A 57,310-nucleotide genomic window follows, 5' to 3' on the forward strand; every position below is an offset into this window, starting at 1 on the left:
GTAGACGGCTACGCTCCCGATCCCGGCGTCCCGGCAAGCACGGGCGACACGGACAGCGATTTCGCCACGGTTGGCGATGAGCACCTTGCGCACGACGACTGCTCCTCAACTTGCGGTGCTGAAGCGGAAAGATCGAGAACGAAACGCCGAGTGGGTTTGTACAGCTCCACCCTCGAAGCATCCTTGAGGGACCGTATCCGGCGTTACTCCGCAGTTGTCCACCGTCCGGAAATCAAACGGGGAGTGCCGAGTGCCGGACGGGCCCGCCCAAGTCCCCTGACGTGCCCGGGAGTCGGGGCCGCGCCGCAGGTGGGGCCCACCCCGAGTGGTCCTGCGGCGCAGGGAATTGACGGAAATCACTTCGGGGTTGACTTCGGCCCCGTTCGGCGATCAGCCGACGAAATGCATTCCTGATCGCGGGAAACGGAATCCTTGAATTCCTCGCTCTCTCGACGGTTGTAGTGATCCTCAAGCCAGTTGAAGGCTGAGCCCGAGCGAACCGGAGTGAATCGGAGCGAGCCGGAGCGGGGTCCTCTGGGGGATTGCCCGTACGCCGGGTGCGCTCGCCACCCCGTAAGGCACACTAAAACCGACCTGCCGTACGGTTCCCCTGCGCACGCAGGGGTTCGAACTCAGCAATCAGCTTGCCCTTTGGGAGATTTGGCACCGGTTTAACAGCTTTGACAAACCGGGATACCGGTTTGTCATCTCACAACAAGTCGAAGTCGATGCGGCACGACTGCGCACACCGGACCGGGGGAGCTATGCGCTTCAGGATGTTGGGCCCGCTGGAGGTGGTGTCCGGCGGCCGGCAGGTCCCACTGGGGGAGGTGTACGCCCGGCCGGGCTCGGCGGCGGCTGCGGCGTACTCCGCGCCCTTCGCGCGGCCGGCCCGGCGGATCGGGGCCTGACCGCCCGCGCAACCCGCACACGTCCGGTGCGGCGATCTGACCGGCCTCGGCCCTGCACGCCCCCGCGGTCACGGCGTGCAGGACTTCGGAGGGGCCACGTCCGGACGGGATCCGCCGCGGCCCCTGCGGCGGCCCCTACACAGGCAGCGCCGCCGCCAGCCCCGGGCTGCCGTCGGGCTTCAGGGAGCCGAGCGCGTCGGCCCGGGCCAGCCGAGGCAGCAGCAGACCCCAGAACTTGCCGAACATCTGCCGCGAGGACCAGCGCGGCTGGCTGCGCCCCATCGCCTCGAAGCCGACGGTCGTCGCCGCGATCACCGCCTTGGCGTCCTCCACCGCGACCCCCTCGGCGAGCGCGCCCTCTGCGGCCGCCCCGGCCAGCACGTCGCCCACCCAGTCGACCCAGTACTGGCGCAGGTCCCTCGCCCCCTTCCAGGTCGCGTCGGAGCTGAGCCCGAACCCGGCCCGCAGGATCACGTCGTCGCCGAGCCGGAACGCCAGCGCGTGCGTGGTGTCCACGAGGACCTGGAGCGCCCGGCCGTGCCCGGTGTCGCGCGGGCGCGCGATCTGCCGCAGGGACGCCATGGCGTGGTCGCAGACGGCCTCGGCCAGGGCGTTCTTGCTGACGAAGTGGAAGTGCAGCGCCCCGTTGCTGACGCCGGCCCGGGTGCTGATCGTGGTCAGTGAGGACGGTGCGAAACCGTCCCTGTCGAACACCTCGGCCGCGGCCAGGATCAGCGTCTGACGTGTCCGCTCAGCCCGTTGCTGCTTGCTCATGGTGTAACTCCGTTGTCGCGCGCGAAGGACGGCTTCTGGAGGACAGGAGCCAAGGGGGAGATTCTATAGAAACCAACCCGACGGTTTCTTTAGTCTGGGTTGAGTCTGGCCCAAAGCGTTCCCCCGGGTGGCCCGAACGCACCCGCGCACCGCCTCGCTGACCTGCACTTCAGGTGCGATAGGGCGACATCGACGTACGTTCTGACGGCTGGATTCAGCCGGATGCGCGCGGCTGAATCCAGGGTTCCGGTGCGCTACGAACGGGACACCCGGTCTGCAAGTGCCACTCGCGCCGGGTACGCGAAAGGGGCCCCGGGAACGACTCCCGGGGCCCCTTTCGTACGTCTCGTACGTCCTGCGGCGCGTGCCCTACTTCTCCGCGGCCGCCGCGCACTCCGCGCAGGTGCCGAAGATCTCCACGGTGTGCGCCACGTTCACGAAGCCGTGCTGCTCGGCGATCGCCTCGGCCCACTTCTCCACCGCCGGGCCCTCGACCTCGACGGCCTTGCCGCACATCCGGCAGACCAGATGGTGATGGTGGTCGCCCGACGAACAGCGCCGGTAGACCGACTCGCCGTCGCTGGTGCGCAGCACGTCGACCTCGCCGGCGTCGGCGAGCGACTGCAGGGTGCGGTAGACCGTGGTCAGTCCCACCGAGTCGCCCCGGTGCTTGAGCATGTCGTGCAGCTCCTGCGCGCTGCGGAACTCGTCCACCTGGTCGAGGGCCGCCGCCACGGCGGCCCGCTGCTTGGTCGACCGGCCGCGTACGGGTGGTCCAGCCGTCGCCACAGGTGCCTCCCTCAAACCGTCGCCCGCTCACGTCGTCGGGCCATTCTGCCAGGTCGGGGTCAGACCGTGGCCTCGTCGGCCTCGGTACGCGACCCCGGCACCTCCAGGGTGCACTGTTGCGCGGCGGTTTCGGCCACCCGCGCACGCCTGCGCGCCAAAGGTGCGGCGAGCGCGGTCAGGGCGATGAACGCGCCGATCGCGAGCAGCACGATCGTCGCGCCGGGCGGCACGTCCTGGTAGTACGAGGTGACCGTTCCGGCCAGTGTGACCGTCGTGCCGATGACCACCGCGAGGACGAACGTCACCGCGAACGAGCGGGAGATCTGCTGGGCCGCCGCCACCGGGACCACCATCAGCGCGCTGACAAGCAGCAGCCCCACGGCCCGCATGGCGACCGTGACGGTGATCGCGGCGGTCACCGCGATCAGCAGGTTCAGGGCCCGCACCGGCAGTCCGGTGACGCGGGCGAACTCCTCGTCCTGGCTCACCGCGAACAGCTGCCGCCGCAGCCCGACCGTGACGAGCACCACGAACGCGGCGAGCACACAGATCGAGGTGACGTCCGAGTCCGAGACGGTGGAGAGCGAGCCGAAGAGGTACGAGGAGAGGTTGGCGTTGGAGCCGGTGTCCGAGAGGTTGACCAGAAGCACACCGCCCGCCATGCCGCCGTAGAAGAGCATGGCGAGGGCGATGTCGCCGCGCGTCTTGCCGTACGCCCGGATCAGCTCCATCGTCACGGCGCCGACGACGGAGACGAGCGTCGCCATCCACACCGGGCTGGTGTTGAGCAGGAAGCCGAGGCCGACGCCGGTCATGGCGACGTGGCCGATGCCGTCGCCCATCAGGGCCTGGCGGCGCTGGACCAGGTAGATACCGACGGCGGGCGCGGTGATGCCGACCAGGACGGCCGCGATGAGCGCCCGCTGCATGAAGGCGGTCTGGAGGATTTCCATGATCAGGTCAGCAGTCCTGTACGGGTCGGCTCGGCGGCCGGGTGGGGGTCGGCGTGGCAGTGGCCGGGCTGGGGGTACCCCCTGCTCGAACGAAGTTGAGAGCTTGGGGGAGCGTGCTGGTCGGTGGCCTTGGGCGGCGGGCCGTCGTGGGTGACGCAGCCGTCGCGCAGCACCACCGCGCGGTCGATCAGCGGCTCCAGCGGGCCGAGCTCATGGAGCACGAGCAGCACGGTCGCACCGCCCGCGACCTGCTCGCGCAGGGTCGCGGCGAGGATCTCCTGGCTGGCCAGGTCGACGCCCGCCATCGGCTCGTCCATGATCAGCAGCTCGGGCCCGGAGGCGAGCGCGCGGGCGATCAGGACGCGCTGGTGCTGGCCGCCGGAGAGGGCGTTCACCGAGTCCTTGGCGCGGTCGGCGAGGCCCACGAGCTCGATGGCCCGGCGCACGGCCTCCCGGTCCGCCTTGGAGAGCAGGCCCAGTTTCGTACGGGAGAGCCGCCCCGAGGCGACGACCTCGCGGACGGTCGCGGGGACCCCGCTGGCGGCGGTGGTGCGCTGGGGCACATAGCCGACGCGCGCCCAGTCCCGGAAGCGCTTCAGCTCCGTACCGAACAGTTCGATGCGGCCCCCGGTGAGCGGCACCTGGCCGATCGCCGAGCGCACGGCGGTGGACTTGCCGGAGCCGTTGGCGCCGAGCAGGGCGACGACCTCGCCGCGCTCGACGGTGAGGTCGATGCCGCGCAGCACCGGACGCGAGCCGAGGGTCGCCGTGGCTCCGCGCAGGGATAGGACGGGTTCCATCACGGGTTCCATCACTGGGGCCTCCGATGTGCCGGATTCCGGGGTGCCGGATGCGGACTGGGGGGTGCTCACTTCGCGCCGAGCGCCTTCTGCAGCGCGGCCAGGTTGGACTCCATCACCTTGAGGTAGTCGTCGCCCTTGGACTTCTTGGTGATGCCTTCGAGGGGGTCCAGGACGTCGGTCTTCAGCCCGGTGTCCCCGGCGAGGGTCTTGGCGGTCTTGTCGCTGGCCAGTGTCTCGAAGAAGACCGTGTCGACGTGGTCCTTCCTCGCGATGGACTGGAGCTCCCTGACCCGGGCGGGGCTCGGCTCGGCCTCGGGGTCGATGCCCGCGATGCCCTCCTGGGTCAGCCCGTACCGCTCGGCGAGGTAGCCGAAGGCGGAGTGGGTGGTGATGAAGGTCTTGGTGGCGGTGTTCTTCAGGCCCGCCGTGAACTTCTCGTTCAGCGTCCCGAGGTCCTTGACCACGGCGTCGGTGTTCTTCTTGTAGTCCGCCGCGTGGTCGGGGTCGGCCTTCTCCAGGGCCTTGCCGACGCCCTGGGCGACCTCGGCGTACTTGACCGGGTCCAGCCAGACGTGCGGGTCGGCGCCGGCCTCGCTCCCGCCGTGGTGCTCCTCGCCCTCGTGGCCGTGGCCGACCTCGGTGCCGTGGTCCTCCAGCTTGGTGAGGGTGGCGGCGTCGACGGTGTGCTTGGCACCGGACTGTGCGATGGCCTTGTCCACGGCGGGCTGGATGCCCTTGAGGTAGACGACCAGTCCTGCCTCGCCGAGGGAGGCGGTCTGCTTGGGGCTGAGCTCCAGGTCGTGCGGCTCGACGCCCGGCTTGGTGAGGTTGCGTACGGAGACGTGGTCGCCGCCTATTCGCTCCGCCAGGTACTGCATCGGATAGAACGACGCCACCACGTCCAGCTTGCCGTCCTTCATGCCCGAGCCGGCGCCGGAGGCCGAGCAGGCGGTCAGGGCGCCGAGGCCGAGCACCACGGCGGTGGAGAGGGCGGCGGCGGGTATGAGGCGTCGTACGTTCATGACAGTCATTTTCAACAAAAGTGGAAACGATTGTCAACAAGGCCTGGTGCGGGCCCCGCGCCGAGCGGCGCTCCGGGTGGTACTCCGGGGCGGTGCTCCGGGCCGTGGGGAGATACCGATTTGATCCAGGGGTGGAGGCCGCCGCTAATCTGGGGTATTCGCCGTTCGTCGTCGTCGTAATGAAGAGAGCACCGTGGCCGCCGACAAGATCGACACCATCGTCAACCTGAGCAAGCGCCGTGGCTTCGTCTACCCCTGCAGTGAGATCTACGGTGGCCAGCGCGCCGCCTGGGACTACGGGCCGCTGGGTGTCGAGCTGAAGGAGAACCTCAAGCGCCAGTGGTGGCGTTACATGGTCACCGCGCGCGAGGACGTCGTCGGAATCGACTCGTCGGTGATCCTGGCCACCGAGGTCTGGGAGGCCTCCGGCCACGTCGCCACCTTCACCGACCCGCTCACCGAGTGCACCTCCTGTCACAAGCGCTTCCGCGCGGACCACCTGACCGAGGCGTACGAGGAGAAGCACGGCAAGGAGCCCGCGAACGGCCTCGCCGACATCAACTGCCCCCACTGCGGCAACAAGGGCACCTTCACCGAGCCCAAGAACTTCTCGGGTCTGCTCTCCACCCACCTCGGCCCGACCCAGGACAGCGGCTCCGTCGCCTACCTGCGCCCCGAGACCGCGCAGGGCATCTTCACCAACTTCGGCCAGGTCCAGCAGACCTCGCGCAAGAAGCCGCCCTTCGGCATCGCGCAGATGGGCAAGTCCTTCCGCAACGAGATCACGCCCGGCAACTTCATCTTCCGCACCCGCGAGTTCGAGCAGATGGAGATGGAGTTCTTCGTCAAGCCGGGCGAGGACGAGCAGTGGCAGGAATACTGGATGGAGCAGCGCTGGAACTGGTACACGGGCCTGGGTCTCCGTGAGGAGAACATGCGCTGGTACGAGCACCCCAAGGAGAAGCTCTCCCACTACTCCAAGCGCACCGCCGACATCGAGTACCGCTTCCAGTTCGGCGGCAGCGAGTGGGGCGAGCTGGAGGGCGTCGCCAACCGCACCGACTACGACCTCTCGGCGCACGCCAAGGCGTCCGGCAGCGACCTGTCGTACTTCGACCAGGAAGCCGGCGAGCGCTGGACCCCGTACGTCATCGAGCCCGCCGCCGGTGTCGGCCGCTCCATGCTCGCCTTCCTCCTCGACGCCTACAACGAGGACGAGGCGCCCAACGCCAAGGGCGTCATGGAGAAGCGCGCCGTGATGCGCCTCGACCCGCGCCTGGCGCCGGTCAAGGTCGCGGTGCTGCCGCTCTCGCGCAACCCGCAGCTCTCCCCGAAGGCGAAGGGCCTGGCGGCGGACCTGCGGCAGAACTGGAACATCGAGTTCGACGACGCGGGTGCGATCGGCCGTCGCTACCGTCGCCAGGACGAGATCGGTACGCCGTTCTGTGTCACGGTCGACTTCGACACGCTCGACGACAACGCGGTGACGGTTCGCGAGCGGGACACGATGTCGCAGGAGCGGGTCTCCCTGGACCAGATCCAGTCGTACCTGGGTGCGCGGCTTCTGGGCTGCTAGGCGCTCCGCGGGGGGCGGTGTTTCGACTGCGGGCCGTCTGTGGCTGGTCGCGCAGTTCCCCGCGACCCCAAAGGCTAGGCCCCGGTCCCGCATTGGCGGAACCGGGGCCTAGCCACGTACTACTTAGGGGCGCGGGGAACTGCGCGACCAGCCCAGCACGGTCCGCGGCTGAAGCCCCACGCACAAAGCGCTGAAGTCCCACGCACAAAGCTACGCGCGCCGCAGCGCGACGACCGCGCACGTCACCGCGAGCGGCAGCTCCGCAAGCACGGCCAGCGCGACGGCGGTCGCGAACTCGGGACCGGCCGCGGCGGTCGTCACGTCGAACCACGCGTCCATCACGAGCAGCGCCCCCGTCGCGGCCGCCGCAGGCGACACCCGCGGGTCCCGGCGCCGCAGCAACAGCCCGGTCCCCACGAGCCCGACGGCGAGCGCCGCGTCGAGGCCGATCCACGCCGCGGGCCAGTTGGAGACCTCGACGGTCTGCGGCAGGGTCTGCGCGAGGACCACCATCCACGGCACCAGAGAAACCCCCGCCCCCGTCAGCAGCGTCGCGAGGCGCGGCCGGCGGATGCGGATCTGCGGGGCGACGAGCGTCATGGCGGCGGGGCTCCTTCCGGCCCGGCGGTCTCTCCACCGGGCACGGCAACAAGCCTCGCCCGCCCGGCGGTTGAGATCAGTAGCGCGACTGTCCGACCTGAGGGTGGTGCCAGCTATACCCCCGAGCGGGCAGTAGCGTGATGGCACCGCTCCGAACTGGGCGTTTACGGTATGCACATGGCAACTCCCGGCCCGCTGCGGCGCGCGTTCGACTGGGCCGCCGCGCACGCCCCGTGGTCGGCGTGGGCCTGGCGCAACACCACCTTCGCGGTGGCGGGCATACCGCTCGCCCTGCCCGCCGCCGGCTCCGTCACGTACATGGTCATGGCACCGGGACACACCCCCAGCGCCCTGCTGTTCGTGCTCGTCCTCAGCCCGCTCCTCACCGCGCTGCAGCGCAGCCGGTTCTGGTCGCTGCTCGGTCTGGACGTGCCGGGCATCGCCTGGCGCAGCCGCAGGCTGAGCTGGCGCGGGCTCGTCGAGCGGCTGCGGTCGGAGTCGACCTGGCGGCAGTACGGCTACCACCTCCTCGTCGCCCCGCTCGCCGCGGCGGCGGGCGTCCTGGTGGTGTGCGGCTGGGCGGTGGGCTTCGTGTGCGCCTTCGTCCTGTCGTGGCTGTGGGCGCTGCCGTTGAACGCCGGGCTCCCGGTCTGGACCGACGCGTACGTCCTGTTCTCCGTCGGCGGGGCGCTGCTCCTGCTCGCCACCCCCTGGTTCGCGGCCGCCGCCGCCCGGCTCGACGGCCACGCGGCCGCCGCCCTGCTCGGCCCCAACCGGGCCAAGGAGCTGGAGCGGCGCGTGGAGACCCTGGCCGAGAGCCGCGCCGGGGTGCTGGACGCCGCCGACGCCGAGCGCCGCCGCATCGAGCGCGACCTGCACGACGGCGCCCAGCAGCGGCTGGTCTCCCTCGCCATGAACCTGGGCCTGGCCCGCGCCACCCTCACCGATCTGCCGCCCGAGGCCCGGGCCGTCATCGACGAGGCGCACCGCGAGGCCAAGGAGGCCATCGAGGAGCTCAACAACCTGGTGCGCGGGCTGCACCCGGCCGTCCTCGACGACCGGGGCCTGGACGCCGCCCTGTCCGGCATCGCCGCCCGCGCCCCGCTGCCCGTCGAGCTCACCGTCGACATCGACCGCCGCCCGGCCCCCACGGTCGAGGCCGTCGCCTACTTCGTCGTCTCCGAGGCGCTGGCGAACGTCGCCAAGCATGCCCGGGCGACGCGCTGTTCCGTCCAGATCGGCCGCCGCGGCGACCTGCTCCGCCTCACCGTCTCCGACAACGGGGCGGGGGGAGCCGACGCCGCCGCCGGCACCGGACTGCGGGGCCTCGCCAAACGCGTAGGGTCCGTGGACGGAACCATCCGGATCAACAGCCCCCTCGGGGGCCCGACCGTCATCACTGTGGAGCTGCCGTGCGGGCTGTGATCGCCGAGGATTCGGTGCTGCTGCGGATAGGACTCGTCAAGGTCCTGGAGATGGCGGGGTTCGAGGTGGCCGCCGAGGCGGAGGACGCCGAGGGGCTGCTCGCCGCCGTCGAGGAACACCGGCCGAAGCTGGCCCTGGTCGACGTACGGATGCCGCCCGGCTTCACCGACGAGGGCGTACGGGCCGCACTGATGATCCGTCAGCAGTGGCCTGACACCGCCGTTTTGCTGCTCTCTCAATACGTCGAGGAGCGGTACGCGGCCGACCTGCTCACCGCCCAGAGCGGCGGCATCGGCTACCTGCTCAAGCAACGGGTCGCCGACGTCGAGGAGTTCATCGACGCGCTCAAGCGCGTCGCGGGCGGCGGCACCGCGCTCGACCCGCAGGTCGTCGCCCAGCTGCTGCTGCGCCGGGGCGGCGGTAACGACCCGCTGGAACGCCTCACCCCGCGCGAACGCGAAGTCCTCGCCCTGATGGCCGAGGGCCGCTCCAACGCGGGCATCGCCGAGCAGCTGGTCGTCAGCGAGAGCGCCGTCGCCAAACACATCAACAGCATCTTCGCCAAGCTCGACCTGCCCGTCGCCGACGGCGACCACCGCCGCGTCCTGGCGGTCCTGCGGTTCCTGGACGGCGGCTCATGACCGCCACCGACACCCGCCCCCCGGGCCCCGGCACGGACCGCGAGCGGCCCCGGCACCGGGGGCTGTGGATCCTGGCCGCCGTGCTCAGCGCGCTGTTCGTGGCCGCGCCGCTGGGCTTCGAGGTGTACGCGCAGTACGCACGCCAGACCTCCAGCCACACCAGCGTCGAGACCAGCGACCGCCACCCGGTCAGGACGATCCAGGTGGACGCGGGCAGCGCTGAGCTGACCGTGACGCCGGGCGTCGAGGGCGAGGTCCGCATCCAGGAGCGGCTCTCCTGGTCGCTGCGCAAGCCCAAGGTCGCCAAGGAGTGGGACGGCGACACCCTCAGGCTGCGGCCCGAGTGCGACGGCAGGTTCGCCGTCACCAGCCTCGGCTGCTCCGTCGAGCTGGACCTGACCGTGCCCGCCGGGGTCGCGCTCAAGGTGAACAGCGGCTCCGGCACCGTCCGGGTCAGCGGCCTCACCGGTCCGGTCGACGTCGACGGCGGCTCCGGCAGCGTCAAGCTCTACGGCGTACGCGGCCCGATCAACGCATCCGTCGGCTCCGGCTCCTTCAGCGGCGCCGCGATCGGCTCCGCCGTGGCCGAGGTGCGCTCCGGCTCCGGCCACGCGGAGCTGGAGTTCGTCACCCCGCCCCGCGAGGTCACCGCCTCCGCCGGCTCGGGCAGCGTCGACCTCTTCGTCCCCGCGGGCTCCCGCTACCGGGTCGAGGGCACGAAGGGCTCGGGCGCCCGCGACATCGAGGACTCCCTGCGCGACCCGGCCTCGGACCGCCTCATCACGGTCTCCTCCGGCTCGGGCGCCGCGACCGTGGACTACACCCGCTGGCGTTAGGGCCTGTCCGGCGGATCTGGTCGCCCGCGAGGTGCCTCCGCCTTCGGTCCTGGTGAGCGGGGTCCTGGTGCTTCCCCAAGGGGAGTCGGCAACCGACGACAACGCCGCTGGGGGTCCCCCTGGCCCTTGAGGCCTTGGGGGAGGGCGTGCCAGGACCCCGCGTCCCAGACAAGATCCGCCGGACAGGCCCTAGCGGCCCTCGGGGAGCCGCAGCCCGCCCAGGACCAGGTCGGCCACGGCCCCGAACTCCGTCAGGATCTCCGGCCTGAGCCACTGCGGTGCGTACGCCGGGTCGTGGAAGCGGCTCGTGGCGTCGAAGACCGCGCGGGCCACGTTCGCGTCCGGCCCCAGGGACGTGAACTGACCGCGCTCCACGCCCCGGTGGACGATCTGCTCGATCTGCGCGACCAGTTCGGTGATGTGCTCCTCGACCACCGCGCTGTTCTCCGCGAGCAGCACCTCGTATGTCGCGAACAGCTGGGGGTCGTCGCCCGCCTTGCGGCGTTTGGCCTCGAAGAGCCCCGCCAGCCAGGCGCGCAGCGACGCCTCCGCGTCCTTGGGTTCGTCGTCCGCGATGGAGCTCAGCTCGCGCGTCGTGCGGTCCAGCCAGCGCTTGGTGACGGCCTCCCGCAGCGCCGACTTCGTACGGAAGTGGCGGTACACACTGCCGTGGCTGACGCCGAGCTGGCGGGCGACATCGACGACCGTGGCCTTCGCCGGGCCGTGGCGGCGCAGCACTTCCTCGGTCGCTTCGAGGATGCGCTCGGCGGTCAGTGGTTCCGTACTCATGACCTTGACGTTACCCGCCGTGTCCGCCACCGGGCCCGGCCCTGTGGACAACTCAGTGCTCGCTGTCCAGATGGGCCATCTGCGCCGCCGGGTAGCGCTCGCCCGAGGCCGCTCCGGCCGGGACCGCCGCCTCGATCGCGGCCAGGTCGCGGGCGTCGAACGTGACGTCCAGGGCGCCGAGCGCCTCGGTGAGGCGGTCCCGGCGGCGGGCGCCGACCAGCGGTACGACGTCCGCGCCGAACCGCTCGCCCTGCGCGATCACCCAGGCGATCGCGATCTGCGCGACCGAGACGCCCTGGTGCTCGGCGACCTTGCGCAGCGCCTCGACCAGGTCCAGGTTGCGGTCGAGGTTCTCGCCCTGGAAGCGAGGGCTCATCCCACGGAAGTCATTGGCCGCCAGCTGCCGGTCACGGGTGAAGTGGCCGCTGATCAGACCGCGCGAGAGCACGCCGTACGCGGTGATGCCGATGCCCAGCTCCTTGGCGGTCGGCAGGATCTCGTCCTCGATGCCGCGCGAGATCAGCGAGTACTCGATCTGGAGGTCGGAGACCGGGGCGACCGCGGCGGCCCGGCGCAGGGTGTCCGCGCCGACCTCGGACATCCCGATGTGCCGTACGTGTCCGGCCTGGACCAGTTCGGCGATGGCGCCGACGGTCTCCTCGACCGGGACGTCCGGGTCGAGCCGGGCGATGCGGTAGACGTCGATGTGGTCGACGCCGAGCCGCTGGAGCGAGTACGCGGCGAAGTTCTTCACCGCCGAGGGGCGGCCGTCGTAACCGGCCCAGCCGCCGTCCGGGTCGCGCAGGGCGCCGAACTTGACGCTGGTGAGCGCCTGTTCGCGGGCGGCGGCGGGTGCGCTGCGCAGCGCCTCGCCGATCAGCAGCTCGTTGTGGCCCATGCCGTAGAAGTCGCCGGTGTCGAGCAGCGTCACGCCCGCGTCGAGCGCGGCGTGGATGGTGGCGATGGACTCGGCCCGGTCGGCCTCGCCGTACAGCGCGGACATGCCCATGCAGCCGAGGCCGAGGGCGGAGACCTGGGGGCCGGTGGTGCCGAGGGTGCGGGTGCGCATGGCTGGTCACTCCTTGAGGGGCGTGGGGTGGGGGTTGCGATACCAACCATCGCATAACAGATGACAGATTTCAATATCTGTCATCTGTTACTTGTCACCTGTCACCCCGCGCCTGCCGGTCGGCCTTCACCCCACCGTCTTCGGCAGCCGCAGGCTCAGCAGCACCGTGAGCACCACCGCCGCCAGCTGCACCAGCAAGGTCACCGCCAGCGCGTCCCGCGTGCCCATCGAGGGCGCCAGCGAGAGGAAGAGGCTGCCGAGAGTGGCGACGCCGAGGGCGAGGGCGGACTGCTGGGTGGTGACCAGGACGCCGCTGCCCACACCCGCGCGGTCGGTCGGGACGTCGGAGAGCACGATCCGGAACAGCACCGGAAGCTGGAGGCCCTGGCCGAGCCCGGCCAGCGCGACGCCCGGCGCCAGCTCGGCTGTCCCGAGGCCGGGCCAGTCCTGCCAGACGGTGAGCACCAGGACCGTGATGCCGAGGCCCTGGATGAGGCCGCCGGTGGTGACGACCCGGCTCCCGTACCGGCCGATCAGGCGCGGCCCGGCGAGCGACGCGGCGAAGAACGCCACCGCCATCGGCACCAGGGCGAGCCCGGCGGAGACCGGGCCCATCCGCAGGCCCTGCTGGAGGACGACCGCGATCACGAACATGAAGCCGCTGAAGCCGACCGAGAACGGCACGATCATGACGAGGCCGCGGTGCAGCGAGGGCAGCCGCAGCAGGCTCGGCGGCACCAGCGGCGTACCGCCGAGGCGGTCGGCCCGCTGCTCGGTCCGGAAGAACGCGAAGGCGGCGAACGGGAAGACGGCGAGCGAGACCCAGGTCCACAGCGGCCACCCGGCCGCGCGCCCCTCGGTCAGCGGCAGCAGCAGGCTGATCAGCGAGAGCGCGAGCAGCAGCGTGCCGGGTACGTCCACCGAGGCGGGCCGGTCCGAGCGGGTCTCCGGCACACTGCGGGCCGCGAGCACCAGCCCGACGATCACCACCGGCACGTTGACCAGGAAGACCGCGCGCCAGCCGCTGCCCGCGATGTCGGCGGCGACCAGCACGCCGCCGAGGATCTGCCCGGCGACCATGGAGAGCCCCGCGGTCGCCCCGTACAGGCTCATCGCGCGGGCCCGGCGCGGTCCGGCCGTGGTGGCCTGGATGGTGGCGAGGACCTGCGGCAGCATCAGTGCGGACGCGGCGCCCTGGGCGACCCGGGCCGCGACGAGCGTCCACGCGGTCGGCGCCAGGCCGCAGGCCAGCGAGGTCACGCCGAAGGCGGCCATGCCGACGAGGAAGAGCCGGCGCCGCCCGGCGGTGTCGCCGAGCCGGCCGCCGAGGACGAGCAGCACGGCGTACGCGACGCCGTAGCCCGCGACCACCAGTTCCAGCGTGGCCGGGCCCGCGGACAGGTCCTTCTCCATGGTGGGCAGGGCGACGTTGACGATGAAGAAGTCGATCAGGGGCAGGGCCGCGCCGAGCAGTACGGTGAACAGCCCGAGCGAGCCGATCGCCGCGCCGCCGTGGCGGATGACCGGGACGGCGGCGACCTCTGCGGTGGATGTGGATCCGGAAGTACTCACGTCATTGCTCACGCAGAAGACGATCGTCCTTCGCTCAGCCTGGTACCAGAGTCTGTTTATCCTGGTACACGCAGTACCTGGCAATGGGGTGGGCGGTGCGGCACCCTGTTTCCATGACCACTGTGGCCCCGGAGTCCGACGTCCGCAGGCACGAGCTGGCGGAGTTCCTGCGCAGCCGCCGCGAGCGCATCACGCCCGAACAGGTCGGCCTGCCGCACGGCCGCCGCCGACGCACCCCCGGGCTGCGCCGCGAGGAGGTCGCCCACCTCTCCGCCGTCGGCGTCACCTGGTACACCTGGCTGGAGCAGGCCCGGGAGATCCAGGTCTCCGCCCAGGTCCTGGACGCGCTGGCGCGCGCCCTGCTGATGGACCACAGCGAGCGCGCGCACCTCTTCGCCCTCGCGGGCACCAATGACCCGAACCCCAACGCGCCCTGCCCGACGGTGACTCCGTCGCTGCGCGCGATGCTGGACCAGCTGGAGCCGCTGCCCGCCTGCATCCAGAACAGCCGGTACGACATCCTGGCGTACAACCGCACGTACGCCAGGCTGCTCTGCGATCTGGACGCGCTGCCGCCCGATGACCGCAACTGCATGTGGCTGGCCTTCACCAACGACGACTGGCGCGCGGCGGTCGCCGATCTGCCGGACGTCAACCGCATGATGGCCGCCAAGTTCCGCGCCTCCATGGCCGAGCACCTGGCCGAGCCCGCCTGGAAGACGCTCCTGAACCGGCTGGAGAACGGCTCGCCCGAGTTCCGCGAGGTCTGGGCCCGCCACGAGGTGGTCGACCTGAGCGGCCGCGAGAAGTACATCCGCAACGCCCATGTGGGCCTGCTGCACCTGGAACACACCAACCTGTGGCTGGGCCCGTCCTCGGGCCCGCGCCTGGTGACGTACGTTCCGCTGGACGACACCTCGCGTGCGGGGCTGGAGCGGTTGCTGGAGATGTCCGCTCTGGAAGCCGTGTCGGCGTAAGGGATCCACGCGCGCGTGGAGGCGACCGGCGGTTACGGGACGGTGGTTACGAGACCCCCGCCCCCACCACTTACGTCTCCGTCTCCAGCCGCTCCGCCGTCCGCCGCGCCGTGATCCAGACAGGTGCTCTCGCTGCCTGACAGCGGGAAGCCCCGCCGCTCCGAAGGGGGTGGAGTGGCGGGGCCTTGTGGCCAGGTTGGTGCGTGCTCAGGTGGTGCCGAACTCTCCGGCCTTGACGCCCGCGACGAAGGATGAGAACGCGTCTGCGGGGAAGCTCAGGAGCGGGCCGTTGGGGGTCTTGGAGTCACGGACGGGGACGATGCCGCTCGTGACGACAAGGTTGGCGGCGATCTCTACGCAGTTGCCACCGTTGTTGCTGTAGGAAGACTTGAACCAGCGAGGGGATTCGGTCGTCACGATTTGCCCTTTCGTACCTGCTCGATCATGGCCACAGATGCCGCCTGCGACAGCGATTCGGCCTGTAGCTGATGGTAGGCCGTCAGCATGGGCTCCACGGAGGCACTCTCTCGGTCTAAGTTTCCCTGTGCCTGGGACTCCGCGTAGCAGATCACGGACCGATCCGGCAGAGTCAAGAGGTTGACGGGCAGGTCAAACGTGCGACGCTCGCCGATGTCGTACGGCACCATCTGTAGAAGCGTGTTGGGCAATTCGGCGAACTCGACCAGACGAGCTAGCTGGGCGTCCATGACGGCTGCCCCGCCAACCGTACGCCGGATGCAACTTTCGTCCATGGCCACGAACATCATGGGTGGGCGGGGGCGCATCAGAGCTGCCTGGCGCTCCGTCAGGAACGAGACGCGATCATCTGCTTGTTCGGGTGTGATGGAGCCCCGTCGTACGGCACTGTCAGCCAGCACGCGCGCGTACTCCGGTGTCTGCAACAAGCCAGGAATGATCCCAATCTCGTACAGCCGTAATTCTACGGCCCGCCCCTCGTGCTTGACGTACTCCGGGAACCCTTCCAGCAGGCTGCCTTGACGCATCTGCTGGTACTCGCGCTCGAACGTGTCCGCGGTGCCCTCAAGGCCGAACGCCCGGTCTGCGCTACGCGAGAACCGGAGAGTCGGAGGCTTCCGGCCAGTTTCCACCGCCGAAATGTGCACACTGGAATATTCCATGCGGTCGGCAAGATCATCTTGGGTCCAGCCTCGCGCCTCCCGCAGACTGCGCAGACGCGCCCCGTAAGCCGCCTGCGGCGAGGCGTCCGGCCTCAACTCTTTGCGGTTCAAGGGCGGTTCACCAACCTTTCGTTCTCTTCCAACAGGTTGAATGGTTCCCCGGTGTGGGCCACGCTGAATCCCCCGGTAGTGATGGCACTACGGAGAGGAGCGGTCGTGTCCGGCGAGAATAAGGCCGCCGAGGGCGGGACCATGACCAGCCCGGAATATGTGGCGGACACCGCGAATGACAACAAGATCGGCGTAGTGCAGCAGCGCTACGAAGGGAGCGTCTACCTGCGTTCCCCCGGTGGTGGAACCGAGTGGGCCACGGCGCCGGAGGCTCTGCGGCACCTTTCCCCCGAGGAACTGGCGCAGGTCCGCGTGTTCGAGACCCCCGTGGTCCGGTGGCGCTGATGTGGGCGCTTCCGGTTGGACTGCCGACAGGGTCGGAGTACGGCTCAGTACCTGTCAGTGCGGTGGACCCGACCTACGGTCTGGAGCCGGTCGGCGCCCCGGGGTGTGACTGCTGTGACGCCTGGCGCGCTGACCGTGAGGTGGCTCGGGAGACGCGAAAGCGCAAGAGCGTCCAGAGGGCGAACGCGGAGATCACGCGTCACCCCGACCACCTGGCGTGGCCCGGCGAGGAGGCGTTCCAGTGAGTGTCGGGAGCGCGCTGCGGGGCGTTGTCCACAGGGTGCTGCGGCACCCGTCCAGCGAAGTGACCATGACGGCCGAGTGTCTCCACGGCAGCGGATGTGCGTGGATGCTGGACGCGACGAACGACCTTGAGGCGGGAAGCGTCGCGATCATGTCGCACACCGCCGAGACGGGGCATGGGGTCTTCACGCGCCGCTTGGAGGACGTGGCGTGCGTGGTCCTCGACAATGCGTGGGAAGGGCCGGCGGCAAGCCATCGTGGGCGCGTAAGGCGGTGACCGCCTGTCCGCCCGCGTGGGGGCCCCGGTGGTTACGAGACCCCCGCCCCCACCACTTCCGTCTCCGTCTCCAGCCGCTCCGCCGTCCGCCGCGCCGACTCCCGGGCCCGGCGGCCGCTGGTGGCCGCGCCCATGAGGAGGACGGCCAGGCCGCACCCGGTGATGATCCACCAGGCCGGGCGGGCCGCGTCCGGGAAGGCGTCGGCGTAGCCGCCCGGGGCCGCGCCCGACAGGCCGCCCGCGAGGACCGCGCCGATCACGGCGACGCCCAGCGTCTGGCCCGTCTGGCGGCTGGTGGAGGCCACCGCCGCCGCGACGCCCGCCTGGGAGCGGGGCATTCCGGAGACGGCCGTGTTGGTGATGGGGGAGTTGACCATGCCGAAGCCGAGGCCGAACAGGACGTACCCGGTGAAGAGCAGAGGCGTCGACGACTCGCCCCGGAACGCCGAGAACACCAGCCCGCTCGCGGCCATCGTGACGCCCGCGATCAGCAGGGACGGCCGTGGGCCCCGGCTCGCGACCAGGCGCCCCGACAGCGGTGCCACGACGAGGGTGACCGCCGCCATCGGCACCATGTAGAGCCCGGCGTGCAGGGCGTTGAGCCCGCGTACGTTCTGCAGGTAGAGCGTGTTGACGAACAGGAAGCCGCCCAGCGCGGCGAACGCCGAGACCGCGATCACCGTCGCCCCGCTGAACGGAACGCTGCGGAAGAACCGCAGATCGATCAGCGGCTCGCGGCGCCTCGGCTCGTAGACCAGAAGGCCGGTGAGCGCGGCGAGCGCCACCGCGCAGAAGAACAGGATCCGCGCCGACGTCCAGCCGGCGCTCGGCGCCTCGATGATCGCGTACGTGAGGGAGCCGAGCAGCGCGACGACCAGGAGCTGGCCCACGGGGTCGGGGCGGCGCGGCTTCGGCGCGCGGGACTCGGGCACGTACCGCCAGGTCAGCAGGAGTGCGGCCAGGCCCACCGGCAGGTTGATCCAGAAGATCGAGCGCCAGCCGACCGAGTCGACCAGGAGGCCGCCGACGATCGGGCCCGCCGCCATGGAGATACCGACGACGCCGCTCCACACGCCGATGGCGCGGGCGCGCTCGCGCGGGTCGGTGAAGGTGTTGGTGATGATCGACATCGCCACCGGGTTCAGCATCGAGCCGCCGACCGCCTGGATCGTGCGGAAGGCGACCAGGGAGGAGAGGTTGGGGGCGAGCGAGCAGAGCAGCGAGCCGAGGGTGAATATGACCAGGCCCGCCATGAAGACCCGGCGGCGGCCGATCCGGTCGGCCGTGGAGCCGGAGAGCATCAGCAGGGAGGCGAGGACGAGCGTGTACGCGTCGATCGTCCACTGCATCCCGGAGACCGTGGTGTGCAGTTCGCGCTGCATGGTGGGCAGCGCCACGTTCAGGATCGTGTTGTCGAGGCCGACGATCAGCAGACTCATGCAGCAGATCGCCAGCACGAGCATGCGGCGCCGGGGGCTGAGATCGGGCATCCCTAGATAGTACGCCTAACTAACGACCCGGTCCATGTAGTACGGCTAACTAATTACCGCGGGGATGCGCGACAATGGCTGGATGACCACGCTCAACATCGGCCCGCATGCCGTGCAGCCTCCCGTGGTGCTGGCACCCATGGCCGGCATCACCAATGCCCCGTTCCGTACCCTGTGTCGCGAATTCAGCGGCGGCAAGGGGCTGTTCGTGAGCGAGATGATCACGACGCGGGCGCTGGTCGAGCGCAACGAGAAGACCATGCAGCTGATCCACTTCGACGAGTCGGAGACGCCCCGCTCGATCCAGCTGTACGGCGTCGACCCGGTCACCGTCGGCAAGGCGGTCCGGATGATCGTCGACGAGGACCTGGCCGACCACATCGACCTGAACTTCGGCTGCCCGGTGCCCAAGGTGACGAGGAAGGGCGGGGGATCGGCCCTGCCCTACAAGCGCCCACTGCTGCGGGCGATCCTCAACGAGGCCGTCTCCAACGCGGGGGGCCTGCCGGTCACCATGAAGATGCGCAAGGGCATCGACGACGACCACACCACGTATCTGGACGCCGGGCGGATCGCCGTCGAGGAGGGCGTCACCGCGATAGCGCTGCACGGCCGCACCGCCGCCCAGCACTACGGCGGCACCGCCGACTGGGACGCCATCGCGCGCCTGAAGGAGCACGTCCCGGAGGTCCCGGTGCTCGGCAACGGCGACATCTGGTCCGCCGAGGACGCGCTGCGGATGATGAAGGAGACCGGCTGCGACGGCGTCGTCGTGGGCCGCGGCTGCCTCGGCCGCCCCTGGCTCTTCGGCGACCTGGTGGCCGCGTTCGAGGGTACGGACTCCTATGCGCGCCCCACGCTGCGTACGGTCGCGGACGTGATGGTGCGGCACGCGACGCTGCTGGGCGAGTGGATCGGCGACGAGTCGCGCGGTGTGATCGACTTCCGCAAGCACGTGGCCTGGTACCTCAAGGGGTTCGCGGTCGGCTCGGAGATGCGCAAGCGGCTGGCGATCACCTCGTCCCTGGAGGAGCTGAGCGCTCAGTTGAGCGAGCTCGACCTGGACCAGGGGTGGCCGGAGGGCGCAGACGGCCCGCGCGGGCGCACCTCGGGCAACAACCGGGTGGTCCTGCCGGACGGCTGGCTGAAGGACCCGTACGACTGCTCGGGCATCAGCGCGGACGCCGAGCTGGACACCTCGGGCGGGTAGACCGGTATCAACTGGAGGAAAACGGCGGAACCGGACCCGGTTCCGCCGTTTCGCGTGGGCGTGATCCAGGGTCCGGATCGTGGAATTCCGGCCCGTCCGACGGCGTGATTCTCGCCACGCCTGATAGGGGTTGCGCTCAGGTGAGCGCTTTCGAGGCGGCTGCATCTCTAGAAGGGGTGGCACTGAGTGCCACCCCTTCAGTGTTCAAGAAGTGAACTCACTTGCGCCGACAGGCGCTCAGAAGAGCGCGAAACCTGCATTCTTGACGTATCCGGGTTCAGGGAGTGAACACATCAAGATCGCTCCGGTTACATGGCGGTTACTTTCGATCTGGTGGCGGACGAGTGGTTAAGGCCCCATGACGCGCAAGTGGACGTACCCAGACACCTTCGATCTGGGTATGTTCCTCGCCGTCAGGGCAGCCGCCACGCTATTTCGGAGCCGAGGAGTCGAGACCCGTGTCGGAAGACAAAGACCTCCAGCACAGCCAGAAGTTCGTCTACGACTTCACCGAAGGGAACAGGGACCTCAAGGACCTGCTCGGTGGAAAAGGCGCGAACCTCGCCGAGATGACCAACCTCGGCCTGCCGGTCCCTCCCGGCTTCACCATCACCACCGAGGCGTGCAAGGTCTACCTCGACAGCGGTGAGGAGCCGGCCGCGCTGCGCGACGAGGTCAGTGCGCACCTCGACGCCCTTGAGCAGAAGATGGGCAAGAAGCTCGGCCAGGCCGACGACCCGCTGCTCGTCTCCGTACGCTCGGGCGCCAAGTTCTCCATGCCCGGCATGATGGACACCGTCCTCAACATCGGGCTCTCCGACGCCTCGGTGACCGGTCTCGCCAAGCAGTCCGGCGACGAGCGCTTCGCCTGGGACTCCTACCGCCGCCTCATCCAGATGTTCGGCAAGACCGTGCTCGGCGTGGACGGCGAGCTCTTCGAGGACGCCCTTGAGGACGCCAAGGCCGCCAAGAAGGTCACGGTCGACACCGACCTCGACGCCGCCGACCTGAAGAAGCTGGTCAAGCACTTCAAGAAGGTCGTCAAGGCCGAGTGCGGACGCGACTTCCCGCAGGACCCGCGCGAGCAGATGGACCTCGCCGTCAAGGCGGTCTTCGAGTCGTGGAACACCGACCGCGCCAAGCTCTACCGCCGCCAGGAGCGCATCCCGGGCGACCTGGGCACCGCCGTCAACATCTGCTCGATGGTGTTCGGCAACCTCGGCCCCGACTCGGGCACCGGCGTCGCCTTCACCCGCGACCCCGCCTCCGGCCACCAGGGCGTCTACGGCGACTACCTGCAGAACGCCCAGGGCGAGGACGTCGTCGCGGGTATCCGCAACACCGTGCCGCTGGCCGAGCTGGAGTCGATCGACAAGAAGTCGTACGACCAGCTCATGCAGATCATGGAGACCCTTGAGACCCACTACAAGGACCTCTGCGACATCGAGTTCACCATCGAGCGCGGCCAGCTCTGGATGCTCCAGACCCGGGTCGGCAAGCGCACCGCCGGTGCCGCCTTCCGGATCGCGACCCAGCTGGTGGACCAGGGCCTGATCGACGAGGCCGAGGCGCTCCAGCGCGTCAACGGCGCCCAGCTGGCCCAGCTGATGTTCCCGCGCTTCGACGACCAGGCCAAGGTCGAGCAGCTCGGGCGCGGCATCGCCGCCTCCCCGGGCGCCGCGGTCGGCAAGGCGGTCTTCGACTCGTACACCGCCATCAAGTGGTCCCGCTCGGGCGAGAAGGTCATCCTGATCCGCCGCGAGACCAACCCGGACGACCTGGACGGCATGATCGCCGCCGAGGGCATCCTGACCTCGCGCGGTGGCAAGACCTCGCACGCGGCGGTCGTTGCGCGCGGCATGGGCAAGACCTGTGTCTGCGGCGCCGAGGAGCTGGAGGTCGACACCAAGCGGCGGCGGATGACCGCGCCGGGCGGTGTGGTCGTCGAGGAGGGCGACGTCGTCTCCATCGACGGCTCCACCGGCAAGGTGTACCTCGGTGAGGTCCCGGTCGTGCCGTCGCCGGTCGTCGAGTACTTCGAGGGCCGCATGCACGCGGGCGCCGACGACGCGGACGAGCTGGTCGCGGCCGTGCACCGGATCATGGCGTACGCGGACCGGGTTCGCCGCCTGCGCGTACGGGCCAACGCCGACAACGCCGAGGACGCCCTGCGGGCACGGCGGTTCGGCGCCCAGGGCATCGGCCTGTGCCGCACCGAGCACATGTTCCTCGGCGAGCGCCGCGAGATGGTCGAGCGGCTGATCCTGGCCGACACCGACGAGGAGCGTGAGACGGCACTCAGTGCCTTGCTGCCGCTCCAGAAGAAGGACTTCGTCGAGCTCTTCGAGGCGATGGACGGTCTGCCGGTGACGGTACGGCTGCTCGACCCGCCGCTGCACGAGTTCCTGCCCGACATCACCGAGCTGTCGGTCCGCGTCGCGCTCGCCGAGTCCCGCAAGGACGCCAACGAGAACGACCTGCGACTGCTCCAGGCCGTGCACAAGCTGCACGAGCAGAACCCGATGCTGGGCCTGCGCGGCGTACGCCTCGGCCTGGTCATCCCGGGTCTGTTCGCCATGCAGGTGCGGGCGATCGCGGAGGCCGCGGCCGAGCGCCGGGGCGCCAAGGGCGACCCGCGTGCGGAGATCATGATTCCGCTGGTCGGCACGGTCCAGGAGCTGGAGATCGTCCGCGACGAGGCCGACCAGGTGATCGCCGAGGTCCAGGCGGCCACGGGTACCGACCTCAAGCTCACCATCGGCACGATGATCGAGCTGCCGCGCGCCGCCCTGACGGCGGGCCAGATCGCCGAGGCGGCCCAGTTCTTCAGCTTCGGCACCAACGACCTGACCCAGACGGTCTGGGGCTTCTCGCGGGACGACGTGGAGGCGAGCTTCTTCACCGCGTACCTGGAGAAGGGCATCTTCGGGGTCTCGCCGTTCGAGACCATCGACAAGGACGGCGTCGGCTCGCTCGTGCGCTCCGCCGTCGAGGCCGGCCGGGCCACCCGCCCCGACCTGAAGCTGGGCGTCTGCGGCGAGCACGGCGGCGACCCGGAGTCGGTGCACTTCTTCCACGAGGTGGGCCTGGACTACGTGTCCTGCTCGCCGTTCCGCATCCCGGTGGCGCGCCTGGAGGCGGGCCGCGCGGCGGCGGAGTCGAAGGGCAGCGACTCCCGATAAGACCCCGGAGCCGCCACCGGGTCCCCGACCCTCAACACCGATCCGGTGGCGGCTCCGGATCCACAGAGAAGGGGCGGCACCCTGTGCGGGGGTGCCGCCCCTTCCGCATGCCCGCGCGCCCTTCTCCTGCTTGCTCCTGGCCGGGCACGGATGCGGGCACAGATGATTCCTGGGTGTGCGTCCGCTTAATTCCTGTTGAAGTGCGGACATTCAACGGGCCCTTGGCCCTAAATGCAGAGTGCGGTTCACGGATCCCCATCCGTGAACCGCACTCTGTCATCCCCGCCGGGCACGGAGCCGCCACCATGCCTACCGCCGCCAGACGAAGCAAAGCCCCCCACGGTCCTCACAACGTCTTTCCGGTCGGCCCGGTGTCGTGCCCGACGTCGTACAGCTTTTCGGTACACACGGGCTGCTCGCGATGCCTTTCAAGTGTGGCTGAAAGGCCGGTGGTCACGGCCTGTGACGGTAGGCATACTCAGGGGCGGGACGATTGCGGATGCAACACGATGCAACACGTTGCAACATTCGAGACAGGTGGAGATTCGGTGCTGCGTATTCATTTCACTGGCGTGGACCTGGCCCGGGTGCGCATGGCGCCTGGTCCGGACGCGCTGTGGGAAACGATTCTCAGCTTTCATCGATTAAGAGACCGTCGGGGCGCCCTAGTCTTCGGTGAATGGCGAACGGAAACGCGTACCCGGTTGAACGGCGAAACACGTCTGCTCTCCGCAGTGGTGCCGGGCCGCGGCTATTTTCCCGACTTCCTCACGCCCGCCGAAGGGCCGCACACCATCGAGTCAGGGCTCGAGGTCGTGCGCGAGACGGGAGAGGACCGGCTGTACGACGAGCTCTCCCGGGTCGCGGGGCCCCGGGGGCTGCCCCGGTGGGTGCGGGCGCTCGCCGAGGGCCGCGGCGAGCCGCTGGATCGTCTCATGGGCGCGCTGCGCAGCTACCACCGGGCCGCCATCTCGCCGTACTGGACGCACATCCAGGCCCGCGTCGACGCCGACCGGGCCGCCCGCGGCCGCGCGCTCCTCGACGGCGGGGCGGACGAACTCCTCGCCTCGCTCCCGCCGATGATGCGCTGGCGCGCCCCCGTCCTGGAGGCGGACTACCCGGTGGACCGGGACGTGTACCTGGAGGGCCGCGGGCTGCTGCTGCAGCCGTCCTTCTTCTGCCGCCGTACGCCGGTGACGCTCCAGGACCCGCTGCTGCCGCCGGTGCTGGTGTATCCGGTGACGCACACCCTCACGCCGTACGAGAGGCAGGGCGCGGGCACCGCGCCCGGCCCCTCGCTCGGCCGGCTGGTCGGGCACACCCGCTCGGCGGTGCTCCAGTCGATAGGCCACGGCTGTACGACGAGCGAACTCGCCCGCCGGGCGGGGGTGTCGCTCGCCTCGGCCAGCCAGCACGCCGGCGTCCTGCGGGAGGCCGGGCTGCTGGTGACCCTGCGGCACGGGAGCGCGGTGCTGCACACGCTGACCCCGTTGGGGACGGCGCTGCTGCGGGGCGGCCAGCCGGTAATGGCGGAACGTTCCGCCTCGGCGACGCTGTAGGTCGTACGGGCTCCCGGGGGGTGGCTGGAAACGGTCGCTCCCCGGCGGGTCCCCGACGTGGGCCCGCCGGGGAGGTGCCGGGGCTTGTCGGACGCGGGTCCGCCCTCAGAGCCGGAAGCGCAGGCGGCAGATGGCCGCGTCCGTATCGCGCCGCACCGCGTGCGCGAGGACCGAGCCGCGCTGGTTCTGGAGCAGCCGCTGCCAGATGTGGGCGGGCTCGACCTCCGGTATCAGCACGGTGACCCGGGTGTTCGGGTGGTAGCGGTGCACGCGGTCCACGTACGCGGCGACCGGGCGGCCCACCGTGCGGTGCGGGGAGTGCAGTTCGACCAGCTCCACGCCCGGGTTCCACAGCTGCCAGTCGCGGCGCAGCGCCTCGGTGGCCCGGCGGTCCTCCTCGTCGGGGTGGGTGACGGTGACGGCCCGTACCTCGTCGCCCAGCGACACGGCCGCGTTCAGCGCGTCGCCGGTGAGCCGGGACAGGTGCGACACCGGCACGATGACCAGGGAGCGGTCGCGGTGCGGCGGCTCCGGGACGCGGCCGAGGCCGATGCGCTCGCTGATCCTGCCGTACGCGCGGTGCACCGCCTCGAAGGCCAGCACGAGCAGCGGCAGCGCGATCGCCACGAGCCAGGCGCCGTCGGTGAACTTGGTCGCGGTGACGACGACCGCGCTCACCCCGGTCAGCAGGGCGCCGAAGCCGTTGAGCGCGGCCTTGGCACGCCAGCGCTCGGACCGCTCGCGCCGCCAGTGCAGCACCATGCCGGTCTGGCAGATGGTGAACCCGACGAAGACGCCGATCGCGAAGAGCGGTACCAGGGTGTTGGTGTCGCCGCCCGAGAAGAGGAGCAGCGCGCCCGAGACGGTGGCGAGCGCGAGGACGCCGTGGCGGTGCACCTGGCGGTCCGCCTTGAGGCCGAAGACGTGCGGCAGATAGTTGTCGCGGGCGAGCAGCGACATGAGGACGGGCAGTCCGCCGAAGGAGGTGTTGGCGGCGAGCGCGAGCAGGACGACAGTGGCGAACTGGACGACGTAGAAAGCCCAGTTGTGGCCGAGGGAGGCGTCCGCGAGCTGGGCGAGGACGGTGACGCCGTCGACCGGCTGGAGGTGGAAACGCCCGATGAGCACGGAGAGCCCGATGAGCATCACGCCGAGCAGGGCGCCGAGCGCGACCTCGGTGCGCTGGGCGCGCTTGGCAGCCGGGGCGCGGAAGGACGGCACGGCGTTGGCGACGGCCTCGACGCCGGTCAGCGCCGAGCAGCCGGAGGCGAACGCCTTGAGCAGGAGCAGCGCGCCGACGCTGGTGGCGTTGCCGGTCAGGACCGAGGCGTGCCCGTCGGCGGCCTGCGTGGAGACCGGTCCGTCGCGCAACAGCCCGGCCACGACGATCGCCAGGATCGACCCGACGAAGACGACCGTGGGGACGAGGAAGGCCTTGGCGGACTCGACGATGCCGCGCAGGTTCACGGCGGTCACGAGGACGAGCACGCCGAGGCAGATGGGGAGGCGGTCGTCGTAGAGACCGGGGAGGGCGGAGGTCAGCGCGGCCACGCCGGCGGTGACGGAGACGGCGACGTTCAGCACGTAGTCGAGGATCAGCGAGGCCGCGGCGACCAGGCCGGTGCGCGGGCCGAGGTGGGCACGGGCCACCGCGTAGGAGCCGCCGCCGTTCGGGAACGCGGCGATGACCTGGCGGTACGAGGCGACGAGTACGGCGAGCAGGGCGGCGATGGCGAGCGTCACGGGCAGGGTGAACCCGAGCCCGTACGACCCGGCCGCGGCCAGCACCAGCACGATGGCCTCGGGGCCGTACGCGACGGAGGCCATGGCGTCGAGGGAGAGGGCGGCGAGGCCCTGGGTGGCGGTGAGGCGGTGTCGGTCGGCCTCGCCGGTTGCGCCTGTGGCTCCGGCCCCGGTTCCGGGGGGTTCCTCGGCCGCGGGTCCGGCGGGCCCGGGTCATCGACTTGATCAGCATCCCCCGATGGTCCGCCGCGCCCTGCCCGGGGCCCGGGATCGTTGTCGGGGTCTTGTCGGGCGGGGGCGGGTTCCTGACGGGGCCTTGACGGGGTGGGATTCCCCCACCCCGCCCGTTCCCTAAACCCTCCGGGGGTGGGTGGGTGGTGGAGGTGGTCTCCCGGGGGCTCCGCCCCCGGACCCCCGGGCGGGGCCTGCGGCCCCTGCACCCCGCGCCGGGGCTGCCCCCCCGCCCCCGTTCCTCGCACGCCGGAGAGGCCGAATTTCCCACCGCCGGTGCCTCACATCGTGGCCGCACCCCATCTCCCTGAGGGGCGCGGGGAACTGCGCGACCAGCCACCCACAGCCCGCAGACAACCACCGGGCCAAGAAGGGGCGCGGGGAACTGCGCGACCAGCCACCCACAGCCCGCAGACAACCACCGGGCCAAAATGGGGCGCGGGGAACTGCGCGACCAGCCCCCACCGACCCGCAGACAACCACCGGGCCTCACAACCCGTACCGCACCCCCGTCAACTGCTCAGACGCCACCCACAGACGCTCCCCCGTCCCGTCGTCCAGGGTCCACTTCGCTCGGGACGATCTCGCGGGGGCGCCGCGCCAGCCCTGGAGGCGGGGGCCCGTGAAGGAGTCGGGGCGGACGGACGGGGCCGTGGCGGCGTACAGCGTGGGGAGGGCGCCGGCCTCGGCGGGCTGGGCCAGGAGGCGGTTGCCGAGTTGGGCCAGGCGTTCGGCGGCGCGGCGGCCCTCCATGCGGGCGCCGGCCGTCTGGAGGTTGGTCGAGGCATAGCCGGGGTGCGCGGCGGCGGCCACCACGGCCGAGCCCGCCGACCGCAGCTGGCGGGACAGCTCGTGGACGAAGAGGAGGTTGGCCGTCTTGGAGCGGGCGTAGGCGATCCAACGGCGGTAGCGGCGGTCGCTGTTGAGGTCGGCGAGGTCGATGTTGGAGAGGGCGTGCAGACCGCTGGAGACCGAGATCACCCGCGCCGCCGGGGCCGCCCGGAGTTGGGACAGAAGCAGGCCCGTGAGCGCGAAGTGGCCCAGGTGGTTGACCCCGAACTGCCGCTCGAAGCCGTCCGCCGTCTTGCCGTACGGCAGCGCCATCACACCCGCGTTGTTGATCAGCAGATCCAGACTGTCCTGCTGATACGTTTCTGCGAAAGCCCGGACCGAGGACAGGTCCGCCAGGTCCAGCGGTACGAACTGGACGTTCGCGCCGTATACCTGACGGTTGATCAGGGCTTCCGCCTCCTTGCCCCGGGCCTCGCTGCGGCAGGCCAGGATCACGTGCGCGCCCTTGCGGGCGAGTTCGCGTGCCGTGATGAGTCCGATGCCGCTGTTCGCCCCGGTGACGACCGCCGTACGGCCGCTCTGGTCGGGGATGTCCCTCGCGCTCCAGCCCTGAGTCATGCGGCCCACCGTACCGTCCGGTAGGTCCGGACAGCAGGGGCCCGCCGGGCCGGGGCTCAGGCGGCCGAGCCGCCGTCGATCACCAGGTCCGTGCCCACCGCCGACGCCGCGTCGTCCGAGGCCAGATAGAGGACCGCCGCCGCGATCTCGGCGGTGGTCGAGACCCGGCCCAGTGGCGAGTCCGTCTTCATCCGCACCGTGCGCTCGGCCTCCGTCTCGCCCGTGCGCAGCGACATCGTGGTGGCGGAGGCGCCGGGGCTGACCGCGTTGATGCGGATGCCGTCCTGGATGTGGTCGAGGGCGGCGGCCCGGGTCAGCGCGGAGACCGCGGCCTTGGTGGTGAGGTACCCGGCGGCGCCCGGGATCCGCTTGTGGGCGCCGAGGTTGGAGCCGACGTTGACGATCGCGCCGCCGTGCTCCTGGGTGCGCATCTGGCCGACCTCGGCCCGGAGGGCGAGGAAGACGCCGGTGAGGTTGGTGTCGAGCATGGCCTGCCAGTCCTCGGGCGCCAGGTCGGCGAGGGCCGCGCCGCCCTTGCCGCGCAGCACCGCGGCGTTGTTCACAGCGACGTCGAGCGAGCCGAAGCGGTCGACGACGGCCGACACCAGGGCGCGCACGTCCTCGGCGCGGGAAACATCGGCGGGGAACGCGGCCGCCACCCCGCCTGCCTCCTCGATCAGTGCCACGGTCTCGTCGAGCGAGGCTGCGGTACGTCCGGCGACGGCCACCCGGGCCCCCTCGGCGGCGAAGGCGAGTGCGATGGCCCGGCCTATCCCGGATCCGGCCCCGGTGACGAGCGCGGTCCTGCCGGTGAAGCGGACGGCAGCTGAGCGAGTAGACATTTCTTGACCAATCATTCTGTTATCGGGGGAGGAGAAAGCGGGCGCCGCCCTGGTGCGGCGCCCGCGTCGGGGCTGTTTTGTTCAGTCCAGCAGTGCCAGCTTTGTTCAGTCCAGCAGTGCCAGCGCGGCCTCGGCCGCCTCCCGCACCCTCGCCGGGTCGTCGGACGCCTTGCCCATCACCCGCATGCCCTGCATGAGCACCAGGAAAAGACGGGCCAGTGAGCGCGGATCGCGCTCGGGCGGCAGTTCGCCCTGGGCCCCGGCCCGTACGAGCGCGGAGTGCAGCAGCGTCTCCAGCCGCTCCCACGCCTGCTCGACCCGACGGGCCGCGGCGGCGTCGTGCGGGCCCACCTCGGCGGCGGTGTTGGTGGCGAAACAGCCGTTCAGACGGGTTTCCGGGGCAGTCGACTCGGCGGCGAAGCGGCGGACGACGGCCCGCACCGCGGGCAGTGCGGGGCCCGGCGCCGACAGCTCGCGGAACAGGATCGCGCTGTGTGTCTCGCCGTACCGGTCGAGCGCCTTCAGATACAGCTCGTGCTTGTTGCCGAAGGTCGCGTAGATGCTGGCGCGGCCGATGCCGAGGTGCTCGACGAGGTCCGCCATCGACGTCGCCTCGTAGCCGCGCTGCCAGAACAGCTCTACGGCCGACTGGAGCGCGGCGTCCGGATCGAATTCCTTGGTCCTGGCCACGAGGACGACAGTAGGGCTATATGGAATGATCGGTCAAGTACACCTGGAGCGAGACCTCGTCGTCGTCCAGGCACTGGCCCGTCTCCAGGTCGAAGCGCTGCTTGAGCAGCGGCGAGGCGACGAAGGCCCGGCCCTGCGCCGTACCGAGCAGTCCGCGCGACATGACGTACGCGCCGGTGAACGGGTCGCGGTTGTCGATCGCGTACGCGCGTCCGGTGCGGTCGGTGAAGACCGCCGCCTGGCGCCCGTCGGGCAGCAGCGCGGCGACCCCCCGGCCGGGTATGAGCCGCGCGCGCTCGCAGACCTCGAACCAGCCGTCGTCCAGAAGGAGTCGGATGCTGCTGTCGTCGATCGTGGGGTTGTTGATCGTGGCGTCGTTCATCGTCGCGTTGTTCATCGTGCGGCCACCTCCAGGGTCAGGACGGGCAGTTCGGGCTTGATCTGGCCGCGCTCGGGCACGAACCGGACCGTGGGGTCGGGAGTGCCGGGCGCGTTGACGAAGGAGACGAACCGGGCGAGGCGCTCGGGGTCCTCGACCGTCTCGGCCCACTCGTCGCGGTACGCGGAGACATGGGTGGCCATCAGCGCCTCCAGCTCGTCGCAGATGCCGAGTGAGTCGTCGACCACCACGTCCTTGACGTGCTTGAGGCCGCCCTCGATCCGCTCCAGCCACACCGAGGTGCGCTCCAGGCGGTCGGCGGTGCGGATGTAGAACATGAGGAACCTGTCGATCAGACGGACGAGTTCCTCATCCGTCAGGTCCTGGGCCAGCAGGTCCGCGTGGCGCGGGGTCGCCCCGCCGTTGCCGCCCACGTACAGGTTCCAGCCGTTGGCCGTGGCGATCACGCCGAAGTCCTTGGACTGGGCCTCCGCGCACTCGCGGGCGCACCCCGAGACCGCCGACTTCAGCTTGTGCGGGGAGCGCAGACCCCGGTAGCGCAGCTCCAGTTCGATCGCCATCCTGACCGAGTCCTGCACTCCGTAGCGGCACCAGGTCTGTCCCACACAGGACTTCACGGTGCGCAGCGACTTGCCGTACGCGTGGCCCGACTCGAACCCGGCGGCCACCAGCCGCGCCCAGATCACCGGGAGCTGGTCGACCCGCGCGCCGAAGAGGTCGATGCGCTGGCCGCCGGTGATCTTCGTGTAGAGGCCGTAGTCGCGGGCCACCTCGCCGATGACGATCAGCTTCTCGGGGGTGATCTCGCCGCCGGGGATGCGCGGCACGATCGAGTACGAGCCGTTGCGCTGGATGTTGGCGAGGAAGTGGTCGTTGGTGTCCTGGAGCGCGGCCTGCTCGCCGTCGAGGATGTGGCCGTTGCCGAGGCTCGCCAGGATGGAGGCGACGGCGGGCTTGCAGATCTCGCAGCCGTCGCCGCCGCGCGCGGCCGGGCGCCCGTGCTCGTCCAGGAGCTGCTGGTACGAGCCGACGCGCAGCGCGAGCGCGATCTCGTACAACTCCTGGCGGGTGTGGGAGAAGCAGTCGCACAGACCGCCGTCGCCGGTCTTCGGCAGCAGCTTCTCGATGGTCTTGAGGCAACTGCCGCAGCCCGTACCGGCCCTGGTGCACTTCTTGACCTCGGGCAGCGAGCCGAGCGGGGTGATCGCGCCCTTGGTGACGTTGTGGCAGGAGCAGATCACCGCGTCGTCGGGCAGCGCCTCCGGGCCGAGGGCGACGGGTGCGCCGAGGCCGGGGGGCAGCACCAGCTGCTCGGCGGGGATCGGCGGGATGTGGCCGGTGAGCGGGCGCAGCGTGCCGTACATCTCGGCGTCCCCCACCAGGACCCCGCCGAGCAGGGTGCCGTCGGGGGAGACGACCAGCTTCTTGTAGATGCCCGAGCGTGCGTCCGTGTAGACGACGTCGAGGCTGCCCTCGGCGGTGCCGTGCGCGTCTCCGAAGGAGGCCACGTCCACGCCGAGCAGCTTCAGCTTGGTGGACATGTCGGCGCCGGTGAAGGACTTCTCCGGCTGCTCCTCGCCGCCGGCGAGGGTGTCGGCGACCGCGACCGCCATCTCATATCCGGGCGCGACCAGGCCGTACACCTTTCCGTCGCAGGCCAGCGCGCACTCGCCGATCGCGTAGACGGCCGGGTCGGAGGTGCGGCACTGCTCGTCGACCACGATGCCGCCGCGCTCGCCCACCGTCAGACCGCAGTCGCGGGCCAGCTGGTCGCGCGGGCGCACCCCGGCCGAGAAGACGACCAGGTCGGTGTCGAGGCGGGAGCCGTCGGACAGGAGCATGCCGTCCACGGCCAGCTCACCGGTGACCTCCTGGGTGCCGACCCCGGTGTGGACCGACAGGCCCATGTTCTCGATGGTGCGCAGGAGGGCCGCGCCGCCGCCGTCGTCCACCTGGGCGGGCATCAGACGCGGCGCGAACTCCACGATGTGCGTGGCCAGTCCCAGCCCCTGGAGCGCGCCCGCCGCCTCCAGGCCGAGCAGCCCGCCGCCGACCACCGTGCCGGTGGTCGCGGTGCGGGCGTACTCCTCGATGGCGAGCAGGTCCTCGATGGTCCGGTAGACGAAACAGCCCGCCAGGTCCTTGCCGGGCACCGGCGGCACGAAGGGGTACGAGCCGGTGGCGAGCACCAGGACGTCGTACGCGAAGACGCTCCCGGAGCGCGCGGTGACCGTGCGGGCGGCCCGGTCCACGCTCTGCGCGGGGTCGCCGAGGTGCAGCTCGATGCCGTACTTCTCGATGAACCCGTCCTCCACCATGGAGAGTTCGTCGGGTGTGGTGCCGGTGAAGTACGAGGTGAGGTGGACCCGGTCGTAGGCGGGGCGGGGTTCCTCACCGAGCACCACCACGCGGGCGTGGTCGGTGACCCCCTTCTCGGCCAGGGCTTCCAGGAATCGCTGGCCGACCATGCCGTGGCCGACCACGACGATCGTGCGGGCTGCGGCCGAGGGCGCGGGTGTGGTCATGTCGGAACCCTCCGTCGTGGGTGAGCGGGTGCGGCGGGGGCGGGGTGGCCGGCGGGCCGACCGGCACGGTGTCCGAACCCATGACCGCAGCCTGCAAGGCCGCTGTTTCCCTGTCGGATCTGACCGGTTTCCCGGGCGCAACGGCCCGCTCAGTCCCGCGAGGGGGTGCCTGTGAGTGTTCTGCGGAAGCGGTGGGGGTGGCCGTGAGCCGGGCGTACTCACTCCGCGCGCCGACGGGACGCGCGGAGGGGGTACGCGGAGGGGGCGCGGCTGCCCCGGGGGCCTTACCCCGTGCCGGTCAGATGGGCGAAGACCACCACGTTGCCCCGGTAGCCCCACTTCTCGTTGAAGCCGCCGCCGCAGGTGATCACGCGCAGCTCCGGGCGCCCGGCCGGGCCGTACACACGCCGGTCCGGAAAGGCGTCGTTCGGATACACCTCGACCGCGTCGACGGTGAAGAGCGCCGTGCGCCGGTCCGCGCGGGCCACCTCGATCCGGCTGCCCTTCTTCAGCGCGCCCAGTGCGTAGAAGACGGCGGACCCGCGCGCGTCGTCGACGTGCCCGGCCACCACGGCCGTGCCGTCGGCCCCCGGCGCGGTGCCGTCCTTGTACCACCCGGCGGACCCGCTGCTGCCCGGCGGCGGCACGTCCAGGCTGCCGTCCCGGGCCAGGCCGAGCCGCATCACCGGCGCGTCCACCCGGATCGCCGGGATCCGGATGCGTACGGGCTCGGAGGGCGGCAGGGCCGCTCCCGCGAGGGCGCCGCCCGTACGGGCTTCACCCACGCGCGCGTGGGGCGAGCCGGTCCCGCCCGCGGGGGCGATGCTCGCCGCGCCCGTGAACGACTCCGCCCGCGACGGCTGCGGCGGCCCGGCCGTCTCCATGCCCTGCCGCAGCAGCCACACCCCGACGCACACGGCGATACAGACCAGCCAGCCGTTGCGGCGCCGGGCGGCCTGGGCGTCCCGCAGCGACTGGGCCGACCGCGACGACAAGAGCCGTCAGCCCCGGTCCTGCGGGCCGCGCGCCCGGCGGCGCAGCAGCAGACCGCCGGTGACGGCGGCGACGGACAGGACGGCCGCACCGGCCACGATCTCGGCCCGGTTGGAGGTGGTCGCGCTGCCGCCGATCCCGGTCTTCACATGGCCCTTGGGCTCGTTGTGCTCGCCCGTGCCGTTGTGCTCGCCCGTGTCGTGGCGGTCGCCCGTGCCGTTGTGCTCGCCCGTGTCGTGGCGGTCGCCCGTGCCGTTGTGCTCGCCCGTGTCGTGGCGGTCACCCGTGCCGTTGTGCTCACCCGTGTCGTGGCGGTCGCCCTGGTCCCAGCCGGTGTGCTCGCCGCCGCCCGAAATCGTCACATCGCCCCGGGCGGATTTGCCGTTGTCGCAGGTCACCGTGATCTCGCCGGTCCCGGGACTGGCGGTGTGCGGCACGGTGAACTGTCCGGCGAGCACTTCTTTGCGGGTGGAGACGGTGAGCGGGAACTCGCCGTCGCCCAGCGCCCGCGCGTCCCCGGTGGCATGGCCGTCGTGGCCGCACGCGGTCGTGTTCACGGTGACGGTGGTGCCCGGCGCGGCCGACGACGGCCAGACCTCCAGACCCGCGCCGCCGAAGTCGTTGGCGTACGCGGGTGCGCCGCCGAGGCCCAGCAGGGCGGCCGCGAGCGCGGAACCGGTCAGCAGGCGGGCAGTACGCATGGGTCCTCCGGGGGGCGGGGTGCCTTGCTTCTCCCTCCGAGGTAAGTGGCCCGCGCGGACGTCCGCCCCCCGGCGGGGGGCGAAAGGGTGACGGCGGCGGGCGCCCGTCACCCGTTCGCGCGGGCGCCGCCCGGTGCCACCTGCGAGGCGGTACTCCTGAGGCGCCCCCGCCTCAGATCGTGTCCCAGGGCACCTCCGCGTACAGCCGCCAGACCGTCTTCATCAGTTCCGCGTCCACGGCGAACGCGGTGTCGTCGATCCGGGCCACCGGTGCGATGCCCTGCGAGTTGGTGACGAAGGCCGCCCGGTACGCGCCGAGATCGCCCAGCGTGACCGGGCGCCGGACCGTGGCCGTGCCGTACTGCGGCAGCCGTGACTGGACCAGCGCCATGGTCGTGCCGAGCAGCGCCGCGCGGTCCGGCCACACCACCGAACTCCCGTCCCAGAACGCGATGTTGGTGATCGCCCCCTCGGCGATCTCCCCGCCGGGACCGGTCAGGAGCGCCTCGTCGCAGCCCTCGCGGGCGGCGACCCGGCCGAAGTATGCCTGGCCGAAGCCGCCGAGGTGCTTGACGTGGGCGACCGGCCGCTCGTACGGCACGGAGAGCAGGTGCTGCGGCTCCGGCGACATGTCCAGCGGCGGCCGTACGGTCACCATCACGGCCGGGTCCTCGTCCGGCCCGTACACATAGACGCGCGTCGCCGCGTCCTCGGCGCCGGCCGCCTTCAGGGCCTGCCGGACCAGCGCGCGGACCCGCTCGCCGTCGAGGCCGGGGCCGAACAGTTCGCGGGTCGCCGCGTCGAGCCGCGCCAGGTGCAGCGCGAGCCCGCGCACCCGGCCGCCGCGTACCTGCATCGCGGTGAAGTGGCCGTATGCGCCGGTCAGAGCGGGGATGCGCAGATTCTCGGCGTCGGCGGGGCGGCCGTTGATCTCGACATAGGGAGTCGTCATCGGGCCACCGTAATAGGGGTACGAGTGGGGTTGACCTGAAGCTGAGTCGAGGTGTGAAGCTCCTCGGCATGGACATCACCACCGCTCCCGGCACGGAGCCCCCCGCCGCCGCTTCCACCGCCCCGCTCCGCCTCGCCGTGATCATCGGCTCGAACCGCGAGGGCCGCTTCGGCCCGGTCGTCGGGAAGTGGCTGCTCGACCGGCTGCGTGAGCGCGACGACTTCGAGGTCGAGCTGATCGACCTGGCCGAGACCGCCCTGCCGACCTCGCTCTCGTACGATCCGGCGCCGCCCGTCAAGGCGGTCCTCGACACCGTGACGCCCAAGCTGGCGCGGGCCGACGCCTTCCTCGTCCTCACCCCCGAGTACAACCACTCCTTCCCCGCCTCGATCAAGAACCTCATCGACTGGCACTACGTCCAGTGGCAGGCCAAGCCGGTCGGCTTCGTGTCCTACGGCGGGATGTCGGGCGGTCTGCGGGCCGTCGAGCACCTGCGCCAGGTCTTCGCCGAGCTGCACGCGGTCACGGTCCGGGACACGGTCAGCTTCCACCACGCCCGCGGTCTCTTCGAGCCGGATGGCGAGCTGCGCGAGCCCACCGAGCCGGAGGCGGCCGTCAAGCGGCTCCTCGGCCAGCTCGGCTGGTGGGGGCGGACGCTGCGGGACGCCAAGGAGTCCCGTCCGTACGCCGCTTGAGCCCGGCGTACGAACGGGGGAGCGGGGTGCCGGGTCAGCCGACGGCGACCGCCGACCAGGCGGCGGCGACCGCGTTCTGCTCCGCACTGCCGCTGCCGTACAGGTCCTTCGCCGCGTTCAGGGTCGCCGCGCGGGCGGCCGCGTAGTTGGTGGAGGACGTCATGTAGACGCTCAGGGCCCGGTACCAGATCTTGCCGACCTTGTCGTGGCCGATGCCGGAGACCGTGGAGCCGTTGCAGGTGGGGCTGTTGTACGAGACGCCGTTGATCACCTTGGCGCCACTGCCCTCGGAGAGCAGATAGGCGAAGTGGTTGGCCACTCCGGAGGAGTAGTGGACGTCGAGGTTGCCGACGCCCGAGTACCAGCAGTCCGCCGACTTGGTGTCGGTCGAGGGCTTGTCCATGAAGCGCAGGGCGGGCTTGCCGAAGCCCGGCTTCACGATCATCTCGCCGATGAGGTAGTCGCCCTGGTCGCCGGCGTTGGCCGCGTACCACTCGACCATGGTGCCCATGATGTCGCTGGTGGCCTCGTTGAGGCCGCCGGACTCACCGGAGTAGGTGAGGGCGGCGGTCTTGGAGGTGACGCCGTGCGACATCTCGTGCCCGGCCACGTCGAGGGCGACGAGCGGCCCGAACGTGGTGCCGTCGCCGTCGCCGTACGTCATGCAGAAGCAGCTGTCGTCCCAGAAGGCGTTGTTGTAGTTGCTGCCGTAGTGGACGCGGTTGTACGAGCCCTTCCCGTCACCGGCGATGCCGTTGCGGCCGTGGACGTTCTTGTAGTAGTCCCAGGTCGTGTTGGTGCCGTACTGGGCGTCCACGGCGGCCGTGGAGCGGTCGGTGTTGGCGCCGGTGCCCCAGTGGTTGTCGGCGTCCGTGAACAGCACGGCGGGCGCCCGGACGAAGCAGATGCCGAAGAAGCACAGGTCCGTCTTGTTCTGGGCGTCACCGGTGTAGGTGTTGCCACGGGTGGGGTCCTTGAGCTGGTGCGAGGACCCGGACAGCGTGGTTTCCAGGGGCACGGTCCCGCTGTACAGCGACGTGCCGTCGCCGGCCGCGGTCTCGATGGAGTCCCAGGCGTCGATGCGGGCGCCGGTGCGGGCGTCGGTGAGGACCACGCGCGCGACCGGGTTGCCCAGCGAGTCGCGGGCGGCGGTCCGGGTGCGCCAGGCCAGCTTGGGCGTGCCGTGCAGCGCGTCGACGACGAGCTCGGGCTTGGCGGTCAGGCCCTTCAGGCCCTGGTGGGCCGCGCGCAGCTCCGCGGAGGCGAGGCCGGCGGCGCGGGGCGCGGAGAGCGCGGGGGCGATGGTCGGCACGGCGAGGTCGTTCGCCACCGCCCGGTCGGCGCCGCGATAGGCCCCGGTGGGGGAGAGGTGGACGACGAAGTCGCCGCCGAGCACGGGCAGTCCGCGGTACGTGCGGTCGTAGCGCACATGCCGGCTGCCGTCGGCGTCCACGATCACGTCCCGTACGGACGTGCCCTGGGCGGCGGTCACCGCGAGCGCGTCCGCGTGCGCGCCGACGGCGCTGTCGGCGTCGCGGACGGCGGTGTCACGGGAGGGGACCTGAGGCCGGGGTTCGGCCACGGCGGAGACGGGGGCGAGCGCGGCGGCGAGCATGGCACCGGCCGCGACGGCTATCCCGGCGGTGGTGAGGCGCGATGCGTTCCGTGTCGGTCTCATCGGGCTCCTCGGTCATGGGGGGTCGGCTCGGGTAGAGCTGATGCCCCATCAGTTTTAGGGGTACATGACAGGTGGTGTCCATAGCGCCGCCACCGCTCCGCCGGAAGCGCGGCGATTCACCTGCGGACCGTCTGTGGCTGATCGCGCCGCTCCCCGAGGCGTACGGCCAAGTCCTGCGGGTGCTCGACCAGTTGGAGGAGTGCTACGGGCCGGGCGATCCCCGGAACCTGTACGACCGGGTGGCGCGGACCGTCGAGCTGCCGGGCGGGGCCACCGCCCGCGCCTGGGTCTATCCGGCGGCGGCCCCACTGGCCCGGGAGCTGCGGGCGCACGGCACACCGCTGCCCGGCGGCGACTGGCTCACCGTCCGTCGGCCAGCGCCCGCGCCACCCCGCTCTCCTTCGGCCCGAGGAAACGCGGATCGGGCTTGAAAGCGGCGTCCAGGACGGCCTTGCCCGCCGCGAACACCTCGCGGGTGGAGCCGTAGTACCAGGTGGTGTCATGCACGGCGTCGACCGCGACCCCGTACGAGTCGACCCCGGCGGCCTCGCACAGCGCGACGGCCCGCCGGATGTGGAAACCCTGGCTGACCAGCACCGCGCGCTCCACACCGAAGATCTTCCTGGCCCGTACACAGGAGTCCCAGGTGTCGAATCCGGCGAAGTCGCTGACCACCCGCTGGTCCGGGACCCCGTGCCTGACCAGGTACGCGCGCATCGCGTCCGGCTCGTCGTACTCGGCCCGCCCGTTGTCCCCGGTCACCAGGACCGCCCTGACCTTCCCGGCCCGGTACAGCTCGACCGCCGCGTCGAGGCGGTGCGCCAGGTACGGCGACGGCTCGCCGTCCCACAGCCCGGCCCCGAACACCACCGCGACCCCGGACGCGGGCGCCTGCGCCACGGTCCCGACCTTGCCGTCGGCGGCCGTGAACATCCAGGCGGCGGGCGCCAGCGCGAGGGTGCACAGCGCCGCGACGGCCTGCACGGCCCGGCGCCGCCCCGTGCGGGTGCGCGGCAGCCCGATCCGTACGCGAGTGCGCGGCAGGCGCATGAGGTTCCCCCTGGGTTCGACGGTGTTCGAGCGGTTCGACGGGTGTTCGAGTGATCGGATGCAGGGGAGGGGCGGGCGGTTCTGCCCGGTGTCGTGGGGGAGCCCCCGATCCCACCGGCCGCCCCGCCCCCGTGAGGCGGCGGAAAACACTCGTCACCACGGCGCAACGACATGGCAATGTGGGCCCGGCAGGATCGGTCCATGACGGAGATGGAACCGGAGACTCAGTCGCAGTTCTTGTCCGCCCGCCAGTCGCTGCCGCTCGACAGCACGGCTGAACTCGTCACCCGCATCGCCGCCCAACTGGGCAGCCAGCTCAGCCACGTCCGACTGAACGGGAGCCGCAAGCCGATGCCCACGACCGCCCGGCCGGCCCCCGCCCGGCCTCCCCGGCCCGCCCTGGTCGCCGTCGCGCACGGCAGCCGCGACCCCCGCGCCCTGCGTACCGTCACCGCCCTGCTCGACCTGGTCCGCGAACTGCGCCCCGGGCTCGACGTACGGCTCGGCCACATCGAGATCGACGAGCCCGCGCTGCCCGCCACGCTCGCGGAGCTCGGCGCCGGCCGCGCCGTCCTCGTACCGCTGCTGCTGAGCCGTGGCTACCACGTCAAGCAGGACATCCCGGCCGCCGTCGCCGACGCCCCCCGGCTGCGCACCCGCGTCGCACGGCCGCTCGGCCCGCACCCGCTGCTCGTCGAGGCGCTGTACGAGCGGCTCGTCGAGGCCGGGTGGGACGATGACCCGCGCGCGCGTGGCGCCGGAGGAGTCGTGCTCGCCGGGGCCGGGTCGCGCGACCCCGAGTCGGCCGCCGACACCCGCCGCACCGCCGCGATGCTGAGCGAGCGCCTCGGCGGTGTGCCGGTGGTACCCGCCTACGCCTCGGCCGCCGCCCCCACCGTCCCCGAGGCGCTGCGGGCGCTCGCCGCGCGCGGCCGCCACCGGGTCGCGATCGCGTCGTACTTCACCGCGCCCGGCCGGTTCGCCACGCAGAGCGCCGCCCACGCGCGCGGTGTCGCCGCGGCCCCGCTCGGCGCGCACCCGGCCGTCGCCCGCCTCGTCCTGACCCGCTACGACCAGGCACTCGCCGCAGCCCCGTTCTCCACCCCGCACCGCGAACTCGCCACGGCCTGAGTGGCCGCCCTGCCCCGGTTGTCAGTGGTTCCGTTTACTGTCGGTGCATGGAAGGCATCGCAGCACACCACCCCGGGTACGGCCCGTCCGACGTCGAGCGGTGGGCCGCCGAGCCAGACAAACGGCCCGGCCGCACCGCCTTCCAGCGCGACCGCGCGCGCGTGCTGCACTCCGGAGCGCTGCGCCGCCTGGCGGGCAAGACGCAGGTCGTGACGCCGGGCGTGACCGGCCAGCTGTGGGACGCGAGCCCGCGCACCCGGCTCACCCACTCCCTGGAGTGCGCCCAGGTCGGCCGCGAGCTCGGCCTCGCCCTCGGCTGCGACCCCGACCTCGTCGAGGCGGCCTGCCTCTCGCACGACATGGGCCACCCGCCCTTCGGGCACAACGGCGAGCAGGCGCTCAACGACTTCGCCAAGGACTGCGGCGGCTTCGAGGGCAACGCGCAGTCGCTGCGCCTGCTGACCCGTCTGGAGCCCAAGCGCTTCATGCACGGTGAGGGCACCGGCGAGCCCGTCAGCGTCGGCCTCAACCTCACCAGGGCCGCCCTGGACGCGGCCACCAAGTACCCCTGGGCGCGCGGCGGCCACCCCACCGACCCGCAGTCCGGGAAGTTCGGGGTCTACGAGGACGACCTGCCGGTCTACGACTGGGTGCGCCAGGGCTCCGAGCCCCACCGCAAGTGCTTCGAGGCCCAGGTCATGGACTGGGCGGACGACGTGGCGTACTCGGTCCACGACTTCGAGGACGGGCTGCACGCCGGCCACATCGACCCCAGCCTGCTCTTCTCCGAGCCCGAGCGGCAGGACATCTGGCGCGTGGCGGTCGGGCGGTACGTGCCGGCGGACACCGCCCCGCAGGAGCTCGCGGACGCGCTCGACCGGCTGATCGACGAGGAGTGGTGGCCGCACGGGTACGACGGCTCGGCGGTCGCCCAGGCCCGCCTCAAGGACGCCACCAGCCAGCTCATCGGCCGGTTCTGCCTGGCGGCCGAGAGTGCGACCCGAGAGCACCACGGCTCCGGGCGGCTCACCAGGTACGGGGCGGAGCTGGTCGTGCCGCGTGCGACGCGCAACGAGTGCGCGGTGCTCAAGGCGGTGGCCGACCGCTATGTGATGCAGCGCGACGAGCAGGAGCGGCTCCGCGCCGACCAGCGCATCATTCTGGCCGAACTGGCCGAAGCGCTCACCGCGCGCGCCCCGGCGGAGGGGCTCGACCCGCAGTTCCGCGCGCTCTTCGCGGCCGCCCCCGACGACCGCGCCCGCAAACGGGTCATCGTCGACCAGATCGCGTCCCTGACCGACGCGGCGGCCCTGTCCCTGCACGCCAGACTCACCGCCCGGCGCGGATGAGGCACTGCGGAAGGCGCTTTCGCCCACGTACGACGCACGTATGACGCACGGATGAAGCCCGGCCACTCGGCGCCCCCAACGGAGCAAGCCCCCTTCCCCCATCACGCTCCGTGCGGGACGCTCACAGATGGCGGTTGAGCAACGAGGAGGCATCAAGTGGTCGACGCAGACCGGACATTTGTCATTGTCGGTGGAGGACTGGCCGGGGCCAAGGCCGCCGAGACCCTGCGCGCCGAGGGGTTCAACGGCCGGGTGATCCTCATCGGCGACGAGCGGGAGCACCCGTACGAACGGCCTCCCCTGTCCAAGGGGTTCCTCTCCGGCAAGGAGGAGCGCGACAGCGTCTTCGTCCACGAGCCCGCCTGGTACGCGCAGAACGACGTGGAGCTCCACCTCGGCCAGACCGTCACCGCCATCGACCGCGCGGCCAGGACCGTCCGGCTCGGCGACGGCACCCTCATCGGCTACGACAAGCTGCTGCTCGCCACCGGCTCCGAGCCCCGCCGCCTCGACATCCCCGGCACCGACCTGGCCGGCGTCCACCACCTGCGCCGCCTCGCCCACTCCGAGCGGCTGCGCAACATGCTCAAGGCCCTCGGCCGCGACAACGGCCACCTGGTGATCGCCGGGGCCGGCTGGATCGGCCTGGAGGTCGCCGCCGCCGCGCGCGGATACGGGGCGGAGGTCACCGTCGTCGAGCCCGAGCAGACCCCGCTGCACCAGGTCATCGGCCCCGAGCTCGGCCAGATCTTCACCGATCTGCACGCCGAGCACGGCGTCCGCTTCCACTTCGGCGCCAGGCTCACCGAGATCGCCGGCCAGGACGGCATGGTCCTGGCCGCCCGCACCGACGACGGCGAGGAGCACCCGGCGCACGACGTGCTCGCCGCGATCGGCGCCGCCCCGCGCACCGCGCTCGCCGAGAACGCGGGGCTCGCCCTCGTCGACCGGGCCGACGGCGGCGGGATCGCCGTGGACGCCTCGCTGCGCACCTCCGACCCGGACATCTTCGCCGCCGGTGACGTGGCCGCCACTCCCTTTCCCCTCTGGGGCACTCCGCTGCTCGACACCCGGCTGCGCGTGGAGCACTGGGCCAACGCCCTCAACGGCGGCCCGGCCGCCGCGCGCGCGATGCTGGGCCAGGAGGTCAGCTACGACCGCGTGCCGTACTTCTTCTCCGACCAGTACGACCTGGGCCTGGAGTACTCGGGCTGGGCGCCCCCAGGTTCGTACGACCAGGTGCTGCTCAGGGGTGACGCGGGCAAGCGCGAGTTCATCGCCTTCTGGCTGAAGGAGCGGCGGGTCCTCGCGGGGATGAACGTGAATGTGTGGGACGTCACAGAGGCGATTCAGAGCCTGATCAGGGCAGGAACGAAGGGCGTCCAGGTGGACCCCGACCGGCTCGCGGACCCGTCCGTGCCCCTGGAGGACCTCGTGCCCGACCAGTCCTGACCGTCACCGCAGCCCCGGCTGCGATTCCCGGAGGGGCGACCCCCGGACCCCCGGCCGGGGAGGCCGTCCATCGCGCCCCGGGAGTGTCCGCCCCGCACCGTAGACTTCACCCGTGGCAGGCAGGATCAACGATGACGACGTGAAGGCGGTCCGGGACGCGGTCCCGATCGACGCCGTCGTGTCCGAGTACCTCCAGCTGCGCAACGCGGGCGGCGGCAACCTCAAGGGCCTCTGCCCGTTCCACGACGAGAAGTCCCCGTCCTTCCAGGTCAGCCCGAGCAAGGGTCTCTTCCACTGCTTCGGCTGCCAGGAAGGCGGCGACACGATCGCCTTCGTCCGGAAGATCGACCACCTGTCGTTCTCCGAGGCCGTCGAGCGCCTGGCCGCCACCGCGGGCATCACCCTGCGCTACGAGGAGGGCGGCTACAACCCCTCCCACCAGCGCGGTGAGCGCATCCGCCTGGTCGAGGCGCACAAGATCGCCGCGCAGTTCTACATCGAGCAGCTCGGCACCAGCCCCGAGGCCGAGATCGGCCGCAAGTTCCTCGCCGAGCGCGGCTTCGACCAGGCCGCCGCCGCCCACTTCGACGTCGGCTACAGCCCGGCGGGCTGGGACCACCTCACCCGCTTCCTGCGCGGCAAGGGCTTCAGCGACAAGGAGCTCACCCTCTCCGGGCTCTCCCAGGAGGGCCGCCGCGGCCCCATCGACCGCTTCCGCGGCCGGCTGATGTGGCCGATCCGCGACGTCTCGGGCGAAGTGGTCGGCTTCGGCGCCCGCAAGCTCCGCGACGACGACAACGGCCCCAAGTACCTCAACACCCCCGAGACGGCGATCTACAAGAAGTCGCAGGTCCTGTACGGGATCGACCTGGCCAAGAAGGACATCGCCAAGTCCAGCCGCGCGGTGGTCGTCGAGGGCTACACCGATGTGATGGCCTGTCACCTGGCCGGGGTCACCACCGCCATCGCCACCTGTGGCACGGCCTTCGGCGGCGACCACATCAAGATCCTGCGCAGGCTCCTGATGGACAACGGCTCGGCCCGCGTGATCTTCACCTTCGACGGCGACGCGGCGGGCCAGAAGGCCGCCCTGCGCGCCTTCGAGGACGACCAGAAGTTCGCCGCCGAGACCTACATCGCCATCGCCCCCGACGGCATGGACCCCTGCGACCTGCGGCTGGCCAAGGGCAACGAGGCGGTCGCGGACCTGGTCCAGCCCCGCACCCCGCTCTTCGAGTTCGCGATCCGCCAGATCGTGCAGCGGTACGACCTGGAGACCCCGGCCGGCCGCGCGGCCGCCCTCGACGAGGCCGCCCCGATCGTCGCCCGCATCAAGAACAGCGCCTCCCAGCACGAGGTGGCCGTCCAGCTGGCCGGCATCCTCGGCATCCTGGACACCCAGTTCGTGGTCAAGCGCGTGGGCCAGCTGGCCCGTTGGGCCCGCGACCGGGGCGGCAAGGGACCGGCCCCGGACCGCCGCCGCGGGTACGGGGAGGCGCAGGCCCCGTCCGCCGCCCCCTCCGGCCCCGCCCTGAACCTGCGCAGCCCCGCCCACCGCACCGAGCGCGAGCTCCTCAAGCTCGCCCTCCAGTACCCGCACCTGGTCTCCCCGGCCTTCGACGCGTACGGCGTGGACGAGTTCACAGCTCCTCCGTACGCGGCGGTGCGCCAGTGCGTCATGGACGCGGGCGGCGCCACGGACGCGCCCTCCGACTACCTCCCGGCGGTCATGGACTCGGCCCCCAACGACACAGTCCGCGCGCTCGTCACCGAGCTCGCCGTGGAGGCCATCCACGCACGCGTGGTCGACGAGGCGTACGCGGGCGAGCAGCTGGTCGCCGTCCGCCGCCGGGCCGTCGACCGCCGCCTCCTCGACATCCAGGGCACCCTGGCGCGCCTCGGGCAGAACGGCGACCCGGAGCGACTGGCCGCCGTACAGAACGAGTTGTGGGTCCTCCAGCAGTACGGCCAGGCGCTGCGCAACCGGGGATCCGAAGCCCTCTGAGGCCGTCGCGGGGCCCGTCCCGGGCGCCCCGGACCGCTTGCCCGACCCGCCCCGGGGTACCCGAACCCGTAACAGCGCGGCGCGAGCCACTGCCGCTCGGGTAACCGACCGGTCACGGACCGGCTTCAAAAAGTCACCGCACGCCCCTCGTGGCGGAGATGTGTCTTACCCCACACTGGGGTGCGGTGCCTGAGTCCTCGGAGCGCGGCCGGCCCACCGAAGGTGGGTACCTCACCCCCGCGGATCCGCTCATCGTGTACGGGACGGACAGCGGCCCGGCCGCCCCCGTCCCGCTGCCGCACGCCCCCGATCCGGCAGCGATCACCCTGGAGGTCGCCCCCGTGCAGACCCAGACCCTGACCGACAACGACGTCATGGCCACCGTGCCCCCGCAGACCCGGGCCGTGCTCCACCCCGAAGCCGAAGCGCCCGCCGTCGAGCTCGTCGACGACGTGGTGGACGTACCGGAGCCGCCCGAAAGGGTGCCCGGGCGGGCGGACACCGGCGGCCCGTCATCCGACCTCTTCCGGCAGTACCTGCGTGAGATCGGCCGTATCCCGCTGCTCACCGCCGTCGAGGAGGTCGAGCTCGCCCGCCGGGTGGAAGCCGGCCTGTTCGCCGAGGAGAAGCTCGGCAACACCCCGGACCCCGACTCCCAACTCGCCGTGGACCTCGACAAGTTGGTGGTCATGGGCCGGATGGCCAAACGCCGCCTGATCGAGGCGAACCTGCGCCTGGTCGTCTCCGTCGCCAAACGCTACGTCGGCCGTGGTCTCACCATGCTCGACCTGGTCCAGGAGGGAAACCTCGGACTGATCCGCGCGGTCGAGAAGTTCGACTACGCGCGCGGCTACAAGTTCTCCACGTACGCGACGTGGTGGATCCGCCAGGCCATGTCCCGTGCGCTGGCCGACCAGGCCCGTACGATCCGCGTCCCCGTCCATGTGGTGGAGCTGATCAACCGGGTCGTCCGGGTCCAGCGCCGGATGCTCCAGGAGCGCGGCTACGAGCCGACGCCGGAGGAAGTGGCCGCACAACTCGACCTGGCGCCCGAGCGCGTGAGCGAGGTGCTGCGGCTCGCCCAGGAGCCGGTCTCGCTGCACGCGCCGGTGGGCGAGGAGGACGACGTCGCGCTCGGCGACCTGATCGAGGACGGCGACGCGGCGTCCCCCGTGGAGTCCGCGGCCTTCCTCCTGCTGCGCGAACACCTGGAGGCGGTGCTGTCCACGCTGGGCGAGCGCGAGCGCAAGGTGGTCCAGCTGCGCTACGGGCTCGCGGACGGGCGCCCGCGCACGCTGGAGGAGATCGGCCGCATCTTCGGCGTCACGCGCGAGCGGATCCGCCAGATCGAGTCGAAGACGCTCAACAAGCTCCGCGACCACGCGTTCGCGGACCAGCTGCGCGGTTACCTGGACTGAGCAGGCGGGGCCGTCGACGGCCCCGCCCCACTGTCAGTCGACCTCTGCCACCGCCTGCGCGAACTGCGCCGCGTACAGCCGCGCGTACGCCCCGTCCGCCGCCAGCAGCTCGTCGTGCGTGCCCTGTTCGACGATGGACCCGTTCTCCATCACGAGGATGACGTCGGCGTCGCGAATCGTGGACAGCCGGTGCGCGATGACGAACGAGGTCCGCCCGTGGGCGAGCCGCGCCATCGCCTTCTGGATCAGCACCTCGGTCCGGGTGTCCACCGAACTCGTCGCCTCGTCCAGCACCAGGATCACCGGGTCGGACAGGAACGCCCGGGCGATGGTGATCAACTGCTTCTCGCCCGCGCTCACCCCCGTACCCTCGTCGTCGATCACCGTGTCGTAGCCGTCCGGCAGCGTCCGTACGAACCGGTCCGCGTGGGCGGCCCGCGCCGCCTCCTCGATCTCCTCGCGGGTGACCGGCCGCGACGCCCCGTACGCGATGTTGTCCGCGATGGTGCCGCCGAACAGCCAGGTGTCCTGGAGCACCATGCCGATGCCCGAGCGCAGCTCCTCGCGCGACATCCGGGCCGCGTCCACCCCGTCCAGGGTGATCCGCCCGTCCGTCACGTCGTAGAACCGCATCAGCAGGTTGACCAGCGTGGTCTTGCCCGCGCCGGTCGGGCCGACGATCGCGACCGTCTGGCCCGGCTCGACCTTCAGCGACAGGTCGTCGATGAGCGGCTTCTGCGGGTCGTAGCGGAACGCCACCTTCTCCAGCGTCACCGCGCCGCGCCGCTCCACCGGCCGCTCGGCCGACTTCGCGTCCGGCTCCGGCGCCTGCTCGTCCGCGTCGAGCAGCTCGAAGATCCGCTCGGCGGAGGCGACCCCCGACTGCACCAGGTTCGCCATCGAGGCGACCTGCGTGAGCGGCATCGAGAACTGCCGCGAGTACTGGATGAACGCCTGCACATCGCCGATCGACAGCGCGCCGGAGGCGACCCGCAGCCCGCCGACGACCGCGACCAGCACATAGTTCAGGTTCGAGATGAACATCATCAGCGGCTGCATCACACCGCTGTTGAACTGCGCCTTGAACCCGGCCTCGTACAGCGCCTCGTTCTGCTCGTCGAACTGCCGCGCCGACTCCTCCTGGCGCCCGAAGACCTTCACCAGGGTGTGCCCGGTGTACATCTCCTCCACGTGCGCGTTGAGCCGGCCCGTGGTCTTCCACTGCTGCACGAACTGCGGCTGCGACCGCTTGCCGATCTTCGTCGCGACGACCACCGACAGCGGTACGGTCGCCAGCGCCACCAGGGCGAGCAGCGGCGAGATCCAGAACATCATCGCGAGCACGCCGACGATGGTGAGAGCTGAGTTGATGAGCTGGCCCATCGTCTGCTGCATCGTCTGCGAGATGTTGTCGATGTCGTTGGTCGCGCGGCTGAGCACCTCGCCGCGCTTGGCGCGGTCGAAGTACGACAGCGGCAGCCGCGACAGCTTCGCCTGCACCTGCTCGCGCATCCGGAACACCGTGCGGTTGATCGCCCGGTTGGAGAGCCGGGTCGCCACCAGCATCATCAGCCCCGCGCCCACGTACACCGCGAGCGCGAAGAGCAGCACGCTGCCGACCGAGCCGAAGTCGATGCCGTGGCCGGGGGTGAAGTCCACCCCGGAGAGCATGTCGGCGAGAGAGCCGTCGCCCTTCTCGCGCAGCCGGTCGAGGGCCTGCTCCTTGGTCGTCCCGTCCGGCATCTGCCGGCCGACGACGCCCGCGAAGACCAGGTCGGTCGCCTTGCCGAGGATCTTCGGCCCGACCACCGACAGCGCCACGCTGAGCACCGCGGCGACGACCATCACGTAGAGCGTGCCCTTCTCCGGCGCGAGTTGCCGCAGCAGCCGCTTCGAGGAGCCCTTGAAGTCCATCGAGCGTTTGCCGTCGCCCTGGCCCATCATCCGGGCCATGTTTCCGCTCATGCCGCCTCGGCCTCCGTCAGCTGGGAGAGCACGATCTCCCGGTACGTCTCGTTCTGGGCCATCAGTTCGTGGTGGCGGCCGGTGCCGACGACCCGGCCCTCGTCCAGGACGACGATCCGGTCGGCGTCGCGGATCGTGGAGACCCGCTGGGCAACGATCACGACGGTCGCCTCGCGCGTCTCGTGCAGCAGCGCCGCCCGCAGGGCCGCGTCCGTCGCGTAGTCGAGCGCCGAGAACGAGTCGTCGAAGAGGTAGATCTCCGGGCGCTGCACCAGGGTCCGCGCGATCGCGAGCCGCTGGCGCTGGCCGCCGGAGACGTTGGTGCCGCCCTGAGCGATCGGCGCGTTGAGCCCGCCCTCCAGCTCGGAGACGAACTCCTTGGCCTGGGCGACCTCCAGGGCGTGCCACAGGTCGTCGTCGGTGGCGTCGGGATTGCCGTAGCGCAGATTGGTGGCGACCGTCCCGGAGAACAGATACGGCTTCTGCGGCACCATCGACACGGTCTTGGCGAGCAGTACGGGATCGATTCCGCGCACGTCCTCGCCGTCGACCAGGACCGTGCCGTCCGTCACGTCGAACAGCCGCGGTACGAGCCCGAGCAGCGTCGACTTGCCGCTGCCCGTCGACCCGATGATCGCGGTGGTCTCGCCGGGGCGGGCCACCAGGTCCACCCCGTTCAGGACGGACTCCTCGGCGCCCGGGTAGGTGAAGTCGGCGCCGCGGACCTCCAGATGGCCGCTGCGGCGCAGCTCGCGCACCGGCGAGAGCGGCGGGACCACACTGGTGTCGGTGGAGAGGACTTCCTCGATGCGCTCGGCGCAGACCTCGGCGCGCGGCACCATCATGAACATGAACGTGGCCATCATCACGGCCATCACGATCTGCATCAGATACGTGAGGAACGCGGTGAGCTGGCCGATCTGCAGGGAGCCGCTGTCGATCCGGTGGGCGCCGAACCACACCACGGCCACGGAGGAGACGTTGACCACCGTCATGACCGTGGGGAACATCAGCGCCATCAGCCGGCCGGTGCCCAGGGAGACGTCCGTCAGCTCGGTGTTGGCGCCCTTGAAGCGGTTCTTCTCGTAGTCGTCCTTCACGAACGCCCTGATCACACGGTTGCCGGTGATCTGCTCGCGCAGCACGCGGTTCACCGTGTCCAGGCGGGTCTGCATGGTGCGGAACAGCGGCCGCATCTTGCGCACGATCAGCGAGACGCAGATGCCCAGCACCGGCACCACGGCGAGCAGCACCGCCGACAGCGGCACGTCCTGGCCGAGCGCCATGATGATGCCGCCGAAGCACATGATGGGCGCGGACACCATCAGCGTGAACGACATCAGCGTCAGCATCTGGACCTGCTGCACGTCGTTGGTGGTCCGGGTGATCAGGGTCGGCGCCCCGAAGTGGCCCACCTCGCGCGCGGAGAACGACTGGACGCGCCCGAAGACGGCCGCCCGCATGTCCCGGCCCACGGCGGACGCGGTGCGTGCGCCGAAGTAGACGGCGCCGACGTTGCAGACCACCTGGACCAGGCTGACGGCGATCATGATGCCGCCGAACTCCAGGATGTAGCCGGTGTCCCCGCTGACGACACCGTTGTCGATGATGTCGGCGTTCAGGGTCGGCAGATAGAGGGTCGCGCAGGTCTGGAGCAGCTGCAGCAGCACCAGGAGCGCGATCGGTTTCTTGTACGGAACCAGATGGGTCCGCAGGAGTCGTATGAGCACGTGGAGGCTCTCCGGGTCGGCAAGATCGAGGGGTTCGACCCCCATCTTGCGACACTCCACCCCTGGAACCTCAAGCGATTAAGCCAAGGGCGAGTCAAAAGGATGAGTCAAGGGCGGACCTCCGGCGTAGTCAAGACAACACGCCGGATATCACCCCGTACGGCTGATTCTCCGCCTCCGCTGACCGGAAGCGCCGCCTCAGGTTCCTGTGTCGAACTCAGGCTCCCGTGTCGAACGCGCCCGGGTGGATCTCGTCGCGCGTCGCGATGTACTGCTGGCGCACCGCCTGCCCCACGGGCAGCTCCTCGCCCGGCTCGAAGACCTGCGCGGCCGCGCCCTGCCAGGCCGGCGGGGTGTGCGCGGCGAGGGTGCCCTGCGAGACGCCGAGCGCCCAGGCCGCCTGCCGGGCCGCGCCGAGCGCCGCGTACTCGGCGGGCTGCGGCACGACCACCTGCGTGCCCAGGATCGCGGGCGCCGCCGCCTGCACGGCGGGCAGTTCGGCCGCCGCCCCGAGCAGGAAGACCCGCCGCACCTCGACCCCGCGCAGCCGCAGCACGTCGAGGGCGTCCGCCAGCGAGCAGAGCATGCCCTCGAAGGCGGCCCGCGCCAGGTGCTCGGGCTTCATCGACTCGCGCCGCAGCCCCGCCAGCGTGCCGGCCGCGTGCGGCAGCCTGGGCGTGCGCTCGCCCTCCAGATACGGCAGCAGAACGAGCCCGCAGGCGCCCGGAGTGGACTTCAGCGCAAGGGCGGAGAGCTCCTCCAGACTCTCGGTGCCGAGCATCTCCGCCGTGCCGCGCAGCGTCCGTACCGCGTTGCTCGTATGCACGACCGGCAGATGGCGGCCGGTGGCGTCGGCGAACGACGTAATCATCCCGGCCGGGTCGGCCAGCGCCTCGTGGTGCACGGCCATGACGGAACCCGACGCCCCGAGCGAGACGACCGCGTCGCCGGGCCCGACACCGAGCCCGAACGCGGCGGCCATCGTCTCGCCGGTGCCGGCCGAGATCAGCAGTCCCTCGGGGGTGGTCCCGGCCGCGTCGGAGGGGCCGAGCACCTCGGGGAGCGCGACGTGGTGGCCGAGCGCGAGCTCGACGAGGTCGGGGCGGTAGAAGCCGGTCGCGGCCGACCAGTAGCCGGTGCCGGAGGCGGCGCCCCGGTCGGTGGTGCGGCGGGCCGGACGGCCGAGCAGCTGCCACACCAGCCAGTCGTGCGCCTGCACGATCGCGGCGGTGCGCTGGGCGGACTCCGGTTCGGTACGGGCCAGCCAGCGCAGCTTCGCCACGGCCTGGGCGGCCTGCGGCACAGAGCCGACGGCCTTGGCCCACGCCTCGCGCCCGCCGAGCGCGTCGGTCAGATCCGCCGCACCGGCCTGGGCGCGCTTGTCGTTGCCGGTCAGCGCCGCCCGTACGAGAGCGCCCTGCCCGTCGAGTGCGATCAGCGCGTGCTGCTGGGCGGCCACGCCGATGGCCTGCACGCCTTCGAGCAGCCCGCCCGCCGCGGCCTCGCCGAGCGAGAGCAGCCAGGCCTGCGGATCGACCTCGGTGGCCTTCGGGTCGACGGGATGCGGGGCGTACCCCTGCCGCAGCACGGCACCGGTGTCGGTGTCGCAGACGACGATGCGTGTGAAGGCGGAAGAGCTGTCCAGCCCGGCGACTATCCCCATGCGCACGATTCTGCATCACGCCGGGGGCCACCGGGGCCCCGCGGCGGTCAGGTCTTGCCGGCGGGCGGCGTCCGTCAGGTGTTGCTGGTGCCCCAGTCGTCCTCGGCGGAGCCCTGGCCGCGCTCGCGCAGCGCCCGCACCCGCTTGGCGACCGACTCCGGCACGCCGTCCCCGACCTTCTCGGACACCTTCTCGCTCACCGCGTGGAACGCCTTGCCCGCGTACGCGCGGCCGTTCTGCGCGGCCGACTCCGCGGTGTTGCGGACCGCCGGGTTCTGGGCGACCTGCCGGGCGGACTTCTTCAGCTGCTCGTACCGCTCGCGTCCGGCCCGGGTCCCGAGCACGTACCCGACGACGAGTCCGACGGCGAACGTGAGCCGGTAGCGCATGGCGGTCACCCTTCTGTGGCGTCTGTCTGACGTCGCTGTGGCGTCGTGTGCTGCGCCTACCCGCGCAGCCCCGTGATCACCCGGGGCGGAACCGATTGGCGGAGCACCCCCCTGCTTGCGCTAATGTATGTGTCGCAGCGAGCGCACGCCGCCCGGGGACACTCGGGGTAGGTACGTTCGATGCAACGAGACATTCCCCTGTAGCTCAATTGGCAGAGCAGCCGGCTGTTAACCGGCAGGTTACTGGTTCGAGTCCAGTCGGGGGAGCTCGGTCTCCTGTAGCTCAATTGGCAGAGCAGCCGGCTGTTAACCGGCAGGTTACTGGTTCGAGTCCAGTCGGGAGAGCAGTGAAAAAGGACCCCTTGAGGGTCCTTTTTCATGCCCGGGGGAACCGGGCGGGCCGCGACGGGGTCCTGGTGGTCGTGCGTTGCCGACCATCCGAGGCAGGAGATCGTATGAGCGGCTATGCTGCGGCAGACGGCGCGCACAAATGTGCGCGACGCGCCGTTAGGGGCGGTAGCTCAGCCGGTTAGAGCAGCGGACTCATAATCCGTCGGTCGTGGGTTCGAGTCCCACCCGCCCCACCAAGAGGTGTTCCTGCAGGAACGTTTCAGACAGGCGCGACCAGGATGCCCCCGGGGGCGTCGTACTCCACGTACGACACACCGGGGGCATCGTGGCACCCACCCGGTCGGAGTGACGGCGGAGGGGGCCGGGCGGGGGAGCGGGAGGCGCGGCCGGTGTGGGGCGCTCGGGATCGGGGGCTTTCTTCGAGGGCCCGGGGCCCGGGGTTCTGGGCTTTTGGGCGCATTTCCCGTAATTGCGATACGCCGTGGTGCGCCGCGCTGTCTCTCGGGCGCCGTTAATTCTCGATTCCGGGTTCGTGCGCGTGTATGTGTACGTGTACGTGTACGGGAGAGATGGGCCGGGAGTGAATTGAATTCCCCCGCATTCCGATCCTGCCCCGGGGGCGGCGGCCGCCCGGGGTGACGCCCGTCGGCGCGGCGGGGCCGTGGCTGCGGGTGGGCGTGGGGGCCTGGGGGCGTGGCTGGGCCGGTGGGGCGCGGGCGGCGTGGCTGCGGCCGGGGGCATCGGCGGGCCGCGCCGGGGCGGCCTCCTCGGCCCCGTGGCGCATTTCCTTCGCCTCTTTCGTTGAATTGTCAAGCCCTGTGTTCAACCGCGGAGTTCCCGCGATTGAACGTCTGATCAGCCGCCCGGGCTTGTCCGGAGGTGATTCGGTCCGGGAGATTGACCGCATCACGAATCGCAAAGGGGAGGCACCTGGTGAGCACGGAAGAACCGCAGGGCGGCGAGGTCTACACGGCGGGCAGTGCCAACTTCGATCCGCTGTACGCGGGGAAGGTGCGGACGGAGGGCCTGGGCATGAAGTTCGACTTCGCGCCCTGGAACATCCCCGAGCCGCAGCCGGTCGTGGTGGCCCTGGAGGCGTCCGGCGCGTTCCGTGGGAAGGTGCTGGACGCGGGGTGCGGCACCGGACAGAACTCGCTGCACCTGACGAGCCGCGGCCACCGCGTCACCGGCCTCGACTTCTCGCCCTCCGCGATCGAGCAGGCGCAGGAGCGGGCGCGTGAGCGCGGGGCCGATGTGACGTTCGCCGTGTCGGACGCGACCGCCTTCGAGGGCGTCGAGGGCGGCTACGAGACGGTCCTCGACTACGGGCTCTACCACGTCCTCACCGACGAGCAGCGGCGCAAGTACGCGGCCGCGCTGCACCGGGTGACCGCGCCGGGCGCCCGGCTGCACCTGTTCGCCTTCGCGGAGTCCGAGCTGGTCGGGTTGCCGCCGCAGCAGCTGCGTGTCAGCAAGGACAACTTCCGCGTCAACCTGGAGGGCACGTGGCGCATCCTCGCGATCGAGGACAGCCTGTGCACGACCAACCACACGCGTGAGTACTTCGAGAAGCAGCGGGCCGAGACGGGGGGGACGCTGCCGTTCGACCCGAACGCGTTCGATGTCGACGCGAAGGGGCGCATCGTCTACCCGATGTCGTATGTGCACGCGGAGCGGATCTGACGGGTGATCCCCCCACCCCGCCCCTTCCCTGAACCCTCCGGGGGTGGGTGGGGGTGAGGGTGGTTTTCCCGGGGGCTGCGCCCCCGGACCCCCGGGCGGGGCTGCGCCCCTGCACCCCCTGCACCCCGCTTACGGGGGCTCCGCCCCCGGTACCCCCGCCTGGTGTGGGTGGGTTACGTTCGCTGTGCCCCGCCCCCCGCTTTCGGGGCTCCGCCCCGGACCCCGCTCCTCAAACGCCGGAGGGGCTGGATGTGCGGGCCCGCTCCTTGCACGCCGGAGGCGCTGGAGTTGCCTGAGGGGCGCGGGGAACTGCGCGACCGGCCACACACACAACCCGCAGCCGAATCGCGCCCCACGGCACCGGTTAGCATCCCCCGTGACCCCCGATACCAGCTCCCCGCCCAGACCACGAATACTCGCCGACCTCACCCCCCTGCGCAGCTCCCCGGACTACCGCCGCCTCTGGTTCGGGAACACCATCTCCTGGGTGGGGCAGGGCATGACCGCCCTGGCGATCTCGCTTCAGGTGTACGACATCACCGGGTCCAGCTTCAGCGTGGGGCTCGTGGGGCTGTTCTCCCTCGTGCCGCTGATGGTGTTCGGGCTGTACGGCGGTGCGATCGCGGACACCGTGGACCGGCGCAAGCTCGGGCTGGCCAGTTCGTCCGGGTCCGCCGTGCTCTCGGCGGGGCTCGCCGCCGCCGCGATCGCCGGGTTCGCGCACGTGTGGTTCCTGTACGGGATCGTCGCGCTGCAGTCCGTGTGCGCCGCGCTCAACGGGCCCGCGCGGTCCTCCATGATTCCCCGGCTGCTGCCTCCCGACCAGCTCCCCGCCGCCAACGCGCTGAACTCGATCACCATGACCTCGGGGACGCTGCTCGGCCCGATGCTGGGCGGGCTGATCGTCGGGTTCGCCGGGTACCAGTCGGCGTACCTCATCGACGCCGTCACCTTCGCCGCCTCCCTGTACGCGATGTGGCGGCTGCCCTCGATGCTGCCCGACCGGGACCGTACGGCCGCCAAGCGGGCCTCCGTCCTCGACGGGTTCCGCTTCCTCGCCACCCGGCCGAACCTCCGAATGACGTTCTTCTCCGACTTCTGCGCCATGATCCTGGCGCACCCCCGCGCGCTGTTCCCGGCCGTCGCCGCGCTCTGGTACGGCGGTGACGCCCGTACCACCGGGCTCCTGGTCGCCGCGCCCGCGCTCGGGGCGCTGCTCGGCGGGGTGTTCTCTGGGTGGCTGGCCCGCATCCACCGGCACGGGCTCGCGATCCTGCTGGCCGTCGGCGCGTGGGGCGCCGCGATCGCCGTGTTCGGGCTGACGCGCAACCTCTGGCTGGGGCTGCTCTTCCTCGCCCTCGCCGGGTGCGCCGACACCGTGTCCATGGTGTTCCGCAACACCATGCTCCAGGTCGCCGCGCCGGACGAGATGCGCGGGCGGCTGCAGGGCGTCTTCATCGTCGTCGTCGCCGGTGGGCCCCGGCTCGGGGACTTCCTCGCGGGCACCACCGCCGACCTCGCCTCGCCCACGGTCGCCGTCACCGGCGGCGGCCTCGCGTGCGTGCTCGCGGTGACACTGCTCGGCGTCACCCGCCGCCGTTTCGCGCGGTACGACTCCCGCAACCCGGAGGCGTAACCGGAGGGGCTGAAATGTGGCCGGGCCCGTTCTGTCTTCAGGGGCGCGGGGCTGTGTGGATATGCGGCTCCACCGCGTGGGCGCGATCAGCCCCCACCGGCCCGCAGACGAACCGTGGGTCCGGGGGCCGCAGCCCCCGGAGCCCCGGCCTCGACCCCCACCCACCCCCGGAGGGTTTAGGGAAGGGGCGGGGTGGGGGAGACCACCCCCCGGGCCACCCCCAGCCGTACCAGGTCCTGCGGACGCACCCCCAGCTGATCCGCCGTGCCCCGCACTTCCCCCGGCCCCCGCTTCAAGATCGCCGCCGCCAACTCGGGCGCGATCACCGAGAAGTAGCTGTCCGGCGTCACCCAGGTGCGGCCGGGGGACGCCAGCGCCAGGGCTCCGCCCGAGCCGCCCTCGCCGATCACCAGCGTCGTCACCGGCACCCCCACCCCCGCCACCGCCGCGAAGCAGTCCGCGACGGCCGCGCCCTGGCCCGCGCGTTCCGCCGCCGCGTCGTTCGCCGCGCCCGGGGTGTCGACCAGGGTGAGGACGGGGACGCCGAGGCGGTCGGCGAGGCGGAGGAGGCGGGCGGCGGTGCGGTAGCCCGCCGGGTGCGTCGGGGTGCCGGCCTGGGCCGCGTACGCGACCGTACGCCCGGCCCGCTCCCCGAACCCGCACAGCATCCCCGTATCCACACCCCCGCATCGGTCCCCGCTCAACGGGAGGCGGAAAGTGAAGTACGCGTCCAGGTACGCCGATGCCCGTGGGCGGGAACGCGCGCGTGCCTGTTCCACCGCCTCCCACCCCGTCCCCGGCAGCCCCGTCCCCCCGAGCGCCGAAGGTACGTCGGCCGGGGCCACCGGGCCGCCCGGGGTTCCGGCGGAGAGCAGCCCCAGCCACCTCCCCAGCACCCCGCGCAGCTCCGCCACCGGCACCAGCGCGTCCACCGCCCCGGCCGCCAGCTGGCCCTCCGCCGCGTACGCCGCCGGATCTGCGTCGGCGGGCCGTACCCGCGAACCCGCGAAGCCCACCTGCGCCCCGGGCAGCGCCAGGACCACGTCCGCGCCCGCCCCGAGCGTGGCCCAGCCGCCGCCCGTCGTCGGGTCGCGCAGGACCGCGATCTGGGGCAGCCCGGCCGACCGCAGCAGGGTGGACTGGCGGGCCACCCGCTGGAGTTGGGTGAGCGCGACCATGCCCTCCTGCATCCGGCTGCCGCCGGTCGCGATCAGCGAGACCAGCGGCAGCCGCCGCTCCCGCGCCGCCCGGTAGGCGGCCTCCAGGCGGTCCCCCGTACGTTCGCCCAACGAGCCGCCCAGGAAGCCGAATTCGAAGGAGAGGAGGATGCAGGTCCGTCCCTCTACCGTCGCCTGGCCGTAGATCACCGATTCCTGTTCGCCCGTGCGCTCCCTCGCGCGCGCCCGCGACGCCTCGTACCCCTCCCAGCCGAGTGGCCCCTCCACCGTCGTCTCCCGCTCGGGCGCGTGCAGCTCGGTGAAGTCCGAAGTCGCCGCCCCGACGGCCGCCCTCGCGCTCAGCCGGTCAGCCATTGCCGTTCCCCAGCGCCCGCTTCATGATCTTGCCCATGTCGTTGCGCGGCAGCGTCTCCAGGAAGCGGACCGTACGCGGCCGTTTGTGCGGGGAGAGCTGGGCGGCCACGTGTCCGGCCAACTCCTCGGCCGTGGGCGGGGACTGGGGGTCGGCCGGGACCACCCACGCCACGATCCGCTCCCCGAGATCCGCGTCCGGCTCACCGGTGACGGCCACCTCGCGCACCCCGGGGTGGTCGAGCAGCGCGTTCTCGATCTCACCCGCCCCGATCTTGTACCCGCCGCTCTTGATCAGGTCCGTCGCCCTGCGGCCGACGATCCGTACGTATCCGTCGCCGTCCAGGCTCGCCATGTCGCCGGTACGGAACCAGCCGTCCTCGGTGAACGCGGCGGCTGTGGCGTCCGGCCGGTTGAGATAGCCGCTGAAGAGGTTCGGGCCGCGCACCTGGATCTCGCCGATGCCGTCCGACTCGTCCGCCAGTCGCAGTTCCACGCCCGGCAGCGGCACCCCGACCGTGCCGGGTCGCGGCTCGCCGTCCACCCGTACGCTCGTGTTCATCAGCGTCTCGGTCATCCCGTACCGCTCGATCACCGTACGGCCGGTCGCCGCCCCAATCCGCCGGTGGTCGTGGACGGGCAGCGCCGCCGAACCCGACACAAGGAGCCGCGCACCGGCCAGCGCCTTCGCCAACTCCCGGTCGGTGTCCAGGGATTCGGCGATGCGGTGGTACATCGTCGGCACCCCGAAGAGCATCGTCGCGCCCGTCGACAGCTCACGGGCCACGCCCTCCACCGAGAACCTG

48 protein-coding genes and 3 tRNA genes (1 of these 51 cut by a window edge) are annotated in these 57,310 nt (G+C 71.4%); 21 read left to right on the plus strand and 30 right to left on the minus strand.

Annotation, left to right across the window (positions count from 1 at the left end):
- The 6 genes from ACZ499_RS19505 to ACZ499_RS19530 form a co-directional block, all read right to left on the minus strand.
- Positions 1-93 (minus strand): biotin carboxylase N-terminal domain-containing protein (locus ACZ499_RS19505; protein WP_351219746.1); only part of this gene is annotated, 93 nt, incomplete at its 3' end.
- A gap of 953 nt (positions 94-1,046) precedes the next feature.
- Positions 1,047-1,685 (minus strand): ScbR family autoregulator-binding transcription factor, encoded by a 639-nt coding sequence (locus tag ACZ499_RS19510; RefSeq protein ID WP_468676482.1) that lies wholly within the window; start codon positions 1,683-1,685, stop codon positions 1,047-1,049.
- 369 nt (positions 1,686-2,054) lie between these two features.
- Positions 2,055-2,474, minus strand: coding sequence for a Fur family transcriptional regulator (locus tag ACZ499_RS19515; RefSeq protein WP_385550174.1), 420 nt, complete (start codon positions 2,472-2,474; stop codon positions 2,055-2,057).
- Positions 2,475-2,533: 59 nt separating this feature from the next.
- Positions 2,534-3,427 (minus strand): metal ABC transporter permease, encoded by an 894-nt coding sequence (locus tag ACZ499_RS19520; protein WP_468676484.1) that lies wholly within the window; start codon positions 3,425-3,427, stop codon positions 2,534-2,536.
- Between the two features lie 2 nt (positions 3,428-3,429).
- Positions 3,430-4,239 carry a metal ABC transporter ATP-binding protein gene (locus ACZ499_RS19525; protein ID WP_468676486.1) on the minus strand — a complete coding sequence of 270 codons (810 nt, stop codon included), beginning with the start codon at positions 4,237-4,239 and terminating at the stop codon, positions 3,430-3,432.
- Positions 4,240-4,295: 56 nt separating this feature from the next.
- Entirely contained in the window at positions 4,296-5,252 is a 957-nt protein-coding gene (locus ACZ499_RS19530) for a metal ABC transporter substrate-binding protein (RefSeq protein ID WP_468676489.1), read from the minus strand.
- Between the two features lie 193 nt (positions 5,253-5,445).
- Here ACZ499_RS19530 and ACZ499_RS19535 point away from each other — a divergent pair, with 193 nt between their 5' ends.
- On the plus strand, positions 5,446-6,828 hold the full coding sequence (locus tag ACZ499_RS19535) for a glycine--tRNA ligase (protein ID WP_468412119.1): 1,383 nt from the start codon (positions 5,446-5,448) through the stop codon (positions 6,826-6,828).
- A gap of 210 nt (positions 6,829-7,038) precedes the next feature.
- Here the strand turns inward: ACZ499_RS19535 and ACZ499_RS19540 are convergent, their stop codons facing one another.
- Positions 7,039-7,428 carry a hypothetical protein gene (locus ACZ499_RS19540; RefSeq protein WP_468676491.1) on the minus strand — a complete coding sequence of 130 codons (390 nt, stop codon included), beginning with the start codon at positions 7,426-7,428 and terminating at the stop codon, positions 7,039-7,041.
- Positions 7,429-7,599: 171 nt separating this feature from the next.
- On the opposite strand from ACZ499_RS19540, the gene ACZ499_RS19545 reads away from it, so the two are divergent.
- The 3 genes from ACZ499_RS19545 to ACZ499_RS19555 are packed head-to-tail and all read left to right on the plus strand — an operon-like array spanning position 7,600 to position 10,330.
- Positions 7,600-8,853, plus strand: a complete 1,254-nt coding sequence (locus ACZ499_RS19545) for a sensor histidine kinase (protein WP_468676492.1) — start codon at positions 7,600-7,602, stop codon at positions 8,851-8,853.
- The gene (locus tag ACZ499_RS19550) at positions 8,841-9,494 is read left to right on the plus strand and encodes a response regulator (RefSeq protein WP_385544936.1); all 654 of its coding nucleotides are present in this window, start codon (positions 8,841-8,843) and stop codon (positions 9,492-9,494) included. The genes ACZ499_RS19545 and ACZ499_RS19550 overlap by 13 nt, the downstream gene beginning before the upstream one ends.
- Complete coding sequence (locus ACZ499_RS19555; protein ID WP_468676495.1) at positions 9,491-10,330, plus strand: DUF4097 family beta strand repeat-containing protein; 840 nt, start codon at positions 9,491-9,493, stop codon at positions 10,328-10,330. The genes ACZ499_RS19550 and ACZ499_RS19555 overlap by 4 nt, the downstream gene beginning before the upstream one ends.
- Positions 10,331-10,519: 189 nt before the next feature.
- Here the strand turns inward: ACZ499_RS19555 and ACZ499_RS19560 are convergent, their stop codons facing one another.
- The 3 genes from ACZ499_RS19560 to ACZ499_RS19570 form a co-directional block, all read right to left on the minus strand.
- A complete protein-coding gene (locus ACZ499_RS19560) occupies positions 10,520-11,119 on the minus strand; it encodes a TetR/AcrR family transcriptional regulator (RefSeq protein ID WP_468676497.1) in 600 nt (199 codons plus the stop codon).
- Between the two features lie 52 nt (positions 11,120-11,171).
- Positions 11,172-12,188 carry an aldo/keto reductase gene (locus ACZ499_RS19565; RefSeq protein WP_468676499.1) on the minus strand — a complete coding sequence of 339 codons (1,017 nt, stop codon included), beginning with the start codon at positions 12,186-12,188 and terminating at the stop codon, positions 11,172-11,174.
- Between the two features lie 126 nt (positions 12,189-12,314).
- Positions 12,315-13,709: an MFS transporter gene (locus ACZ499_RS19570; protein WP_468676821.1), complete on the minus strand. Its 1,395-nt coding sequence runs from the start codon at positions 13,707-13,709 to the stop codon at positions 12,315-12,317.
- Between the two features lie 164 nt (positions 13,710-13,873).
- Between ACZ499_RS19570 and ACZ499_RS19575 the strand changes: the two genes are divergently transcribed.
- Positions 13,874-14,737: a helix-turn-helix transcriptional regulator gene (locus tag ACZ499_RS19575; protein ID WP_468676500.1), complete on the plus strand. Its 864-nt coding sequence runs from the start codon at positions 13,874-13,876 to the stop codon at positions 14,735-14,737.
- A gap of 207 nt (positions 14,738-14,944) precedes the next feature.
- Here ACZ499_RS19575 and ACZ499_RS19580 read toward each other — a convergent pair whose 3' ends face one another.
- Together ACZ499_RS19580 and ACZ499_RS19585 are read right to left on the minus strand one after the other, a co-directional pair.
- The gene (locus tag ACZ499_RS19580) at positions 14,945-15,154 is read right to left on the minus strand and encodes a DUF397 domain-containing protein (protein ID WP_468676502.1); all 210 of its coding nucleotides are present in this window, start codon (positions 15,152-15,154) and stop codon (positions 14,945-14,947) included.
- Positions 15,151-15,987 (minus strand): helix-turn-helix domain-containing protein, encoded by an 837-nt coding sequence (locus ACZ499_RS19585; protein WP_468676503.1) that lies wholly within the window; start codon positions 15,985-15,987, stop codon positions 15,151-15,153. The genes ACZ499_RS19580 and ACZ499_RS19585 overlap by 4 nt, the downstream gene beginning before the upstream one ends.
- Before the next feature lie 105 nt (positions 15,988-16,092).
- Here ACZ499_RS19585 and ACZ499_RS19590 point away from each other — a divergent pair, with 105 nt between their 5' ends.
- On the plus strand, positions 16,093-16,332 hold the full coding sequence (locus ACZ499_RS19590) for a hypothetical protein (protein ID WP_468676505.1): 240 nt from the start codon (positions 16,093-16,095) through the stop codon (positions 16,330-16,332).
- Between the two features lie 552 nt (positions 16,333-16,884).
- On the opposite strand, the gene ACZ499_RS19595 is transcribed toward ACZ499_RS19590, so the two are convergent.
- The gene (locus ACZ499_RS19595; RefSeq protein ID WP_468676506.1) at positions 16,885-18,342 is read right to left on the minus strand and encodes an MFS transporter; all 1,458 of its coding nucleotides are present in this window, start codon (positions 18,340-18,342) and stop codon (positions 16,885-16,887) included.
- A 64-nt stretch (positions 18,343-18,406) separates the two neighbouring features.
- Between ACZ499_RS19595 and dusB the strand changes: the two genes are divergently transcribed.
- The 3 genes from dusB to ACZ499_RS19610 all read left to right on the plus strand — a co-directional run bounded on the left by dusB (position 18,407) and on the right by ACZ499_RS19610 (position 24,293).
- Complete coding sequence (dusB, locus tag ACZ499_RS19600) at positions 18,407-19,552, plus strand: tRNA dihydrouridine synthase DusB (RefSeq protein ID WP_468676508.1); 1,146 nt, start codon at positions 18,407-18,409, stop codon at positions 19,550-19,552.
- 458 nt (positions 19,553-20,010) lie between these two features.
- The gene (ppdK, locus tag ACZ499_RS19605; protein WP_468676510.1) at positions 20,011-22,734 is read left to right on the plus strand and encodes a pyruvate, phosphate dikinase; all 2,724 of its coding nucleotides are present in this window, start codon (positions 20,011-20,013) and stop codon (positions 22,732-22,734) included.
- A gap of 548 nt (positions 22,735-23,282) precedes the next feature.
- Positions 23,283-24,293 carry an ArsR/SmtB family transcription factor gene (locus ACZ499_RS19610; protein WP_468676512.1) on the plus strand — a complete coding sequence of 337 codons (1,011 nt, stop codon included), beginning with the start codon at positions 23,283-23,285 and terminating at the stop codon, positions 24,291-24,293.
- 105 nt (positions 24,294-24,398) lie between these two features.
- Here ACZ499_RS19610 and ACZ499_RS19615 read toward each other — a convergent pair whose 3' ends face one another.
- From ACZ499_RS19615 to ACZ499_RS19655, 9 genes are all read right to left on the minus strand, one after another.
- On the minus strand, positions 24,399-26,120 hold the full coding sequence (locus ACZ499_RS19615) for an APC family permease (RefSeq protein ID WP_468676513.1): 1,722 nt from the start codon (positions 26,118-26,120) through the stop codon (positions 24,399-24,401).
- A 636-nt stretch (positions 26,121-26,756) separates the two neighbouring features.
- The gene (locus ACZ499_RS19620; RefSeq protein WP_468676515.1) at positions 26,757-27,677 is read right to left on the minus strand and encodes an oxidoreductase; all 921 of its coding nucleotides are present in this window, start codon (positions 27,675-27,677) and stop codon (positions 26,757-26,759) included.
- Positions 27,678-27,733: 56 nt separating this feature from the next.
- A complete protein-coding gene (locus tag ACZ499_RS19625) occupies positions 27,734-28,519 on the minus strand; it encodes an SDR family NAD(P)-dependent oxidoreductase (RefSeq protein WP_468676516.1) in 786 nt (261 codons plus the stop codon).
- A gap of 105 nt (positions 28,520-28,624) precedes the next feature.
- Positions 28,625-29,209 carry a TetR/AcrR family transcriptional regulator gene (locus tag ACZ499_RS19630; RefSeq protein WP_468676518.1) on the minus strand — a complete coding sequence of 195 codons (585 nt, stop codon included), beginning with the start codon at positions 29,207-29,209 and terminating at the stop codon, positions 28,625-28,627.
- Positions 29,210-29,225: 16 nt separating this feature from the next.
- Positions 29,226-29,591, minus strand: a complete 366-nt coding sequence (gene nirD / locus ACZ499_RS19635) for a nitrite reductase small subunit NirD (RefSeq protein WP_468676823.1) — start codon at positions 29,589-29,591, stop codon at positions 29,226-29,228.
- An 11-nt stretch (positions 29,592-29,602) separates the two neighbouring features.
- Positions 29,603-32,134: a nitrite reductase large subunit NirB gene (gene nirB / locus ACZ499_RS19640; protein WP_468676520.1), complete on the minus strand. Its 2,532-nt coding sequence runs from the start codon at positions 32,132-32,134 to the stop codon at positions 29,603-29,605.
- Between the two features lie 284 nt (positions 32,135-32,418).
- A complete protein-coding gene (locus ACZ499_RS19645; RefSeq protein WP_468676521.1) occupies positions 32,419-33,129 on the minus strand; it encodes a class F sortase in 711 nt (236 codons plus the stop codon).
- A 6-nt stretch (positions 33,130-33,135) separates the two neighbouring features.
- Positions 33,136-33,828, minus strand: coding sequence for a hypothetical protein (locus ACZ499_RS19650; RefSeq protein WP_468676523.1), 693 nt, complete (start codon positions 33,826-33,828; stop codon positions 33,136-33,138).
- Between the two features lie 172 nt (positions 33,829-34,000).
- A complete protein-coding gene (locus ACZ499_RS19655; protein WP_468676524.1) occupies positions 34,001-34,780 on the minus strand; it encodes an aminotransferase class IV family protein in 780 nt (259 codons plus the stop codon).
- 68 nt (positions 34,781-34,848) lie between these two features.
- Here ACZ499_RS19655 and ACZ499_RS19660 point away from each other — a divergent pair, with 68 nt between their 5' ends.
- Positions 34,849-35,475, plus strand: coding sequence for an NADPH-dependent FMN reductase (locus tag ACZ499_RS19660; RefSeq protein ID WP_468676525.1), 627 nt, complete (start codon positions 34,849-34,851; stop codon positions 35,473-35,475).
- 34 nt (positions 35,476-35,509) lie between these two features.
- Here the strand turns inward: ACZ499_RS19660 and ACZ499_RS19665 are convergent, their stop codons facing one another.
- A complete protein-coding gene (locus tag ACZ499_RS19665) occupies positions 35,510-37,153 on the minus strand; it encodes a M4 family metallopeptidase (protein WP_468676526.1) in 1,644 nt (547 codons plus the stop codon).
- 74 nt (positions 37,154-37,227) lie between these two features.
- Between ACZ499_RS19665 and ACZ499_RS19670 the strand changes: the two genes are divergently transcribed.
- Positions 37,228-37,584, plus strand: coding sequence for a gamma-glutamylcyclotransferase family protein (locus ACZ499_RS19670; RefSeq protein WP_468676527.1), 357 nt, complete (start codon positions 37,228-37,230; stop codon positions 37,582-37,584).
- On the opposite strand, the gene ACZ499_RS19675 is transcribed toward ACZ499_RS19670, so the two are convergent.
- Positions 37,514-38,203 carry a SanA/YdcF family protein gene (locus ACZ499_RS19675; RefSeq protein ID WP_468676529.1) on the minus strand — a complete coding sequence of 230 codons (690 nt, stop codon included), beginning with the start codon at positions 38,201-38,203 and terminating at the stop codon, positions 37,514-37,516. The genes ACZ499_RS19670 and ACZ499_RS19675 overlap by 71 nt on opposite strands.
- Before the next feature lie 201 nt (positions 38,204-38,404).
- Here ACZ499_RS19675 and ACZ499_RS19680 point away from each other — a divergent pair, with 201 nt between their 5' ends.
- From ACZ499_RS19680 to ACZ499_RS19700, 5 genes are all read left to right on the plus strand, one after another.
- A complete protein-coding gene (locus tag ACZ499_RS19680; RefSeq protein ID WP_468676531.1) occupies positions 38,405-39,334 on the plus strand; it encodes a sirohydrochlorin chelatase in 930 nt (309 codons plus the stop codon).
- Positions 39,335-39,381: 47 nt separating this feature from the next.
- Positions 39,382-40,683: a deoxyguanosinetriphosphate triphosphohydrolase gene (locus ACZ499_RS19685; RefSeq protein ID WP_468676533.1), complete on the plus strand. Its 1,302-nt coding sequence runs from the start codon at positions 39,382-39,384 to the stop codon at positions 40,681-40,683.
- Positions 40,684-40,839: 156 nt separating this feature from the next.
- Positions 40,840-42,135 (plus strand): NAD(P)/FAD-dependent oxidoreductase, encoded by a 1,296-nt coding sequence (locus ACZ499_RS19690; RefSeq protein ID WP_468676535.1) that lies wholly within the window; start codon positions 40,840-40,842, stop codon positions 42,133-42,135.
- Between the two features lie 112 nt (positions 42,136-42,247).
- Complete coding sequence (gene dnaG / locus ACZ499_RS19695; protein WP_468412174.1) at positions 42,248-44,140, plus strand: DNA primase; 1,893 nt, start codon at positions 42,248-42,250, stop codon at positions 44,138-44,140.
- A gap of 185 nt (positions 44,141-44,325) precedes the next feature.
- Positions 44,326-45,558 carry an RNA polymerase sigma factor gene (locus tag ACZ499_RS19700; RefSeq protein ID WP_468676538.1) on the plus strand — a complete coding sequence of 411 codons (1,233 nt, stop codon included), beginning with the start codon at positions 44,326-44,328 and terminating at the stop codon, positions 45,556-45,558.
- A gap of 33 nt (positions 45,559-45,591) precedes the next feature.
- Here ACZ499_RS19700 and ACZ499_RS19705 read toward each other — a convergent pair whose 3' ends face one another.
- From ACZ499_RS19705 to ACZ499_RS19720, 4 genes are all read right to left on the minus strand, one after another.
- Positions 45,592-47,523 (minus strand): ABC transporter ATP-binding protein, encoded by a 1,932-nt coding sequence (locus ACZ499_RS19705; RefSeq protein ID WP_468676540.1) that lies wholly within the window; start codon positions 47,521-47,523, stop codon positions 45,592-45,594.
- Complete coding sequence (locus tag ACZ499_RS19710; protein WP_468676824.1) at positions 47,520-49,253, minus strand: ABC transporter ATP-binding protein; 1,734 nt, start codon at positions 49,251-49,253, stop codon at positions 47,520-47,522. The genes ACZ499_RS19705 and ACZ499_RS19710 overlap by 4 nt, the downstream gene beginning before the upstream one ends.
- Positions 49,254-49,470: 217 nt before the next feature.
- Entirely contained in the window at positions 49,471-50,916 is a 1,446-nt protein-coding gene (locus tag ACZ499_RS19715; RefSeq protein WP_385542478.1) for an FGGY family carbohydrate kinase, read from the minus strand.
- Between the two features lie 74 nt (positions 50,917-50,990).
- Positions 50,991-51,305 (minus strand): YtxH domain-containing protein, encoded by a 315-nt coding sequence (locus tag ACZ499_RS19720; RefSeq protein ID WP_385542480.1) that lies wholly within the window; start codon positions 51,303-51,305, stop codon positions 50,991-50,993.
- Positions 51,306-51,499: 194 nt separating this feature from the next.
- On the opposite strand from ACZ499_RS19720, the gene ACZ499_RS19725 reads away from it, so the two are divergent.
- The 5 genes from ACZ499_RS19725 to ACZ499_RS19745 all read left to right on the plus strand — a co-directional run bounded on the left by ACZ499_RS19725 (position 51,500) and on the right by ACZ499_RS19745 (position 54,975).
- Positions 51,500-51,572, plus strand: a tRNA-Asn gene (locus ACZ499_RS19725).
- Between the two features lie 5 nt (positions 51,573-51,577).
- A tRNA-Asn gene (locus tag ACZ499_RS19730) sits at positions 51,578-51,650 on the plus strand.
- Positions 51,651-51,815: 165 nt separating this feature from the next.
- Positions 51,816-51,892 (plus strand) — tRNA-Ile (locus ACZ499_RS19735).
- A gap of 697 nt (positions 51,893-52,589) precedes the next feature.
- Entirely contained in the window at positions 52,590-53,339 is a 750-nt protein-coding gene (locus ACZ499_RS19740) for a class I SAM-dependent methyltransferase (RefSeq protein WP_385550365.1), read from the plus strand.
- A 376-nt stretch (positions 53,340-53,715) separates the two neighbouring features.
- Entirely contained in the window at positions 53,716-54,975 is a 1,260-nt protein-coding gene (locus ACZ499_RS19745) for an MFS transporter (protein ID WP_468676542.1), read from the plus strand.
- Positions 54,976-55,151: 176 nt separating this feature from the next.
- Here ACZ499_RS19745 and ACZ499_RS19750 read toward each other — a convergent pair whose 3' ends face one another.
- Positions 55,152-56,507, minus strand: coding sequence for a carboxyl transferase domain-containing protein (locus ACZ499_RS19750; protein ID WP_468676544.1), 1,356 nt, complete (start codon positions 56,505-56,507; stop codon positions 55,152-55,154).
- Positions 56,500-57,310: the 3' portion of an acyl-CoA synthetase gene (locus tag ACZ499_RS19755; protein ID WP_468676546.1), read on the minus strand. 620 nt of this gene lie beyond the right edge of the window; the window shows 811 of its 1,431 coding nt (coding positions 621-1,431); its start codon lies beyond the right edge, outside the window — the gene reads right to left on this strand; the stop codon is at positions 56,500-56,502. The genes ACZ499_RS19750 and ACZ499_RS19755 overlap by 8 nt, the downstream gene beginning before the upstream one ends.

The organism is Streptomyces sp. NPDC031265 (assembly GCF_055570295.1).

What these genes read in the sequence shown, in the direction of transcription:
- ACZ499_RS19650 (WP_468676523.1), bottom strand. Translation starts at nt 33,828, where the DNA reads ATGCGTACTGCCCGCCTGCTGACCGGTTCCGCGCTCGCGGCCGCCCTG.
- ACZ499_RS19660 (WP_468676525.1), top strand. Translation starts at nt 34,849, where the DNA reads ATGGACATCACCACCGCTCCCGGCACGGAGCCCCCCGCCGCCGCTTCC.
- ACZ499_RS19675 (WP_468676529.1), bottom strand. Translation starts at nt 38,203, where the DNA reads ATGCGCCTGCCGCGCACTCGCGTACGGATCGGGCTGCCGCGCACCCGC.
- ACZ499_RS19715 (WP_385542478.1), bottom strand. Translation starts at nt 50,916, where the DNA reads ATGGGGATAGTCGCCGGGCTGGACAGCTCTTCCGCCTTCACACGCATC.
- ACZ499_RS19620 (WP_468676515.1), bottom strand. Translation starts at nt 27,677, where the DNA reads ATGACTCAGGGCTGGAGCGCGAGGGACATCCCCGACCAGAGCGGCCGT.
- ACZ499_RS19665 (WP_468676526.1), bottom strand. Translation starts at nt 37,153, where the DNA reads ATGAGACCGACACGGAACGCATCGCGCCTCACCACCGCCGGGATAGCC.
- nirD (WP_468676823.1), bottom strand. Translation starts at nt 29,591, where the DNA reads ATGAACGACGCCACGATCAACAACCCCACGATCGACGACAGCAGCATC.
- ACZ499_RS19615 (WP_468676513.1), bottom strand. Translation starts at nt 26,120, where the DNA reads ATGGCCTCCGTCGCGTACGGCCCCGAGGCCATCGTGCTGGTGCTGGCC.
- ACZ499_RS19625 (WP_468676516.1), bottom strand. Translation starts at nt 28,519, where the DNA reads ATGTCTACTCGCTCAGCTGCCGTCCGCTTCACCGGCAGGACCGCGCTC.
- ACZ499_RS19680 (WP_468676531.1), top strand. Translation starts at nt 38,405, where the DNA reads ATGACGGAGATGGAACCGGAGACTCAGTCGCAGTTCTTGTCCGCCCGC.
- dusB (WP_468676508.1), top strand. Translation starts at nt 18,407, where the DNA reads ATGCGCGACAATGGCTGGATGACCACGCTCAACATCGGCCCGCATGCC.
- ACZ499_RS19750 (WP_468676544.1), bottom strand. Translation starts at nt 56,507, where the DNA reads ATGGCTGACCGGCTGAGCGCGAGGGCGGCCGTCGGGGCGGCGACTTCG.
- ACZ499_RS19685 (WP_468676533.1), top strand. Translation starts at nt 39,382, where the DNA reads ATGGAAGGCATCGCAGCACACCACCCCGGGTACGGCCCGTCCGACGTC.
- ACZ499_RS19530 (WP_468676489.1), bottom strand. Translation starts at nt 5,252, where the DNA reads ATGAACGTACGACGCCTCATACCCGCCGCCGCCCTCTCCACCGCCGTG.
- ACZ499_RS19545 (WP_468676492.1), top strand. Translation starts at nt 7,600, where the DNA reads ATGCACATGGCAACTCCCGGCCCGCTGCGGCGCGCGTTCGACTGGGCC.
- ACZ499_RS19655 (WP_468676524.1), bottom strand. Translation starts at nt 34,780, where the DNA reads ATGACGACTCCCTATGTCGAGATCAACGGCCGCCCCGCCGACGCCGAG.
- ACZ499_RS19510 (WP_468676482.1), bottom strand. Translation starts at nt 1,685, where the DNA reads ATGAGCAAGCAGCAACGGGCTGAGCGGACACGTCAGACGCTGATCCTG.
- ACZ499_RS19595 (WP_468676506.1), bottom strand. Translation starts at nt 18,342, where the DNA reads ATGCCCGATCTCAGCCCCCGGCGCCGCATGCTCGTGCTGGCGATCTGC.
- ACZ499_RS19525 (WP_468676486.1), bottom strand. Translation starts at nt 4,239, where the DNA reads ATGGAACCCGTGATGGAACCCGTCCTATCCCTGCGCGGAGCCACGGCG.
- ACZ499_RS19560 (WP_468676497.1), bottom strand. Translation starts at nt 11,119, where the DNA reads ATGAGTACGGAACCACTGACCGCCGAGCGCATCCTCGAAGCGACCGAG.
- ACZ499_RS19575 (WP_468676500.1), top strand. Translation starts at nt 13,874, where the DNA reads ATGACCACTGTGGCCCCGGAGTCCGACGTCCGCAGGCACGAGCTGGCG.
- ACZ499_RS19705 (WP_468676540.1), bottom strand. Translation starts at nt 47,523, where the DNA reads ATGAGCGGAAACATGGCCCGGATGATGGGCCAGGGCGACGGCAAACGC.
- ACZ499_RS19565 (WP_468676499.1), bottom strand. Translation starts at nt 12,188, where the DNA reads ATGCGCACCCGCACCCTCGGCACCACCGGCCCCCAGGTCTCCGCCCTC.
- ACZ499_RS19555 (WP_468676495.1), top strand. Translation starts at nt 9,491, where the DNA reads ATGACCGCCACCGACACCCGCCCCCCGGGCCCCGGCACGGACCGCGAG.
- ACZ499_RS19520 (WP_468676484.1), bottom strand. Translation starts at nt 3,427, where the DNA reads ATGGAAATCCTCCAGACCGCCTTCATGCAGCGGGCGCTCATCGCGGCC.
- ACZ499_RS19540 (WP_468676491.1), bottom strand. Translation starts at nt 7,428, where the DNA reads ATGACGCTCGTCGCCCCGCAGATCCGCATCCGCCGGCCGCGCCTCGCG.
- nirB (WP_468676520.1), bottom strand. Translation starts at nt 32,134, where the DNA reads ATGACCACACCCGCGCCCTCGGCCGCAGCCCGCACGATCGTCGTGGTC.
- ACZ499_RS19720 (WP_385542480.1), bottom strand. Translation starts at nt 51,305, where the DNA reads ATGCGCTACCGGCTCACGTTCGCCGTCGGACTCGTCGTCGGGTACGTG.